The organism is Bacillus sp. N13C7 (assembly GCF_026790065.1).
GTDB lineage: Bacteria > Bacillota > Bacilli > Bacillales > Bacillaceae > Bacillus.
In genome coordinates this window covers 57,506-115,176 of sequence record NZ_JALAMO010000005.1, presented here as the reverse complement: position 1 = coordinate 115,176, position 57,671 = coordinate 57,506, and the positions used below count along the sequence as shown (strand labels likewise).

Below are 57,671 nucleotides of genomic sequence, written 5' to 3'. Positions count from 1 at the left end.
AAGCGCCGCAGCATCTGATTGCTTCAGCAAGTAATCGAGCTCGTGTGCTTGATAATTGGTATTGACGGTAACGAGCACGGCTCCGATTTTCGCGGTGGCGAACTGAACGGCAAGCCATTCGGGGATATTCGAAGCCCATATGGCTACGTGGTCTCCTTTCCCAAGTCCCATCCGCATAAGTCCTTTAGCAGTTTGACGGCACAGACTGTTAAATTGGGCGTACGTATAGCGGATATTTCTGTCTGGATAAACAACCGCTTCTTGATCGGGATAGGTTTCAGCGATTTGTTCCAGCAGTCTGCCGATTGTGGAATGGATGAGTTCAGCCATGCAATGTTCCTCCTTTCCAAGTGATCGAAAGCGTTTACATTTTATTTTAAAAGCTGTCTGGCGATCACGATACGCTGAATTTCAGATGTGCCTTCACCGATTTCCATTAATTTTGCGTCCCGCAGCATCCGTTCTACCCCATATTCTTTCATGTAGCCTGAACCTCCATGGATTTGAATGGCTTGATTGCAAGCCCTTGTCGCCATTTCAGATGCAAACAGCTTGGCATACGCCGCTTCTTTTGTGAACGGGCGGTGATGGTCTTTCAGCCAAGCAGCTTTTAACACCATTTGCCGGGCCAGATCAATTTCCATCGCCATGTCGGCAAGCTTAAATTGAATCGCCTGAAAGGAAGAAATCGGCTGTCCGAACTGCTTTCGTTCTTTCGCGTATGCCAATGATGCTTCAAGTGCCGCTTGGGCAATGCCGACTGCAAGAGCAGCAATGGAGATCCGACCGCCGTCAAGCGTGTAGAGAAACTGCTTAAACCCTTTTGTTGGATCGCCAAGTAAGTTGCCCGCGGGCACTCTGACATCCTCTAACAAAATTTCCGCTGTATTTGAACCGCGGACGCCCATTTTATCGTACGGGCTTGTGATCGTAAGTCCAGGTGTGTCAGTTGGCACGATGAATGCGGAGATGATGTTTTTCCCGTCTTTGTTTTTGCCTGTTACTGCGGTCACAATCACCGTGCGTGCGTAGCTTGCATTCGTGATCCAGCATTTTTCCCCGTTGATTACATACTCGTCACCGTTTGTAATCGCTTTTGTTTGAGTTCCTCCTGCATCTGAGCCGGCGTTTGGTTCCGTCAGGCCGAATGACCCGAGTGCTTTGCCCGAGGCCAGCGGAGTCAAATGCGTCTGTTTTTGTTCTTCTGTTCCAAAGTAATAAAGAGGACTTGCGCCGAGCGAGACTGCTGCTGCATAACTTAATCCAGTACTGCCGCAAGCTTTGCCGATTTCTTCAACTGCTAAGGCATATGAAATCGTATCTCCGCCTGACCCGCCGTATTCTTCGGGAAATGGAATACCCATCAGCCCGAGCTCACCCATTTTTTTAAATGTTTGGATCGGGAACTCGCCCGTTTGATCTACATGTTCAGCGTGAGGAGCAATTTCTTTTCTCGCAAAATCCTTTACCATTTCACGCACCATTTGCTGTTCTTTTGTCAGCTCAAAATTCACTTGCTTTCCTCCTTCACATCTTTGTAACATCCTATTAGGCGAGTTCTGTAATCATTCCCTGACAAAAGAAGTCTGAAAATTAAAACTGGATCATTTCTTATGTGAAAACATTAACGGGATGAACAAATACAGGCCATAGGCGCATACCATCCATATGGCAAACGCATTGACTTGCCCCTTTGATAGCGCCGGGAAGATAATGGGATGATTCCAAAGGGAAAACGTGTCTATCAATAAACCGACCGCTGATCCCCATAGGCCGAGCTTGATTACCGCGTACTGTGATTGATCGAGTTTTTGATAGAGAAAGAACACGAGGCATAAAACGAGAGCGGTGCCCGCTTCCAGGAGAAGAAAGTTCAACAAAAAAGGTTCTTCGGCCGGATCTGTTAAAACAGCGTCTCCAAACAGCACAAAAAATAGTGTGGCACCTAGCCAGACTAGAAATGAAAACGTGAGGACAAGCCCTAATTTTTGAGTAAACATGCTTGATCTCCTTTCGTGTTACCTCATTTTTTCAGTCAGCTTCACCAAAATCCATTCGAGCTCCTGATAAACACCTTCTGAGGAAAAATCATCGGAAATGAGAGACTGTATGGCAAGCCCGTCAATTAAAGCATTCAGCATCATTCCCCAGGTTGCCAAGGAAACGCCATCAATTGGGGATTTGCCCCACAATTGAGTGAGCTCTTCTGTCAGACATTGATTTTCAGTTTGTAGCAGATGACATAGCTGCTCTTTGATCCGTTCATTTTGGAAGCTTGATACGATCAGCGTTAAAAATAACCGATGATAATCCCCATTTTCTTTCGTTCGAGCTTTTGTGGACATCAAAGCCTCTCTCAGCTTTTCGCTTGACGGGAGCCGGCTGTTCTGTATGTTCGCCCATGAGCTGCCGCACACGTGGCGAACCACCTCCAGCATGAGGTTTTCTTTCGTGCGGAAATGATAATAAACTGTGCCTTGGCTGACACCAGCTTGTTCTGCTACTGATTTTAATGTCAGTTTTTCTAACCCGTTTTCTGTGATGCATGTCTTGGCACATTCAATGAGTGTTTCTTTGGAAATAACATTTGGTTTCGCCATGCCGCTCCTCCTTATGAATTAGTCAGTTCAATAACTAACTTATAGTTCAATCTCGTTATGCTGAACAATTTTTTGAATTTGAAAAAGAAAGATTTATACGTAATCGTTTTTAAGAAGGCCGTATATTTCTAAATCGACCACTCCTTTACCAGACCAATAGGAAGCTTGTCTGATTACTCCCTCCTTCATAAAATTGTTTTTTAAGAGGACGTTTTTTGAAGCCTCATTGGCTGGCATAACTTCAGCTTGAATTCTGTTTATATTGGCTTTCTCAAATAAAAATGAGACAAGCATGCGGACGGATTCCGTTGTAATGCCTCTCCCCCAATATTCTTCAGCCAAGTAGTAGCCAATCGTTACCATGTTTACTTTTACGTTGAAATCCATCGCTTCTATGATTCCCGCCAACGTATTCTCTTGACTTTTCGGGAAGATTCCCCATTTGATTCTGCTTTTTTTGTTGTAATCCCGATCAAAATGGCCAATCATTTTATGTACTGTTTTAATGTTATGTTTCGGGATGATACCGCAGTATTCGAATACTTTGTCATTATCATAGATTGAAAATACATCCTGCACGTGCACCTCTTCGATTTTACCTAAAACCAGATTCTCAGATTCCAATACTGGAAAATGTCCAAAAACCGCTTCTATATTCATGTGAGTCTCTCCCTCGTCTTTTTCGTTTCTTTAACAAATTCAGCGGCGTATCATAGTTTCCTGTCTGCAAAATCACTTTTTCTAAAAAAGACGACTTAGAAAGCCGTCCTGTTTATTTCTTATTTTGTTTTTCGTTTGGAAGCCTCGCTTTCGTTATGAAGCCGGTCTGCTGAAGTGACATAATACGTATACTGCTTATTTGGATCTGCCGTGTCATCTAAGAAGGTTTGCTGCTCATTTGTCTTTCTCGCGGTTGCCAGCAATGTTTTGTTCTTTTTCCCTTCGGTTCTGTATATCGCATAATAAGCTGTTTCTTTCGTTTTTTGATTTGATGGATGGTCTTGAATGTGCAGAAGATTGCCGTTTTTGTTTTCGGTCACTTTTGAGAGCTTTGGCTTTTTTGGGACTGTACTGTCAAGCCAAGGCATTTGCGGAACCAATGCCGGCTGGCTGTAAAGCTCGGTGATGAGCCTGTCTTTGATGCCAAGCGGATTTTTGTTGAGGTCTTTGAGGCTGAAATGCATGCTTCCTTTCACCAGCTCAAGCTGACGGTTCAAAGTGATTTGTCTTACATACTCCTCGGGGTCGGACCAGGGCGGATCAAAGTTGTTATTGATTTTATAAGCTGCCTGGCCAATATATAAATGAACAGGCTTATTTTTGACTTCATTGCTCCACCAATCAGCCAGCACGTCGTAAGCAGCAGCGTTAAAGCCGATGCTCCAATAGATTTGCGGGGCAATATAATCGATGTCGCCTTCTTGGATCCAATGTCTTGTATCTGCATAAAGGTCGTCATAATTTCTGACGCCTGCTTTGGTATTCGATCCGGTCGGGTCATCTGCCGCGTTTCTCCATACACCAAAGGGACTGATACCGAATTTGACATATGGTTTTGCAGCTTTAATTGTTTGATTGATTTGTTTGACAAGCCGGTTTACGTTATCCCGCCGCCAGTCATCAATATTGGAAAAAGTGGCTTTTCCGTATTGTTCGTACTGTGCTTGATCAGGAAATTCCTGTCCCGCTATTTTGTATGGGTAAAAATAATCATCCATATGAACGGCATCGATATCATAATGTTTTACGACTTCTTCAATGCCTTTAACAATAAAATCTCTCGCTTCAGGAATACCCGGATGATAATACAGTTGCTTTCCGTAGGCGGCAACCCAGTCTGGATGCTTTCTTGCCGGGTGATCCTCAGATAATTTATTGAGGTCTGTATGATTCATCGTAATACGGTAAGGGTTAAACCATGCGTGAAATTCCAAATTTCGTTTATGGGTTTCTTCAATCATAAATGCAAGAGGATCATAGCCCGGGTCTTTCCCTTGGACACCGGTTAAGTATTCAGACCAAGGTCCGTAAGCGGACGGATAAAAGGCATCTGCCGTCGGTTTAATTTGAACAATAACGGCATTCATCCCCATTTTCTGCACATCGTCCAGCAGCTTGATATACTCTTGTTTTTGGTCTTCCATAGATAACCCTTTTTTTGACGGCCAATCAATATTTAATACGGAAGCAATCCATACGGCTCTCAGCTCCCTGTCAGACTGTGCATTGGCCATAAACGGAACGGAGATGACAAACGTTCCGATGATCAAGCTGACAAGGAAACGGACAATCGACTTTTGACAAACCTTCATGCTGTTTCTTCTCCCCCATTACATCACTTTCACTATTCGCTATTACGGTATTCCCTGGCTGTAAAAGGGTGCTTAAACGGATGGAAGAAATCGGGATTTATATCTATATCACCAGATAAACGAAAAAAGTCCTGAAGCATTTTAGGGGCAGCTTAGGACTTTTTATCATTTATCATGGTTTGCAGGCTCTTTAACACATCAATGAGTTTAACGCCCACACCGACAGCTGTTTCAAGAATCGCTTGTGCTCCAGCGATGGCTAAAATAAAGATCACTGGAACTGCAATACGGGGCAAAAAAAGATAGCCGAGCCCGATCAAGATGGCACACCAAACGCCGGCACACCAGTAGCAATTGAGCATGTATCCAAAGTTAGAAGCCGGCACGCTTTTTTCGTCCACATGCCCGTTTTGATCGACGATCCTTTTCTTTTTCATAAAAGGTTTTCGGATAAACTCCGTGATTTTGTCGAATACAATCAAATGTGTCAGCCTGTAACTGGCTAGAATCAGCATGATAAAAGTAAGCCAAGAAAGATGGTCCATGACAAGCCTCCAAGAAAAAGGTTGATGTTATCATTCCCTAGTGTCCTTTATCCATTCTTGATACAAAAAGAAAGACAGACAGAGAATGGCCTCTGTCCGATAATCCAGCTTATCGTTTATGCAGTATTGCTATTTTGTCTAAAGCGCCGTTTCATAGTCAAAACCCTTCATTGTGCTATTGGAGCGGCTAATACTGCATAGATCCGATAAGGTTGTACAATTCTTTCTGTTCTATTCTCCATTCATTTTCAACAAATTATAAAGAAACGGTTGGTGACGCATAATGGAAAGCTGTTCCCTGCCTACTCGCATACAAAGGAAAGAAAGTCCGCGTTTCGTGTAATGTGTCCATTTGTTATCAACAGGGTCAGAACATTATTAAAGACATAAAAAAACCTGTTTTCCTTTGAAAACAGGTCTGCCGTTATGATTGATTTGCCAAGATGACAGCAATTTGGTCCTCAATATCTTTTCCATCCTCGTCATCAATCAATCCGTTTAAAAGAATAGAAAAAACAAGGGTTTTTCCGCTCTTAGTTTCTGCATACCCGGATAAAGAGCTGACTGTGCTTAGTGATCCGGTTTTGGCTCTTACTTTTCCTTGTGCAGGTGTGTCTTTCAAGCGGTTCCTCAGCGTTCCGCCTATCATTCTGTCACTATTGCCTGCTACAGGCAGAGAATGTAGATAAGATGGGAACCATTTCTCATCCTGAATGTCATACAACAGCTGAGAGATTTGATCTGAAGATACAGTATTAATATGAGAGACTCCTGATCCGTCCCTTAAAACGAGTGATTTGGAGTCGATGCCGAAGTTCGGAAGACTGCTGTTTACCACTTCAAGTCCCTTTTCCCAGCTCCCCTCTTCTTTTTTCACTTTCCCCATTTCTTTAACGAGTACTTCTGCATGTCCGTTATTGCTTAATTTCATAAACGGAACAAATAGTTTTGATAGAGGCATTGAGTGATGAGAGATTAGCACGTCTGAGGAACTGGGTGCTGCACCCGTCTTGATGTTCCCTTTTACAGTAATTCCTTGTTTTTTTAGCGCCTGCTTAAATAAATCCAAAGCGTAACCGGTTGGCTCCCAGACGGCAATCCAATCCTTTGTCTTGCTTGCGTCAACCGGTATGCTTCCTTCAATTATAATCGTGTTTGTGCCATGCTCTCTTTCAATCGTGAGGTCTTTCTTTTGGCCAGCCGCAGTCGTTTCGGCATTGTTCTTAATCGTTACATAATCCGTCTGCGGAGATACAGAAACGGCAGGCTTATTCCCCTCTTTTTTACCTGGGGTGACCTCTATAATCACAGTGCCTGCATCATAATCATCATTCGGAGACGCTGTTAACGCGGAGATTTGTGCGCCGTAATAGGTGGATTCATCACTCCATGGCATATCAGGCGATAATCGGATGTCATCATACCATGTGTCATCACCGATCAGATTGCCTTTAATCTCTTTCACACCGGACTGTTTCAATTTCTTAGCCATTTCTTCAAAATCAGATGGTAATAGTGTCGGGTCTCCTTTCCCTTTCAAATAAAGGTTCCCATTTAGCTTTTTCCCTTTGAGGGTGCCGTCAGTCCGGACCTCGGTTGTAAAAGAATGGTTCTCGCCAAGGACAGAAAGTGCTGCGGCTGCTGTCAAAAGCTTCAGAGAGGAGGCGGGCCTCATCCGGACGTCTCCTGAATGCTCATATAAAACAGCGCCTGTTTCCGCAGAACGAACCGTGATGCCTGCCATTGCGCCTTTAAGTGCAGGATGATCAGCTAACACCTTATTGATCTGTCCGGCAAGTGCATCTTGTTTTTCAGCGGCCTGTGCAGCTTGATGCATATAAGGAACCGAAGCAACGATGAAAAGCAGCAAAACAGCAATATAAAGCTTTATGCTTTTTTTCATTTCTTTACCCGCCTCTCTCATCCTCATCTTTGGTTATTGATGATTCAGTTCAATGGTGATACTGCTTTTGGCTGTTGTTTCTTCTCCCGGCTCCAGCACTTGTACACCAGTGAGTGATGGAGACATGTCAAGGTTCACAGCATTTGTCACCCATGTATAAGGTTCAGGGCATAAATACCCCTGTTTTCCGTCCGCGTTGTATACGACCCAATGTTTAAATTGATCATCTGCTTTATAGATAATGCTTATGTGTGCATGCTGATGATAAATGACTGCCTGGTTTTCTCCGCCTCTCTTCTGATAAGAAGATAAAAAGACATCATCCAGCTGCTTGTGGCGTAAATCCATTCCATCGTGCAGAACTTCTTTATTCGGTACATCCATCAGTTTTCCAGTCGGCAGCAGACGTTCATCCAACTCCCATTGCTGATCTGCTGTCAGTGAGAATAATGAGCTTTCTTCTGGAAATACAAATGTCGTATGATAGCCGATTCCCCAAGGAAACGCTTCCTTTCCTTTGTTCATAATGGTCGCATGTTTAAATAGAGTATTCCCCTTTAGCGTATATGTCATCCGAACGACGGCATGATGCGGAAATTGCTTATATACATGGGGAAGCCCTGAAAGGTCAATTTCAGTTTCAACGATCACTTTTTCATCAGTTTGCTTCATGGTCACCACGTTCCACTTTTCCTGATAAAGAAACCCGTGAAGATGATTGTGTTTATCCTTTTCGTTGATATCAAAATGATACGTTCTGCCCCGAAAGCTGAAAGTTCCGTCACTGATCCGGTTAGGAGGAAACAGGATGGGAATGCCATACAATGTAGGTGTCTTGTGAAAGCTTTCTGCTGTTTCCGGTTCACGTAAAAGCTGCATCTTTGTCGCTTTGTCTGTGAGAGAAATGACGTTGCTCCCCCACTCAGGAACGACAATCATTTCTACATGCTCATTGCCCGCTTTGATGGCGGGCGTTCCTAAATACATCATTTTCTCAATATAGTTTGCCATGTGCACTCAACCTCTCTTTGATTCATTGCTTGTATAACAATTCAATGTACTGTGCCATATTTCCTCCATTTTAGATTTTCCCTATTAAATAAAAAAGCACCGCTCAAATCATGAACGGTGTGATTCGTAAGACTATTGGATGAGACGTGTAATTTGTTTCTTTTTCCACACGAATTGGTAATACACATAAATTAGCAGCAAGCTGACGGCAAACGCAGCTGGATAGCCAACCCAGACGCCAAGAATTTCAAGTTTTGTATAGTGGGAAAGAACGAACGCGACAGGCACTTCAATACCCCAAATGGAGAAAATGCTGATAACGGTTGGCCATAAAACGGTTCCGCTTGCCCGCATCGTCGCGGAAATAATTTGAGCATTTCCAAACAGCAAATAGCTCCACAATGTAATCATCAAGAGTCGGTGTGCGATGTAAAGTGTGTCTTGCTCGGTTAAAAATAACCCTAAAATCTGATGTGAAAAAACATAGATTAGAATGATCAGCACGCCGCCGATGATATAATTCAGCCAAATCCCGACGCGAATGACCTGTTTCAGGCGGTCAAACTCGTTTGCTCCGATCGATTGTGCAGCAAAAATAGATACTGCAATGCCGAGGCTGACGGCCGGCATCTGCACATAACTCGCTACCTGGTTGACCACTCCGTATGCAGCTGTCGCATTAGAACCGTAATGGTTGACGAATGAGATAACCGCTATCTCTGATAATGAGACGAGAATCATATTGATGCTTGATGGAATCCCTAGACGCAGCAGGAGAGCCAGCAGCTCCTTATCCATCTTTAAATAGTGCCGCACGGTTTTATCAAATTGCAGCGGATGGTTTCGTTTTCGCAAATACACCATTAACACAATAAAAGTCGCAATCGTAGAAATGACGGTTGCATATGCGGAGCCGTATATTCCAAGTTTCGGCAACCCGAACATGCCAAGAATCAGGAGAGGCAACAGCGCTATGTTGATGACCGTGCTCACGATCAGCGTATAAAACGGTGTCTTAGAATCCCCTGTTCCGCGCAAAAACGTGGTATATGCAAAATATAAAAACATAAAAGGCATAGCGTAAAATAAAATACGTGCATAGTTGGCACTGACATCAATGACATTTTCAGGCGTGCCCATTAAACGAAGAATATCCAATGTAAAAATACTGCCGATGACGGCTAACACAACCCCTAATAAAAACGTAAACGTGAGCGTTGTTCCGACAACAGCCTTTAACCGCTCCTCATTCTTCGCCCCGTAGGCTTGTCCGATCAGGATCGAACTTCCTGAACCAATCCCTATCGTAAATGAGATTAAAAGAAAAAATAACGGGAAAAAGGATGATACAGCTGCCACGGCATCAACGCCAAGCCATCTGCCTACAGCCATCATCCCGACAAGCTGGCCGACTGATTGCAGCACATTGCTTAGCAAAAGCGGCACTAAAAAGAGTGACATGGACCGCCAAACAGATGGCTTGTTTTTCTTCTGAGTTACAAGTTGTTCTTGTGATGTTTCCATATTGAAGGACTCCTTTTGAAATCGTTTTTAAACGTATTTCTGTTCTTTTTACAAAAACAGGATATGTAACATGTTATTATTCATCACTGTCCATATGAAACCCTTCTCGATTCTTCTAATTTTACACATCTTTTTAGCTTATGAAGAATAAACTAGCAAGTAACAGCCTATTTCTTATGAATAAAAGAAAAAAATAATCTATGCAAAAGTATTGTAATCTATACGTAATTATTGTAACATTTGTAACATAAGAGAAAGAGATTTTGAAGGAGTGACTCACAATGAAAAAATGTCTTCTATTTTTAACAACTATTGCACTTATTCTGTCATTGAGCACAAATGCATTTGCGAAAAATACTTCAGGTGATTTATCACAAAAACAAGCACTGCAGCTGGCATTGTCAGCTAGAGAGCACTTTTGGAACACAATGAGCGGCCATAACCCAAAAGAGAAAAAAGCAGTTTGCCCATCTGGCACATTTGAATATCAAAATCTTCAATATGTGTACATGTGCAGTGATCTCGGCACTAAAGCAAAAGCCGTAAATTACTTAACTCCTATTTTCACAAAAACAGCAATCGAAAAAGGCTTTAAAGATTATCATTTCACTGTTTCAAAAGGAAAACTAGCAGTTCCAATCGGCGACGGAGACAACCTTCTGAATTGGAAAAAGTCAACTGCTAAAGTGATCTCTAAAAAAGGCGGCACAGTCACATATGAATTTACCGTTCCTACTTTAGACGGATCACCTGCAGCGAAACGGAAAGTGACATTTGTAAAAGAAAATAAAAAATGGAAAGTCAACAAATTTGACGCAGTTATATAAGAAAAACGCCCGGTGTATGCGGGCGTTTTTTATTAGGCATAAAAGAAAGACAACAGGCGAAAAGCCCATTGTCTTTCTTTCGTTATATTACGCTCTAGGAGAGATTCGAACTCCCGACCTGCAGTTTAGGAAACTGCTGCACTATCCGCTGTGCTACTAGAGCTTTTGTATTTATATAGTAGCTCTGATAATCAATATTTTCAAGCTGTTTGTATTAAAGCCCTCCAAAAACCTTATACGCGGCTCTTGTCGTATCTTCATCAATACCGATATACCGCATAGTAATCGAGGGTGATGAGTGATTTAATATTCTCTGCAGTTCGGCAATGTCTTTTGTCCGCTGATAAAAATGATAGCCAAACGTTTTTCGGAGCGTATGCGTCCCTATCTCCTCGAGTCCGCACGCCGCGGCAGCTTCTCTTAAAATTCTGTAGGCCTGAATGCGGGAAATCGGCTTCCTGGTCCGGACAGATTTAAACAGATATTCGTTCTCCTTCATGTCTTCCGTGTACTCATATATTTCCTGTTTTAGTGATTCTAAAATCAGAATCTTCCTTTTCTTTTTTGTTTTGCTTTCCGTTGCCCATAAATGATCTTTATGTTTAACGTCCTTCACTTGCAGCGGCAAAATATCAGAAATGCGGAGCGCGCTGTTGATGCCGAAAATAAACAGAAAGTAATCCCGCTTGTTTTTGTTTAGCAAATATTGTTTTACTTCTTGGATTTTCTCTAAACTGCGAATCGGCTGTACAATATGCATCAAAAAACTCCTTAAAAACGGTTATGTAACGTTTTGAGGTCTATGTTACTATTATAGCTGAAAAACGTTGAATGTCAAAGCGTGACGGGATTTATGTAACATAATATACATAGTGTTACATAAGCAGACAGGAAGGCTTTCAAAAACCTCCTCCCTATTAAATAAGCTTTACATCCTCATATAAAGCTTTTAACCTCTTAGATACTTATTCCTCTTGATATCATCAAAAAGCCTCTTAAAACGAAATCTGACGCTCCTAATTTTCCGGCGTTTCTGCAAAAACATACAAAAAAAGACACAATTTCAAATTGTGTCCTAATCTTCATCCTTTACATCAATATCTTCCGGGATCGGTTCATTTAATATTTCCTGCACCAGAGCTTTGTAATTTTCCAGCTGTTCGAGATGCGTTTTGAACTGTCCCTTATAAATCAAAAATTGCTCACCGTCATGAACGGCCCTGATTTTTCCTTCGAGTACCAAGCTTTTAATATAATCCTCTGAAAGATTTGCATATTCTGCTGTTTCTTTAATCGTTAAATACATATAGAAATCCTTTCTTAATCCGTATGCTGATTCTAATATAGCACATGGCTCATAACAATATAATCAATTTCGCACAGAAAAACGGGTGAATGCTCGATATAATATACCATTTGTCACTTGTGAAAACGCTGTAATTTTCTTACGCTAAGATTGTAACATTACAGCTTCATATAGGAGGGAGAACATGAAAAGAACGTGGAACGTCTGTTTAACAGCTCTGCTTAGTGTTCTGTTAGTCGCTGGAATTGTTCCTTTTCACGCGGAAGCTAAAAAGCCGCCCAAAAGCTATGACGAGTACAAACAAGTAGATGTTGGGAAAGACGGCATGGTTGCTACTGCACATCCTCTCGCTTCGGAAATCGGTGCAGATGTACTGAAAAAAGGAGGAAATGCCATTGACGCAGCAGTTGCCATTCAATTTGCTCTTAATGTAACAGAGCCGATGATGTCAGGCATTGGCGGCGGCGGTTTTATGATGGTGTATGACGGAAAAACAAAGGATACAACGATCATCGACAGCCGTGAACGCGCTCCGGCAGGCGCAACTCCCGATATGTTTCTCGATGAAGACGGAAAAGCGATTCCTTTCTCTGAACGTGTGACAAAAGGTACTGCCGTCGGTGTTCCAGGTACACTGAAAGGGCTGGAAGAAGCCTTGGATAAATGGGGAACCCGTTCAATGAAGCAATTAATTACCCCTTCTATTAAACTCGCTGAAAAAGGCTTTCCGATTGACTCAGTATTGGCAGATGCCATTTCTGATTACCAGGAAAAGCTGTCACGGACTGCTGCAAAAGATGTATTTTTGCCAAATGGCGAGCCGCTTAAAGAAGGCGATACGCTGGTTCAAAAGGATTTGGCAAAAACGTTTAAGCTTATTCGCTCGAAAGGCACTGACGCTTTTTACGAAGGAAAATTCGCCAAAGCGCTTTCTGACACAGTACAGGACTTCGGCGGATCAATGACGAAAAAAGATTTAGAAAATTACGACATTACAATCGATGAGCCGATTTGGGGAGACTATCAAGGCTATCAAATCGCCACTACTCCTCCTCCAAGCTCTGGCGGTATTTTCTTATTGCAAATGCTGAAAATACTTGATGATTTTAACCTTTCACAGTACGATGTCCGCTCATGGGAAAAATATCAACTGCTTGCTGAAACGATGCATTTGTCTTATGCCGACCGTGCGTCTTACGCAGGTGATCCCGAATTTGTAAACGTTCCTCTCAAAGGCCTGCTTCACCCCGACTATATTAAAGAACGCCAGCAATTAATCAGCCTAGAACAAGTGAATAAAAAACCGAAAGCCGGCGATCCTTGGAAATACCAAGAAGGATCGGCAAACTATAAGCAAGTCGAACAGCCGAAAGACAAAGTAGAAGGCCAAACAACTCACTTTACAGTTGCCGATCGCTGGGGAAATGTTGTTTCGTATACGACGACAATTGAACAGCTATTCGGAACGGGCATTATGGTCCCTGATTACGGTGTCATTTTAAACAATGAATTAACTGATTTTGATGCAGTTCCAGGCGGAGCTAACGAAGTACAGCCAAACAAACGGCCTTTAAGCAGTATGACCCCGACTATTTTATTTAAGGATGGCAAACCCGTCCTCACCGTCGGATCTCCTGGCGGGGCCACCATTATTTCGTCCGTTTTGCAAACCATTCTCTATCACATCGAGTATGGCATGGAATTAAAAGCGGCTGTTGAAGAGCCGAGAATTTACACAAACAGCATGAGCTCCTACCGCTACGAAGACGGAGTTCCTGAAGATGTCCTCAGTAAACTAAACGACATGGGCCACAAATTCGGCAAGAGCCCGGTGGATATCGGAAACGTACAAAGTATATCGATCGATCATGAAAACGGCACCTTTAAAGGCGTAGCTGATTCAAGCAGAAATGGCGCAGCGATCGGAATTGATTTAAAACGTAAATAAATAAAAAAACTGTACTCGCTTTAAATGAGTACAGTTTTTCTGTTATGCAGACCCTGTATATAAGAATATCTCCCTGTTGGTGATACTATGCCGCCGGCTTTCGTAACAATCGGCTACGCTCTTGATTCAGTTTATGAAACGGCTTCATCTTTTCATTTCGTTAATCTCATCAAGAAATGTCTGAAACGCACACGTCATAAAAAAGTCTTTCCTGTATATAAATACAATCTCTACATCTTGATACGCAGCTGGCAGCTGATGAATACATACATTCATACGATGGACGGAGCAGTCAACAGCGGATTTTGGGAGCAGCGCCGTACCCAACCCGGCGGACACTCCTCTAAAAATGGCTTCCAATGTGCCAAACTCTATCATTTTTTGATTTTGAATGCCTGCTTCCTCTAGCAATCTTTTGATCCTGTCACGGTGAGAGCAGCCCGCTCCAAAAAAGAGCATCGGCTGCCGAAGCATGTCTTCCGCCGTTCCTCCCCGTAATGAAATCAAAAACAATTCATCATGGGAAACAGGGATTTGTTTGATATCAGTGTGTTCAACCGGCCCATATACAAAAGCGCCATCAACCTTATGATCAAGAACCTGTTGAATTAAATGATGTGTATCTGCTGTGTTCACTGATAAATCAACTTCGGGAAAACGGCTGAGGAAGGCGGCCGCATGCTCGGGCAAATGCGTTACCGCCGTTGTTTCCAACGATCCGCAAAGGCCCTTTCGGATGCTGGCTCATCTGTGCCGATTTTTCAGCTTCGTCTAACAGAGATAATACTTGTTCTGCGTATTGCAATAGATTTTCTCCGGCAGCTGTCAGCTTCACCCCGCGATTCGTTCGGTGAAAAAGCTTGATCTTCAAATCTTCCTCAAGGTTATGTATTCTGGCTGTCACATTCGATTGAACATAATTCAGCATTTGCGCCGCTTTCGTTATACTTCCTTCACGGGCAACAGCCCGAAAAATCTTCAAATCTCCGCTTTCCATAGGCACTCACCTTCTTGCTAGGATAAAAAGTGATATCGGCTATCATTTTTGTTCATTTTACTTGAAGAAAAACGCTATGTAAAATATGTAAAGATATAAAAATACAATTCAATGGAGGCAGACTTCATGAAAGCTGTAACTCACAACGGAAAAACCGGCCTTCAGGGGTTATCCGTTCAGGACGTTCCATCAAAAAAGCCCGGATACGGAGAGGTCAAAGTCAAATTAAAATCTGCAGGTCTAAACCATCGCGACCTGTTTCTTATGAATAACAAATCTGAACGAGACCCTCATGTGATACTGGGCTCTGACGGTGCAGGCATCATTGAAGAGGTTGGAGAAGGCGTGAGCAATGTTGCTGTTCAAACAGAAGTGATCATCTTCCCGACATTGAACTGGGATTTGACAGAGAGTGTACCCCCTGTACCGGAGATTCTCGGAGGGCCTTCTGACGGAACGCTTGCTGAATACGTAATTATTCCTTCAAAGAACGCAATCAAAAAACCTTCTTATTTATAATGGGATGAAGCAGGCGTTTTACCTTTATCCGCTTTAACCGCATATCGTGCCCTGTTTACAAAAGCCCAATTGAAAAAGGGCGAGCATCTATTGGTACCGGGCATCGGCAGCGGTGTGGCAACCTACGCTTTATTCATGGCTAAAGCGATCGGGGCAACAGTAAGCGTGACCTCCCGCAGTGAGGAAGAAAAGAAAAAAGGCGCTGCAATTAGGGTGCTGATTATGCATTTGACAGCTACAGCAATTGGGATGAGCAGTTGCAGGGAAAAAAGGCAGATGTTGTTCTTGACAGCGTAGGCCCTGCCCTCTTTTCGGAATACTTCCGCCATGTAAAACTGAACGGCCGTATCGTCAGCTTTGGGGCAAGCTCCGGTGACGACCTCCGTTTTCCAGTGCGTTCTTTATTCTTTCCTCAGCTCAATGTTTTGGGAACCTCGATGGGAAGCGGTGAAGAATTTCACGATATGCTTACTTTCATTGAAAAACATCAGCTGCGGCCTGTGATCGACCGCACATATCCTTTGGAAAAAACATATGAAGCATATAAAAGAATGCAGGAAGGCAGACAGTTTGGAAACATCGGAATCGTAATGGAATAAAAAAGAAACCGGCTGGCGAACAGACCGGTTTCTCTTATATGATAATCCCCTTTATTTACGGAAGAACTGAACTCCCCATTAAATATCGATCCACTTCGCGCGCCACTTCACGGCCTTCATTGATCGCCCAAACGATTAAGCTTTGGCCTCTTCTTGCATCCCCTGCGGCGAATACACCCTCGATATTTGTTTGATAATCCCCATATGCTGCGCTGATTTTGTTATTGACAGAATCAACACCAAACTGTTTCAACAGCGGCTGTTCTGTGCCTTCAAAGCCGATAGCGATAAAAACAAGCTGAGCAGGCCAAACTTTTTCCGTTCCAGGCAGCTCGCGGAACTCGTATTTTCCGTGCTCATTTTTCACTTTTTCCATTTGGATAGTATGAAGCTCTTTCAGCTTTCCGTTTTTATCTGCAACCATTTTTGTCGTTTGAATAGAGTATTCTCTCGGGTCTCTTCCGAATTTTGCTTCTGCTTCTTCATACGCATATTCAAGGGTAAAGACGTGCGGCTGTTCAGGCCACATATTGTCATTCGTGCGGGCTGGCGGAAGTTTCGGGTGTTTGCCGAATTGGTGCACACTTTTGGCTTTTTGCCGCAGCGCTGTAGCCACACAGTCAGCTCCAGTGTCTCCGCCTCCGATTACAATGACATCTTTTCCTTTGGCATCAATAAATTTTTTGTCTTTAAAGTTAGAATCTAAATAGCTTTTTGTTGCGAGTGTCAGGTAGTCCATCGCGTAATGGACTCCTTTTGAGTCGCGTCCTTCAATTAAAAGATCCCGTTGTTTCTGAGCGCCTGTGCACAGGATCACAGCATCAAATTGCTCCTTCAGCTCATCAGCTGTAATGTCAACGCCGATTTCTGTGTTCGTTACAAAATCAATTCCTTCTTGCGTCAGCAATTTAATCCGGCGTTCTACAATGCCCTTCTCAAGCTTCATGTTTGGAATGCCGTATGTTAATAGGCCGCCCGCTCTGTCTGAGCGTTCAAACACAGTGACAGAATGGCCCGCTTGATTCAGCTGGTCAGCACTTGCCAATCCGGCTGGACCTGATCCAACAATGGCCACTTTTTTGCCTGTTCGTTTTTTAGGGATTCTAGGCTGAATCCAGCCATTCTCAAATCCTTTGTCGATAATGGTCCGTTCAATATTTTTAATTGATACGGCCGGGTCTGAAATTGCTAATGTACATGATCCTTCACAAGGAGCGGGACATACCCGCCCTGTGAATTCAGGAAAGTTGTTCGTTTTCAAAAGACGTTCCAATGCTTCTTTCCACCTGCCTCGGTAGACAAGATCATTCCATTCAGGAATCAAATTGTAAATTGGACAGCCGGATGTAAATCCGTTAATGTCTGCACCGATCTGGCAAAACGGTGTACCGCAATCCATACACCGCGCCCCCTGCCGTTTCGATGCTTCTTCTGAAAAAGGAGCAGAATATTCTTTCCAATCCTTTAAGCGAGTGAGAGGGTCCCGCTCAGCAGGTTTTTCTCTTTTGATCTCCATAAATCCAGTTGGTTTCCCCATGTTCCTCTCCCCTTCCTTACTGTACTACCGCTTGTTTTTGTCCCGATGATGCTGTTTTCTGCTTTGGCTTCGTGTTTGCTTCAAATGCGAACATGACAGCTTCTTCATCTGATAAGCCTGCAGCTTTTTGCTCTTCGATGCTTGCGAGCATTAGTTTATAGTTTTTCGGAATGATTTTGACAAATTTTTTCACGCTGTCTTCCCACTGATCAAGCAGGTCTTGTGCTTTTTGGCTGTTTGTATACCCAGCATGTTTTTCAAGCATTGCTTTAATTTGTTCGATTTCTTTCTCATCCTCTAATGATTCAAATAAAATCATTTCAAGGTTGCATTTGCGTTTAAACGCTTTTACATCTTCGGCCAGAACATAAGCGATTCCGCCGGACATACCTGCAGCAAAGTTTTTGCCTACATCACCGAGAACGACAACGCTGCCCCCTGTCATGTATTCACAGCCGTGGTCGCCGATGCCTTCTACCACTACATTCACACCGCTGTTCCGAACGGCAAAGCGTTCACCCGCACGTCCGTTAATATATGCTTCTCCGCTTGTCGCGCCGTAGAAAGCAACGTTACCGATAATGACGTTGTCATCCGAATCAGAGTTGAATCCTTCTGGTGACTTGACGATGATTTTTCCGCCAGAAAGCCCTTTTCCGACATAATCATTTGAGTCTCCGTCCAAATAAAGCGTCATCCCTTTAGGAACGAAAGCTCCAAAGCTTTGTCCGGCTGATCCGGTAAATTGCAGCTTGATCGTATCCTCCGGAAGCCCTTCTTCTCCGTAGCGTTTCGAAATTTCACTTCCCGTTATCGTTCCGGCTACACGGTTTGTATTGTTGATTTTGATTGAAATATCAGCCTCTTTTCCAGATTCGATGGCTTCTTGTACGGCCGGGAGAATCGCTGTGATATCTAGTGATTGATCAATTTTATGATTTTGCGGCGACTGGAATGTCCGTACGCCTTCAGGCTGATAAAGAAGTGTAGACAAATCAAGCTGGCTTGCTTTCCAGTGCCCCTTCGCCCGTTCACTCACATGAAGTACGTCAGTGCGGCCGATCATTTCATCAAATGTCTTGAAGCCTAACGCTGCCATATACTCACGAACTTCTTCGGCAATGAACAGCATATAGTTCACAATATGGTCAGGATCTCCCATGAACTTTTTGCGAAGCTCCGGATTTTGTGTCGCTACCCCTACAGGGCATGTATCCAAATGGCAGGCACGCATCATGACACAGCCGAGTACAACTAGCGGAGCCGTTGCGAAACCGAATTCTTCAGCTCCGAGCAAGGCAGCCATCACAACGTCCCTGCCCGTCATGAGCTTTCCGTCTGTTTCTAATACAACACGGTCGCGAAGTCCGTTCAGCATTAATGTTTGATGTGCTTCTGCGAGGCCAAGCTCCCACGGAAGCCCTGTATGTTTAATACTGGTTTTCGGAGAAGCGCCTGTACCTCCATCGTAGCCGCTGATCACAATGACATCTGCAGTCGCTTTGGCAACACCTGCAGCAATTGTGCCTACGCCTGCTTTTGATACCAGCTTTACGCTGATTCTTGCGTCGCGGTTGGCATTTTTCAAATCGTGGATCAGTTGTGCTAAATCCTCAATTGAATAAATGTCATGGTGAGGCGGAGGTGAGATTAATCCAACACCTGGCGTTGACCCGCGGACATCGGCAACCCAAGGATATACCTTGTTGCCAGGCAGCTGGCCGCCCTCACCCGGCTTAGCGCCCTGCGCCATTTTAATCTGCAGCTCATCTGCATTGACAAGGTAATGGCTTTTGACACCGAAACGGCCGGATGCAATTTGCTTGATCGCACTTCTTCTATCATCGCCGTTCTCATCTGGAACAAAGCGTTTTGGATCTTCTCCGCCCTCACCGCTGTTGCTTTTTCCGCCAAGACGGTTCATTGCGATCGCTAAAGCTTCGTGCGCTTCCTTACTTAAGGATCCAAATGACATTGCACCCGTTTTAAAGCGTTTGACAATCGATTCAGCAGATTCAACTTCCTCCAATTTCAGAGGCTTGCGGTCTCCGTCAAATGCGAACAAGTTCCGTAAAAATCCGATGCGTTCTTCATCTGCCGCTTTTGTATATTGTTTAAACAGGGTGTAATCATTTCTTCGGCACGCCCATTGTAGGGTGTGAATTGTTTTCGGGTTAAACGCGTGATGCTCTCCGCCGTTTCTCCATTGGAAGTCACTTCCCGGTTCAAGCGTTTTGCTGAAATCATCCTGATACGCTTCCCGGTGGCGGCGCTGGGCCTCTTCTGCAATGGTGTCCAAATCGATGCCGCCGAGCTGTGATGCAGTTCCAGTGAAATAACGGTCAATCACATCTTGGCTGATTCCAACTGCCTCAAAGATTTGGGCGCCTCTGTAGCTTTGTACAGTTGAAATCCCCATCTTGGACATGACTTTTACAACACCTTCAGTAATGCTTTTTCCATATTTGCTGACGGCTTCTTCATAGCTGATATCCAAGCGGCCTTCATCAATTTCCTGTTTGTAGGTCGCATAAGCGAGATACGGATTAATCGCATCCGCGCCATAACCGATTAATGCTGCAAAGTGGTGCACTTCACGTGCTTCTCCTGATTCCACAATAATGCTGACTTTTGTACGCAGACCTTTGCGGATTAAATGCTGATGCAGTGCGCTGACTGCCAGAAGCGGCGGAATTGGTGTCAGGCGTTCGTTCATCTTTTTGTCTGATAAAATTAACAGGCTTACACCTTGACTGATGGCTTTTTCTGCCTGTGTGAACATGTCCTTTAATCCGCGTTCAAGATCCTCTGAAAACAGCACATCGATTTTTTGGCTTTTTAAATCAGGATGAACAATCGTTTTCAATGCGTAAAATTGTTCATTGGATAATACAGGTGTATACAGTTTAATCCGGCGAACGTTTCGCTCACTCGGGTGAAGAAGATCGCCTTCTGCACCGAGCCAGGTCATTGTAGATGTCACAAGCTGCTCACGAATCGCGTCGATTGGCGGGTTTGTTACTTGGGCAAACAGCTGCTTAAAGTAGTTAAACAGCGATTGCGCGCGGTCTGACAAAACAGCAAGCGGCGCGTCATTTCCCATTGAACCGAGAGGATCTTTGCCTTCTTTAATAACAGGAATTAAATATTTTTGGATATCCTCGTATGTGTATCCGAATGCTTTCTGGCGAGTGAGGAGATCTGCAAACTGTTCTTCCTCTCTTGATTCCGGATCAGGATTCACTTGGACAAGCTCTTCTTCAAGCCACTTTTGATACGGGTATTCGGTTGCAATTTGTGTTTTGACTTCTTCATCAGAAATAATTCGGCCTTCTTCCAGATCGATTAAAAGCATTTTCCCCGGTTCAAGCCGGTTTTTATATAAAACGTTCTCCTGTTCAACTTCAATAACGCCTACTTCAGATGAAAAAATAATATAATCATCTTTTGTTACGTAGTAACGTGCCGGACGGAGACCATTCCGGTCAAGGATCGCACCGATTTGTTTTCCGTCAGTAAATGAAATGGCTGTCGGTCCGTCCCAAGGCTCCATTAAGGAACTATGATACTCGTAGAACGCTCTTTTTTCTTTGGACATATGCGTATTTTCCGTCCACGGCTCAGGAATGAGCATCATTGCAGTATGGGCCGGTTTGCGTCCAGCCATCACGAAAAACTCAAATGCGTTATCCAAAATGGAAGAGTCACTGCCGTCAGCGTTTAGTATCGGCAAAATCTTGTTCAGGTCCTCCCCGAAGCTTTCAGATACAAATTGCTGCTCACGGGCTCTCATCCAGTTGATGTTTCCGCGAAGGGTATTGATTTCACCGTTGTGAACCAAATAACGGTTTGGATGCGCTCTTTCCCATGTAGGGAATGTGTTGGTGCTGAAGCGTGAATGTACAAGTGCAAAAGCAGAAACGAATGCTTCATCTTGCAGATCCGAATAAAACGCATCAACTTGCTCAGGTGTTAAAAGGCCTTTATACACAATGGTCTGGCTTGAAAGACTGGCAAAATAAAAATCAAGACCCTCCGTTACTCCCCAGTTTTCAGCCTGTTTACGAATGACATACAATTTTCGTTCAAAAGACAAATTGTCCTTCAAATCAGAACTTGCACCGATAAATACCTGACGGACAAACGGGCAGCTTTTCTGTGCCACTGTTCCGATTTTTCCGACATTTACAGGTACAGTTCTCCATCCAAGAACGACTTGGCCTTCTTGTTCAATCAGTGCATTGATTTGCTTTTCAATTTTTTTTCTTTCCTCTTCCTTCTGTGAGAAAAAGACCATTCCTACCCCGTAATGCCCTTTTTCCGGCAGATTGATGTCTTTGCACTCTTTCCTAAAGAAAGCATCAGGGATTTGAACCAGTAAGCCGGCTCCGTCTCCTGTATCCGGGTCACTGCCTTGGCCTCCTCTGTGGTCTAGCTGGCAAAGCATCTTAAGCCCTTGTTTGACGATGTCATGTGTCGCCTTGCCCTTTAAGTGCGCATATAGGCCGATTCCGCATGCATCATGTTCAAATTCAGGACGGTAGAGACCTTGAGCTTTTGGCATTTGATTGTACGTCATAATTCCTCTCCCCCGATCAATTTCCGATAATACCGGTCATAAAATCTAACAACTCTATGTTTATTGTAGGTTTTCAAAACGATATAAACAATATATAATTTAGATCAAAAGAATCTCAAAATGAGATAGATGGATGTGAGACAAATATGGAGCTACGCCAACTGCGTTATTTTATGGAGGTGGCTGATAGAGAACACGTTTCAGAAGCCGCCGATCATTTGCATGTGGCCCAATCAGCAATCAGCAGACAAATTGCAAATCTTGAAGAAGAACTAAATGTGACTTTATTTGAACGTGAAGGGAGAAATATCAAACTTACGCCAATCGGTAAAGAATTTTTAATTCATGTGAAAACAGCGATGAAAGCCATCGATTATGCGAAAGAACAAATTGATGAGTATCTAGACCCGCATCGCGGAACGGTTAAGATTGGCTTTCCTACAAGCCTTGCCAGCCAGCTTTTGCCGACTGTGATTTCAGCATTTAAAGAAGAATACCCGCACGTCGAATTTTTGCTGCGTCAAGGATCCTATAAATTTCTGATTGAAGCTGTCAGAAGCCGCGATATTGATTTGGCCTTATTAGGACCGGTGCCAACGAATTTTCCAGACATAACAGGGAACATTTTATTCACAGAAAAAATTTACGCGCTTGTTCCCTTAAATCATCCGCTTGCCAAACAGAAAACGGTTCATTTAATCGACTTGCGCAACGATCAATTTGTATTGTTCCCGGAAGGATTTGTCCTTAGAAAAATGGCAATTGATGCTTGCAAACAAGCCGGCTTTGCTCCTCTCGTTTCTACGGAGGGTGAGGATTTGGATGCGATTAAAGGATTGGTGTCCGCGGGAATGGGCGTTACCCTTCTGCCCGAAAGCACGTTTGCTGAGACGACACCTCGTTTTACTGTAAAAATCCCAATTGAGTTCCCTCAAGTGAAACGGACTGTCGGAATCATTAAACCGAAAAACAGAGAGCTTGCTCCTTCTGCGAATGACTTTTATGAGTTTGTCATTCAATTCTTTTCTAAGCTGGAGCAGTATCAATAAAAAAACGAACCCGGGCTTCCTTCTAGAAGCTCGGGTTTTTTGCTGAAAATTAATATACAGGCAAGGATAAATCCACATGGCATACAAATGCTTCCTGATCAATTACGGCTTTTTTGATCAGCTCTTTTTTCTTATCGGGTTCTTGAAGCTGTACAGAAGAATAATTGACGATTCCGAGTCCGATTTCTATTCCTTGTGCATCGATCAGCCTAACAACAGATCCGCTTTTGAAACTTCCTTTAATCTCCTGTACACCGTCCAGATACAAACTCGATTGGCCGTTTGTTATTTCTCGTGAATAACCATCTGATACAATAATTTCACCTTCAGGCCCGGAATTAAAAACGATCCACTGCTCCTTATGGTTCAATGAAAGTGTTCCCTCTGCTTCAAAATAGGTGCCTTTCGCCTCTTCATGAACAGCTTGAAATAAAATGTCGCTGACATCTGCCTGACCAAGAAATCCTTTAATGCCAGATGCCATTACGATTTTAAACGCATCAAGTTTAGAGCGCATGCCGCCGGTACCAACGCCGCTGCCAGTGTCACCCGCGCACGCTTCAATGTCAGGCGTTATCTCACTCACCCGCTGTATCATTTTCGCTTCTGGATTTGTGCGCGGATTGCCGTCATATAGTCCGTCTATATCTGATAAAATGACAAGCATATCCGAATCAATGAGCCCCGCGACTTTCGCTGCGAGCGTATCATTGTCACCAAACTTGAGCCGATTGACAGTAACTGTATCATTTTCGTTTATGATCGGGATGATGCCGCGTTCGAGCAGTACATTCATTGTATTCCGCACATTGTTATATCGGTATTCATCAGAAAAATCGCTTCTCGTAATTAAAATTTGGGATGCAACATACCCGTGTGCTAAAAACAGCTTTGAATAAGCTTCCATGAGAAGGCCCTGGCCGATTGAAGCTGATGCTTGTTTTTCGGGAAGCTTCTCGGGTCTTTGGATAAATCCGAGCTTCCGATATCCTGCCGCCACTGCGCCAGAGGAAACCAAAATCACTTCATAGCCGGCGTCTTTGAGTTTGACGATTTGGTCAACCAATGCTTCTAACTTTCGAATGCTGATTTCCCCATGAAGACTTGTTAACGAACTGCTTCCAATCTTCACAACGACTCTTTTCACGTTTGTTTCAGGCGTCACTTTATCACTCCTGATAGCGGGGCTGCTGTTTTTTCGATATCATCGCTGATTTCCTTGGAACGCTTAGCCGCATGCTTAATCGCTTGAGAAATCGCTTCTCCTCCGCCGCACTTTTTCAAGGCTTGCAGCCCGGCAGCAGTCGTTCCGTTCGGTGACGTGATATTGTCTCTTAAAACTTCAGGCTGTTCTCCTGTTTCCATGAGCATCTTTGCGGCGCCCAAAAGCGTCTGTGCGCCGATGCTTCGAGATAACTGTTTATCAAGGCCAGCTTCCTCTGCTGTCTTCTCAATGAATTCCATTAAATAATAAAAATACGCGGGGCCGCTTCCGGCAATTCCGGTGAAAATGTCCATTTGATTTTCTTGGATTGTATAGACTTCACCCATGCATCCGAGCAATGCTTCGGCCAGCTTTTGCATGTCATTTGACACATACTTGCCAAGTGCAATGGCCGTTGCAGAAGCGCCGATCATACTGGATGTGTTGGGCATTACTCTGACAACCGGCTGTTCATGAAGCAATGATTGTTCAATAAAAGAGGTGGTTATGCCGGCAAGGACCGACAATATTAATTGATGGGGTTGAATACGTGATTTTAGGGATGACAGAGCGTTTTCGGCGTCTTTTGGCTTCATTGCCAAAATGAGCACATCCATGTCTTCAATACATAATTCATTTGGCGCAACACCTTTGATTCCATATTGAAGTTCAAGTTCAGTTAATCGCTCTGTATTGCTGCGGTTTGTAACGCAGATGTTCTGTTTTGGGATTTTGTTGGCGCGGACGATACCTGATACCATTCCTTCCGCCATAGATCCTGCTCCTATAAAGGCTACTTTCTTTTGATCAAAGATCGGTAACATCTCCTTTGTTCGCTTTTTTGTTCGCATTTTCACACGTTTAAAATGTTACCACGTGAGGAAATGATGTCAAGTTTGAACGTCATTATTGATTTGTATTGTTACGTTTCGACAAATATGTGTAATGAAAAGCATAAAACACCCGAAACCGCTGCTGGGCCGAGTGTTTGTTCATATCAAAAGTTATCTGATAGCGCTTTTTCAATGAGTTTTTTACAGCGGTCCAGCTCAACCTTCAGCTGTTTTTTATATAGTTTGGCAGCTTCGTAATCTTTAAATTGATAAAGGACGACTTCCTGGAGCTTAGCCCCTTCTTTTTTTACTTTGATCTGCTTTAATATCCCGTCATCAAGAAGCTCATGCAAAGACCGATATACTTCTGTATGATTTGGTTTAAAGCCAATCTCTTTAAATTCAGACCGGAGCACTTCAAGCAGCTTTAATCCGTAGAGTCTCTCTTGCTCTGTCATTGTTATCATATAAAGCTTCAAAAATGCGCGTTGTTTAACTAAAAAACCAGTTGAACTTCTTTTTTCTTCTTTCATCATATGCACTCCTTTTTCTGTCAACTGAGAACACTATGTACTAAATATTCAATTTTAATCTATTGATTTCCTCTTTATTAAAGATATGTTATTCAGTATTCTTGTGCTTACTGTTTATGAGTGGAGTGGAATAAAAATATATAGTGAACATTTGGTACATAGTTTATTTAGTTCTATTTTAACTGATTTTCACTGTTGTCTTCAAGTAAAAAAGGTTCCAATATATATATAGCTTTGGCTTTAAACATTGCCAGTGCGGATACTGTTTAAATAAAAAATAGCCTGTCGTAAGACAGGCTTCTCTTTTTACGGATTTGTTGACCATAATCCCGCTGTTTTGATGAAAATTCGCGGATCTAACTTCAGTTGTGCCACCATGTATTCGGCAAGATCTTCAGGCTGCATAACCTTTTCTGGATTACCATCAGTTAAGTTCAATTCGATAGACATATCACTAGCGACAGTGCTTGGTGTTAACGCGCTGACTCTAATATTATGCTTTCTCACTTCTTGCATAAGAGACTCTGTTAACCCGAGAACCGCAAATTTAGAAGCACTGTAAGCACTTGTCACAGCAGCTCCTCTTTGGCCCGCTGTAGATGAAATATTAATGATATCTCCGGCTTTGCGTTCGATCATTTCCGGGAGCACCGCACGAGTGACATGATACACACCCATTAAGTTGACTTGAATAATATCTTCCCACTCATCAGCTGTCAGATCTAAGAAACCGCCAAATTTGCTGATTCCAGCATTATTAATGAGGATATCGATATCACCGAGCTGTTCCTTTACTTGAGCTACAGCTTGATTAACCTGGTCCGCGTCCTTTACATCTGCAGCGGCAAAAGCAGCTTTTACACCAAGTGCTTTAACCTCTTCAGCCACTTTTTCAACGTTTGCGGCAGTCCGGCCGATTAACCCAATGTTCACGCCTTCTTTCGCAAGGGCAAGAGCTGTAGCGCGGCCTATCCCTCTGCCCCCTCCTGTGATCAGTGCAGTTTTATTTTGTAAACTTTGCAATTGAAGCACCCTTTCTTTGTTTACATATGTACGATATCACATTATAAGTACAATAAATCCAATACGCAAATCAAACGAACTGTGAAAACATATTTTCTTTGATTAAAAAAGCGGAAACAGGGTAATGACAAAAGAAAAGGAGTGAACATATGGTTATTGTTTATATCAGCATCGCAGTATTGGCTATTTCGATCATTATCTTAGGGGTTAATGTGATTCAAAACAAGAAAAAAATAGATCCCGCACTAAAGAAGCTCACCTCTGTTACGCAGGCAATGCAAAAACAAGTCGAAGGATTAAAAACGGAGACGGAGCTGCTGACGCAAAAACAAAAGAAGATTCAGCAGGATATCCAAATGAAAAAAACCGTTTTTCAACAAACTACAGCTGAAGTGAAAGAAGTTCCTCAAGCAGTCAAAGAGGTGTGGAAGGCAGGACATTTAAATAGCAGATAAAGATGAATGATATCCCCTTGTTACGTTCAGAATGGACAATGGGATATCATTTTTAAGGAGGACTATGCATGATTGTAAACCGCCGCTGCTTAAAGGAGTTCGCAGAGAAACTGCATTCTCTTCCTTCATCACCTACAAAGTCCGATTTACTCGTTTCTTCATTTCGTCTCCATCAAGAAAATGAACTTGGCATCTACTATTCACCTCATAATGAATATATCAATCATAATGCCGCAATTGTAATTGCTGGAATCACGCCGGGGTTTTTTCAAATGAAAACAGCATACGAAACCGCCGTAGAAAGCCTGCGGCGCGGCCGGTCTCTTGAGCAAATGGCAGTAGACACGAAAAAAGCAGCGGGTCTTTCCGGTTCAATGAGGAATAACCTGATCAACATGCTGAATTTATGCGGGCTGCCGCAGGCTTTAGGCATTCAATGCGCCTCACAGCTTTTTGGAGACTTGCGTCATATGCTTCATACCACTTCCGTTATCAAATATCCTGCCTTCATTCAGCTAAAAAACTATACCGGATACAGACCGGCTATTTCTCGCTCTCCTATCCTAAGCACCTATGCTTTTGACAACTTCCCTGCGGAGCTTAATAACATGACCAGGCCGGCTCTTCTCATTCCGCTTGGAAAAGCAGCCGAAACAGTATGTGAAGCACTGATCAGCGAGCACAGTCTCCAGAAGTTTTTCTGCCTTCGCGGCTTTCCCCACCCATCAGGCGCAAACGGCCATCGTTTTAAACAATTCAACAAAAACAAAGAGCAGCTAGAAAAACAAATTCGTGCCTTTGCTTCCTCAGGTTTGATTTCACTATAGAAAAGAAGAAATAAAGGAGATATGATAAACGAAAACGCAAACTGGGAGTGGTGGAATGTTTCCTGTATTAGAAACGGATCGGCTTACACTTAGACAAATCAGAGATCAAGATGCAGAAACCATTTTTGCTTGTTTTTCCAACCCTGAGGTGACCCGCTATTACGGAATTAAAAGCATGGAATCTAAAGAACAAGCCATTTTAATGGCTCAAACGTTTGCCGCCCTTTATCAAGAAAAAAGGGGTATACGGTGGGGAATTGAGAGAAGAGACACTAAAGAATTGATTGGAACGATTGGCTTTCATGCTTTGGCCCACAAGCATAGGCGTGCAGAGATCGGTTATGAAATCATCCCGGCGCATTGGCGAAACGGATTTGCATCAGAAGCCATTTCAAAGGCCGTATCCTACGGATTTTCTGCCCTTGGACTGACACGTATCGGCGCAGTCGTATTTACCGAAAATGAAGCATCAAATCGCCTGCTCGTAAAAATGGGATTTCAAAAAGAAGGAGTCTTAAGACACTACATGTATCAAAATGGAGTCCCTTATGATACAAATGTGTACTCTATTTTAAAATCAAGAGAATGAACGGTATTTTCTTGTCTGTGCACGTATATGCCCTTCCCTTTAAAATGTCCTATTCATGATCTGCACCAGACATGGCGTCTTGATTCTTGACCACTTCCTGCAAGATTTTCACCTCTTATACTTATATAACTTACAAAGATGCATATTGGTAAATGCTGTTACAATCATGGGAATCCTTACATTACTAAATAAATCATAAAAAGCGCCCTGAAACAGGACGCTTCCTGATTAAGATGCATATTGAGGAGTCGTTTCCTCCTGTACTGCTTTTTCCTCAGGTATATGAATGCATTTTGTCATGACCGCACTCGCAAGATAAAGGATCGCAAAGATCCAGACAACACCTTGCGCCCCGATGAGACCGATGAACAGCCAAGCGAGCGCAGGACCGACAAACGCTGATAAACCTGCAGCCAAATTCAATACAGACATGGCCGCTCCTTTGTCTTTTCCGGCCACCGTCGGCACAATTGCACCAATCGGCACATAGCCTGCCAGCAAACCTCCCCAAATAAAGCCGATCACGCTGACAACCGCTAAACTTCCGCCGGAGAAAACAGGTGCATAATATAATAGGACGGTGAAAATGCCGCAGCCGACTCCGCCGAACCAAATAACGGTATTTTTCCAGCCGAACTTATCGCCGACAATGCCAAAGATGAGGTTGAACACAATGTTCCCCAGAAAAATCGTTCCCCAAATCTGCAGCCACACATTGGTTGAAATTCCATGCTGAGCCATGTGCATCGGCAAAAAGACTGGGAAACCATATGTACCAATGCTGTTGATAATTCTGATGATTCCGCCTGTAAGAACTCGCGGATTCGTAAAAAGAATGGTAACTCCTTTTAAAAGCTCCTCGGCTGTTTCTAATCTTTTTCTTTTCTTCTTTTCAAAACGGTCTTTATTGATAAACAATGCGAAGAATGCACCGAGACATACCCAGAAAATAGAGCTCCAAAGCGTGTTCAAATAACCGAACGCTTTGATCGCGTAGCTTGAGTACCAAGCACCGAACACAAACATGCCCAGGCAATATGCAATCCAAAACCAGCCGACAGCCGTGCTTAGCTTGTTTTGCGGTGTTCTGTAAATGACCCATGTCAAGAAAGAGTATGCAAAAAGCGGGTAGCCTAAACCTTTTACGAAGTAAGTCACATACATTACAGGAAGGTTTAGCTGTTCAAATCCAAATACGATAAAGGCAGCTGTACCGATCACATAAAACAACAGCCCCATAAACATCGTCCGTTTTGCGCCAAATGCTTCCAGACATACACCCGAAAACCAGGAAGCTATAGCCAAGGAAATCCCGTATATACTAAAAATGGAAGCGGATTGCTGTACGGTAAGCCCGTTTTCGATCAAGAAAGGACTGAGCCAGCCTTGTTCAAGCCCGTCTCCCATCATAAACAAAACAACCCCTATAAACCCCCAGGCAAGCCGCTTCGGTATACCGATTTTATCTAACATTTCTGTCTCCTCCTTAGATGCTTATATTCATTACCGTATTACCTTGTTAAAGTTGAAAATTAGATAATTCCTCAAAACAGCAGTATATGCCGCCTTATATTAGCACTTTGCTTTCTGAACTTGTGAAAAAGCGCTGGGTTTGCTTCCATTTCTCATATAAGCCCGGTTTAATCTGGCAGTCTTGGGGTTCTATCACCCGGACATTTGCTGACATCTCTTCCGTCAATTGAAAGGTCTCATTGCAAATGACAGCAGCACCAACGACAGATGCCTGATGAAATCCCTCATGAACATAGATTTTTTTCTGAAGAAGGTCAGCAATATATTGAGTGAGAGTTTTGCTTTGAAAGCCTCCTCCGCACACCCAAACATAGTCACGTTCATACGGAGTAACCTCTGTTAATATGTCAAAGTTCCATTTGATTGAAAATGCGATCTCTTGCAGCGCCGCACGTACAAAATGTGCTCTCTTTAAATGCGCTGATAGCGGGGCATCAAAAAGAAAACCGCCTCTGGTTAACGCATTCTTTTCTTCCGACAAATAAGATCCGAGAGCCGCCACACATGCATTGTCTTCTTTAGCAAGTGCAGACATCTCTTCCTCCATCACATCGTACGTTTCATTCGGGTAAAAAATCTGTTTTAATTTTTGATAATTCAGGCCGGTAATGCCAGGATTCGTTTCTACAAGCCACTGTCCTTGATCTGTATGGCAGTTCAGCCAAGCTTTATATTTTAGATCGTCATGCTCAGCAGTAACTTTGGTGATTGGCGTTGTTGTCCCTGATACGATGACAATGTCCTCAAGCACAGCGCCGGTACTTTTCACAGCCAGCTGTGTATCCCCGCCCCCTGCTACCACCTTTGCATGTATAGATAGCCCTAATTTGGACGCATTCTCATTTGTGATCGTTCCAGTCGCTGTTCCCGCTCTTACAAGAGGCGGAAGAATAGATGAGGAGAAGCCGAAAATGCCGCACATCTCTTCTGACCAAGTGTTTTGCTTTACGTCAAACAGCAGGGTTTCGGTTGCCTGTGATGGTTCATATGTCAATTTCCCGCTCAGCTGGTACGTCACCCAATCACTGATGCTTGTAAAACTTGCCGTTTTTTCCCACAAAGACGGCTGGCGCTGTTTTAAACCATAAAGCTTAAGCGCAGAAAAAAGTGCGGTTGGCAGGCGACCTGTGCGGCTGTATATCTCCTGCTGATTGGGTATGCTCCCCTCCCACTCACGCCCGCGGTTATCAATGTTCGGCAATCCGAGAAAAGGTTCGCCGTTTTGATCGATCAGAACAATTCCCTGTCTTTGACTCGTCGATGTCAAACCAATGATGTCAATATCACTCGAACGGGAAAGCGCACGTTTTGCCAATCTCATGACTTGCTTCCACAGCACCTGAGGAGAAAAATAACGGCTGTCCGGGTAAAGTGTCTCGGTGGAATATACAATGTCCTCCCGTTCAACCGTTTGAACACGGCCAGACACACTCACGACTGCTACTCTCGCATTCCCTGTGCCGATATCAAATACGAGATAGCCTTTTTGTTTCTTCATTCTGTCGGCCTCCTTTCTTATACCCCTGTTTTCAGTTCGACCTTGTTATACAATGTCGGAATATTAAGAGTTTTTTCATCCTTCCACTTTTTGAGGGCTTCATTCAGGATCGCCACATGATGATCCTCCACTTCAAAGGTTGCGCCAGCGAGATGCGGTGTTGCCAGAACATTAGGCAATGAGATCAATTCGTAATCCGATTCCTCTGGAGGTTCGTGATAAAAAACGTCTAAAATCGCCCCTCTGATTTTATGTTTTTTTAATACAGATAAAAGGTCTTCACGGTTTACTACCACCGCTCTTGAAGTATTGACGAAAATCGCACTCTCTTTCATTAGATCAAAATACGCCTGATCTATAAGTCCAAGCGTTTCCTCGGTACGAGGCAGATGGATAGAAACGATATCACTGTCCGAAAAAACCGTTTTAAGAGATACTTTTTGATACAGCGGATGATCGTCTTGTACGTATGGATCGTAATACTTTATTTGACAGTCAAACGCAGTCAGGAGTTTTGCAATCCTTTGCCCAACTGCTCCAAACCCAACCATGCCGACTGTTTTTCCCGATAATTCGTTTCCTTTAAATTTGACATAAGCCTGCAAGTAATCGCTGTCCCACTTCCCATCCTTCAGCCATTGATTTGAAGTGCTGGTATGGCGGAGAAAGGAAATCATATTCCCGATAAACATTTCAGCCACGGCTTGTGCATTTCGCCCGGGTGTATAGAAAACGGGTATGCCCCTTTTTGACGCTGCTGCCACATCCACATTGGAGGGCATTCCCCTGCAGACGCCCACAAATGAAAGATCTGGAACAGATGTAAATACGCTGTCTGTAACTTGATCAAGCTCTGTAATCAAACCTATCGCATTTGTTTCTTTTAATAGCTGAATCATTTCTTTTTCCCGGTATGCCCGGCCTTGTTCCTTCCAGGAGTGGTAAGCAACCGAGCCAAACAAGTTTTTAAGCTCTTTGCGTCCTTCTTCGTTGTACGGTGCTGTAACCAAAACCGTCATGGTGCAAAACATCCTTTTCATCGTATTTTTTCATAAAAAAATCTCTTTCCGAAGATGGAAAGAGATTCATATATAGGCGCGCTCTGTTACAGGCAGACGCCGGTATAAACCTTGCTTTCCTATCTTTCAAGCTGTCGCTTGCTGGAATTGGCACAATAATGTTGCCGAGGTTTCATAGGGCCAGTCCCTCCACCTCTCTGGATAGAAAATGTTGAGTATGTAATTTTCGGAATAAAGAATACGTTTATCATAAAGAAGTCTCAGATTGATGTCAATCTCTTTTTTTCAGAATTGACGTTATCATCGGAAGTGTTATAATTCTTACAAAATATCTAACTAGAGAGAGGAACAGGGCCACATGAAATCTTTTGCCACACAACAGAACGGCATTCTCAAATCCGTTTGCTCGCTGGACTGCCCGGATCAGTGCGGATTGTTAATACATAAAAAAGACGGAAAAATTGTAAAAGTGCAAGGCGATCCCGATCATCCTGTCACGGCCGGAAACATCTGCAACAAAGTCAGGAACATGACGGAGCGCATCTATGATGAAAAGCGGCTGACTACACCGCTTAAACGGACAGGTGCGAAAGGCCAGGCGATATTTGAACCAATTTCTTGGGAAGAGGCAATTGATACCATTACCTCCCGCTGGAAGCAGCTGATTGATGAAGAGGGAGCTGAAAGCATACTTCCGTACAGCTTTTACGGAAATATGGGGAAATTAACAGCGGAAGGTATGGACCGCCGTTTCTTTTACCGAATGGGTTCAAGCCAGCTTGAACGGACGATTTGCAGCAAAGCGGGATCTGAGGGCTATAAATATACAATGGGTATAAGTGCGGGGATTGATCCTGAGGAAACCATTCATACGAAACTATTTATTTTTTGGGGTATCAACGCGGTCAGCACAAACATGCATCAGATTACAATCGCTCAAAAAGCACGAAAACAAGGTGCCAAAATTGTTGTGATTGATGTGCATAAAAATCAGACAGGGCGTCTCGCAGATTGGTTTATTCCAATAAAGCCGGGAACTGACAGCGCACTTGCTCTTGGCATCATGCACATTTTATTTAAAGAAAACCTTCATAATGAAGCATTTCTTTCTGAATACACGGTTGGCTATGAAGAGCTCCGTGAACACGTGAAACAGTATGATCCGGAAAAGGTATCACTGATCACCGGTGTCAGCACCGAAGATATTTACCAGCTGGCAAGAATGTACGGGGAAACCTCCCCTTCTTTTATCAGAATCGGAAACGGACCCCAGCATCACGATAACGGCGGGATGATTGTAAGGACGATTGCCTGTCTTCCGGCGATCACTGGCCAATGGCTGCACACAGGAGGCGGCGCAATCAAGCATAACAGCGGAATTTTAGAATATAACACAAATGCGTTGCAGCGCCCTGACTTACTGAAAGGGCGCACACCGAGATCGTTTAATATGAATCAGCTTGGCAAGGTGCTTTTGGAAACAGATCCGCCTATTCGCTCTCTATTTATTTACGGAACGAACCCGGCCGTCGTCGCGCCAGAAGCGAACAAGGTCAGACAGGGCTTGCTGCGGAAAGACCTGTTTACTGTGGTTCATGATTTGTTTTTAACGGAAACGGCTGCATATGCGGACATTGTACTGCCTGCAACATCCGCTTTTGAAAATACTGATTTTTATACCTCCTACTGGCACCATTACATTCAGCTTCAGCAGCCGGTGATTGAGAGATACGGAGAAAGCAAGTCTAACACTGAGGTATTCCGTCTGCTGGCTGAAGCAATGGGATTCACAGACCAGGAGCTCAAAGATTCAGATGAAGAATTAATCCGCCAGGCACTTGACCATCCTGATAATCCGTATTTAGCGGAGATTGATTACGATTCACTTTCTAAACACTCATTTATGAAAGCGAAACGCGAAAAGCCGCTGTTTCCAGGCAAACTCCCGACACCAAGCGGAAAAATAGAATTATATTCAGAAAAAATGAAACAAGACGGCTTCCCGGCTTTACCGACATATACGCCTCTTGTATCCGATAATGAACATCCGTTTATGTATGTTCCGGCGCCAAACCATAATTTCTTAAACTCAACGTTTTCGAACAATGAAAAACACATCAAGCTTGAAAAGACGCCAAAACTCTTTATCAATACAAAAGATGCTGATGAACATGGAATCGCTGATGGGGATCCTGTACGAATTTGGAACAGCCGCGGAGAATGCGAGCTGACCGCTGCAGTCGGGGAACAAGTGCTGCCCGGTGTTGTCGTCAGTCAAGGATTATGGGCGGATGAACCAGGAAAAAAACAGCTTGTAAACGCACTTACCCCGGATCGCTTATCCGATATGGGCGGCGGCGCTACCTTTTTTTCAGGCCGCGTGCAGATTGAAAAAGCATGAGCGAAAAACCGCCAGAGCACATTCTGGCGGTTTTTTTGGTGATATTGAAACCCGGGGTATGCCAAGCCCGTATAACATAACATCGACATAATGGAGGCATGCATGTGGACGTTTTTTTAGGAATCGGTATTGCTTTGGCTGGCTATTTTATCGGTGAAGGCTTAAAGCAAATGAACCATCCAAAAGCAGTTGAAAAAAGTGATACCTTGCTTATAAAAGAACGAGATATTTACTTTTACATCGGACATTTTTTAGGAATAACTGCAACTGAGGCAAAACAGTTAGCCGGAGACATGACAGACCTGCCTTACATTGAGATAAACGGGAAAAAGTATGTGCAGAAACATCTCTTAAAAGAATGGACATTCACTTTAGTTGAGAAACACCAGGGTGAATAAAATCTGGGAGAGCGAGATCATCACTCGCTCCCACAGTTTCAGTTGTATAGAGTCACCATCACTAAAACATTACCCATAAGCGGTAATACTGATCAAAACCACATCTCTTTCCACACTAATACCTGCTGATTGACAAACATTATGATCTTGATGTTATTGATAGTCCACCCATACTGCGCCTTTATCCGCGGATCGAACGCAGTTTTCCACCCAGCGTACTCCTTCCACACCTGCTTCAATTCCTGGATACCACATGTCATTCAATTCTTTCCCTTGATCTGCAGCCTCCATTGCTACGGCAAACCGTGAATAAAGATTTGACCACGCTTCAAACAAACCTTCTGGATGCCCGCCTCCAATCCGGTCATCTTGTAATGCTTCCGGATATAAATACCCCATTCCGCGCTCTAAAATCTGTACAGGTTTTCCCTGTATTTCAAAACGCAGCTGGTTGGGCTGTTCATCCCACCATTCAATACTTGCTTTGGAACCGATCACACGAATTTTCTGGCCATGCATTGATCCGGCATTTACACAAGAAGACCACACCATGCCGACCGCGCCATTATCATACTCCATAATCGTATAAGCATTGTCCTCAAGTGGTGCTCTGCTTTTTACAAAGCTTTGCTTTGTACACAATAATTTTTTTATTTTCAGTTTCGGCAGCATCACTTCAGATAAAAATAGTGGATGAGTGCCTAAGTCACCTAGTACATAGCTAGGACCTGCGAACTTCGGGTCTACACGCCATTTCGTGCTAACGTTTTGCAATTCCACCTGATCAGAGTGGAATCCGTGTGCAAATTGCATGTGAATCATGCGAATGTCCCCTAATTCACCGTTAGCGATCATCTGGCGTGCCTGTTCTATCATTTGATGCCCCGAGTAGCCATATGTAATACCGACGACTCGGTTGTTTTTCTTTGCAAGACATTCTAGTTCTTTTGCTTCTTCGACCGTAAAACAAAGAGGTTTTTCGCATACGACATGTAACCCCGCCATCAGAGCTGCTTTGCAGATTTCATAATGTGTGCCATTGGGAGTTGCAATAGACACAGCCTCAATGCCGTCTTCACGTTTTGCTTCTCCTTCAAACATTTTCCGGTAATCTGTATAACAGCGTTCCGGAGAAACATGCAAGTTCATACCGAACTCCTTTCCCCGTTCCGGTATGATATCAAATGCGCCTGCAACCAATTGGAAGTGATGATCACGCAATGCCGCCGAACGATGAATGTATCCAATCTGACTTCCCCGGCCGCCTCCTACCATTGCCCAGCGTATCGGTCTTTCTACCATTTTTTCACCATTAATCACCCTGGTTCCCCCCTGCTAATAACCAAGTTTTTTTAAATAAGCAATGCTCTGGCTGACATCTCTTAAACTAGTATCAGAGTTTCTCGGATCACGTTCCTGTTCGATCGTAATGTAGCCGTGATAGTGAATGTCTATTAGCAACTTGTAAATCGCTTCATAATCAATAATTCCTTGTCCGATCGGACACATGACTCCTTTTGCGCAAGCATCAAAAAAGCGGATATGCTCACCCATTACTTGTTGATAAACATGTTCATCAATGTCTTTAAAATGGATATAGTCGACACGGTCTGCATAGTCCCGCAGCCATTGTTCCGGATCCATCTTTGAATAATATAAATGACCTGTATCAAGACAAAGCCCCGCAATATCATATGGTATATCCTTTAGTAATTGCTGAATCTCATCCTCAAATTCAATATATCCCCCTGCATGAGGATGGATGACGGCCCGCACGCCATACCGCTCCCACGCCCGAACCGCGATTGTCCGAATATGAGACATCATGCAGTCCCAATCCTTTTTAGATAACCGTTTCGCTTGATCAGGATGCCCCGCCTTATAATCTCTTTCGTCATGACCCCAGTCAATCAGGACCAAATAAGGCGGTGTAAAGCCCCCCTTTTTTTCCTGCAAAGAGAAAGGGAGTGTTGTCATGAGAGAACATATATCGTCTGCCTGCTGCAGCAAATGTTCTAAATTAGACGACGTTACTAAATCATCAAAAATGGTACCGGCAATAATGGACAAATTGTTTTTAAAAAGCTCCGCTCGTACTCGTTCGACGTCCATCGGAATATAGCCGTACGGACCCAGCTCGATCCCTTTATAACCGGCTTGTGATGCCTCCTGCAGCACTCTCTCCCATGGCGGAAGAAATGGATTTTTCGGATCATCTACACCCCAGCAGCAAGGCGCACCAGCAATGTGAATACTCATTCCCAACACCTCTAATCAAATTTTTAATTGATAAACCATTTAAATAAAGCGCTTTCTTTTAGGAGGATCACATATTGGTTTAAAACAACATCCATTTTCCTTTGTTTTAACAGCAGCGGTTTGTATAAGTTATTATTCATCATTGCAGCACCCATAATATAAAGCGCTTTATATTATAATCTTTAAATGTTTGGTTAGACTTTACTAACAGACCGTGCAATAACAAATCGAAAGCGCTTTCTTTAATTGCTAGCTAATTGTATAATATTCAGTATATTTTGTAAATATTTTTGGCAAAAAAATAAGCTGAACCCGAACAGCTTTGACTTTTCGTTTTTTCGATTTTCTTTTGGCCAACAGCAAAAAAGCAGCGGTTCATAAACCAGCTGCTAAATAAATAGAACATAATTCAAAGCTTCAGCGAAGACAGCTCGTGGATTTTCGGACAATTAATTTCGGCAATACTAAAATTTTTTGTTTTTCTGAAGCTTTACCTTCTATCTCCCCGATCAGTAAATCCACTGCCTGTGAACACATACTTTGGACAGGGACTTCAACTGTTGTCAAAGGAGGATCACTGCTTTTTGATAACAGTGTATTATCAAAGCCCGTAATGGAAAGTTCTTCGGGAACCTGCACATGCTTTTCTCGTGCAGCAAGAAGGGCTCCAATCGCCAATATATCATTACAACAAATTATAGCCGTAGGCGGATTAGAAGATTGTAATAATGAAGAGGCCATAGTCTGTGCGGATTCGGCCGTTGAATCTGTTACAACAATCAGACCTTCGTGAACATCAAGATCAGACTCTTGTAATGCCTGTGAATATCCGCGAATTCGTTCCCGGCTGCTTGCATTGTCCTCTGCAACGACCGCAATCCTTGTGTGGCCAAGCGAAATTAAATGTGCGGCTAATTCATACCCTCCCAGGAAATTATCAACCGTAACTGTTGTAACAGATGAGTATGGCTGTGATTCCGAAAGAAGGATAACGGGTATGTTGTCGCGGATTAACTCATGAATAACCTCTTTATTTCGAAACCCCCCGGCTAAAATAAACCCGTCCACACGCTTCTGCCTTAATAATGAGACGTATCTCTCTTCCTTCTCTGATTTTAAATCTGTACTGCAAATGACGAGATTAAATCCATATTCGTGTGCCCGATCCTCTACTCTGCGTGCCATTTCTGCAATCAGCGGATTAGCTATATCCGGTAAAAGGAATCCTATTGTCGAAGTCCGTTTCCCAGTTAATGCTGATGCAAGCACACTTGGCTTATAATTCAGCTCTTGCATGGCATCCAGCACTTTTTGTTTTGATTTCATCCCAACCGGCTGGTGATTGATCACTTTTGAAACTGTTGAAATGGATACACCGGCTTTTTCTGCCACATCATAGATTGTAGTTTTCATTTTGCTAAAAACCTCTTTCTCCGCACAAGTGGCCAGCTAAAAACATGCATGATTTCGAAAGCGCTCTATATAGGCTATTGTAAAGGTAACTGTGAAGATTTCAACAATCTTATAGCACTATTTTGTGATTAATGGACATGGACACACTAAAGAAACTGTAATGCGGCGGATGCTCTCAATCTAGTCACCATTTTCTATTTTAAATAAACTTGTAAAGATACATGATGATTGCCGTAAGACCAAACGGTGTTTTCAATTTTGAGGTTCTGGCTGAACGTTTCGATCCATACCTGATTTGAGTGTAATAAAGCAGACAACTGTGCTGAGTTTAGCTCAACTCTCAACTTCTTCAATCTGTTCGCTTTTTTGAAACACAAATACAACCTTTATCGAATCTCCATTTTTCACCATAATCATTTTCGATTTCTCCTCTTTATGATAAGTAAGATTGTCACATCAAAACAAAATGTCCCCAGTTCTTTACAGCCTCTTCATATACGCAATGTACGAATGAAAGGTTTCAAAAATGACAAATATACGCCTGACATAAAACTGGCTCTTTTCCTAATGGGGGGAATCAACGAAAAAAAAGGGAATGAATAGCTTTCCAACAGACAGAATAAGAAGAGTTGATATTTCAACACTTTTCGTAAAGGGGTGACATCAATGAGTAAAAAAGGAATTCAAAATTCAAGTATTGAACAAACAAGAAATGACCATGAAACTGAAACAGCTTTTAAAGTAGATGATCCTAAAAAACATGGTTCTGATCCTAAAAGAGCGAAATAAGTTTTTGGCCTTTAAGGCATAGACACAGTAAAATTTCAATAGTCTGGAGTGAGTAAAGTGGCTCAAAAAAATGGAGCAGACAGACCGGATGACTACAAAAGATTTTCTTCATTAGACAAGGAATATGATTTTCAGCAATCTTTAAATGTAAGTGATGATTCAGAGAATGTAAAAGCTGAAACCCAAGCTCATAATAAAGAAAACATCAATGACACTACGGATGTGGCTGGAAGATATTTTAATCCCTCAGATTATAAAGGAAGCTCGCAATTGGAAAAAGGATTGGCTGAAACTCATGAGCAAGTCAGCGATGACTATTTTGAAGGGACAATCGATCAAAATTTGGACTAATTTTGATCAAACGAGGCTGACTTAAAAGAAGCATGTTAGCTCCGTTTTAAGAAACAACCGCACGAAAGCCAGTAAAAACCCCACCGAATAAGATGGGGTTTTTACGTCATGTAACCACATTAAAATTTAAAACGATTAATGACAGTTTGAAGTTCTTCCGCCAACTGGGATAAAGATTCTGCAGCATAGGAGATTTCCTCCATTGAATTCAGCTGTTCCTGTGATGATTTTGCAACCGCTTCTGTATTGGCAGACGTTTCTTTTGTACCGGCGGCTAAAGTATGAACCGTATGCTGAATGACTTCAACGCCTGATGTAAGCTGTTGAGTTGCCGCTGCGACTTCTTGTATTTGAGAAGTGACTTGTTCAACCAGATTCAGGATTTCATTGAAATTTCCGGTTGCCTCTTGTGATAGAACAATACCTGAGCTCACATTTTCTTGAACAACCTTAATATTATTTACCGTTTCTATCGATTCATTTTGGATGGTTGTTACCACCGATTGGATGTGGTTTGCAGAATTATTTGTTTCGTCCGCCAATTTCCGGACTTCTTCTGCCACTACAGCAAACCCTTTTCCTTGCTCTCCTGCTCTGGCCGCCTCGATCGCAGCATTTAGCGCCAATAAATTTGTCTGCTCGGAAATAGTTGTGATTAGCGAAGATATATCGCTGATCTCTGCTGTACTCGCTACTAATTCCTTCAAGCCATTGCCGGCTGAATCTACAGATTTATCAATGAATTTCATCTGATCTAACATTTTGTTAACGGACTTAGATCCTATTTCAGCTTTGTCCCTCATCGAAGAAGAAAGATCCGCTATGCTCCCTGTATTTGCAGCAACAGATGATATACTGTCTAATAATTCAGTAATGGATTCCGCACTCTTACCTGTCATCGAGCTTTGCTTCACATTGCTGTCGGCAGCCTGCTGCATGGCTCGGGAAATATGTGCAGAAGATGATTTCGATTCTTCCGCGCTTGCCGACAATTCTTCGGAAGATGCGGCCACTTGTTCAGATGAACTGCTGATCTGCTTCACAATTTGAGTTAATGAATGGGTAAAAGAATTGAAAGATTGGGCAAGCTGGCCAAATTCGTCTTTATTTTTCACATTGACTTTTTTGGTTAAGTCTGCCTCGCCGTGAGCAATTTCCTCCAGCTGCTTATTGATGCTTCTTAGCGGCACCAAAATGGACTTTAACAGCAATAAGCTTAAAACAATGCCTACCATCACTGATATTGCTGTGACGATGATGATGAACCATTGACTCTTTTGGCCATTGCCCCGTATTTCACCTTTTAGCTCCTCCACCTCTTGATCCAGGTGGTCAGACAGTTTATTAACAGCCGGATCTACGACCTCTTTTCTTAACGTTCTTTCTTCTCCAAAATGAATGGTTTCTGCTTTTTGTGAATCGGAAGAGTAGGCTGTTAGCACTTGCTGATTTAAAGCTCTATACTGAGTAAAACTTGTCTTAATGTCTTCGATATTTGACCGATCGTTCTCTTTATCAGCCAAGTGGTTGACCCGATCAAGGCTCTTTACAATATTGTCTGCTTTTTTCTTCATTCCCTCGTCATATTCTTTGTCTCCAGTAATCAGGAAGCCTCTTTCATCATTTGAGATTCCGGTCAATTGATATTGGATGTATTTCATTTCTTTTTGGAATTCCATTTTGTCTTTAAGTTCTTCGTTCTTTTTCACAGTAGAAGAAATCATAAAAACCGAGGTGCTTCCAATTCCAATGATCGAAACAACTAATATTGATATAATGCTCAGCAATTTGGTTTTCACTTTCATGTGTCGTTTCCCTTTCTGCACAATGTAATGGTTGAGCACTTGAATGCAATTCGTTTATGCCCATGTTAATAATATCGACATGTGTTAGAAAGGTTTATAGAGATGTTTTTGCGTTGCTGTCTGCGTAGTATTTGAGTCGCCTTTTTTCTGTTAAGTCATACCAAAAAAGGCTTTTCCTTTCCCAAAATGGCTGAACAGGCATTTCTTTTGCAAATATAATGACAATACGCAGCATGATGTGAAGGAGCGAAATTCAAATGGGGATCATCAATGGAGAAGCATACATTGACCGATTAAATAAACTAAAAAACGAAATATGGTATGATGGCGAAAAAATAGAAGGTAACATTTCTGATCATCCTGCTTTTAAAGGGATACTCAAAACAAAAAGCTCGCTTTATGATCTGCAAACGAAAAATGAGTTATTGAATGAAATGACTTATTGTCTTCCCGGAGAAGATGAGCGAATCGGTCTCTCATATCTTCAGCCTAAAACCAAGAGTGATTTGAGAAAAAGAAGGAACATGATTGAGCATTGGGCGAGACATACTCACGGAATGATGGGGAGAAGTCCGGATTATATGAATACAGTCATGATGAGCTTTGCATCGTCAGCAGAGCTTTTCAGAGATAAAGAAAATTGCTTTCCTGAACATATACTAAACGTGTATAGGCAAGCCGCTAAACATGACCTTTCCTTTACCCATACATTCATTACCCCGCAAGTGAACCGGTCACAGTCCTATTTTGGCTCCAGTGAAAAACCGATATCCGCTAAAGTCATTGATAGGACCGAAAAAGGATTAATTGTACAAGGCGCGCGTCTGCTTGCAACGCAAGGCGGCTTGACTGATGAAATCTTGGTTTTTTCGGCACCTAAATTTTTCTTTGAAACGGATGAGGCTTTTGCTTTTTCAATTCCATCTAATACAAAAGGCGTCAAATTCATCACAAGAGAATCATTTGTATTAAGCGAATCTGCCTTTAATCATCCTTTAAGCTCAAGATATGAAGAAATAGATTCAATTGTTGTTTTTGATCGCGTGCTGGTGCCATGGGATCGTGTGTTTTTTTATGACAATGTTGAAGCATCCAAAGACTTTATGACAAAAAGCTCCTTTCATGCCTTTACCTTTCACCAGGTCGTCATTAGGCAAATGATAAAAATTGAATTTTTATTAGGAGTTGCACAGCTTCTGGTCGACACCATCAATGTGTCTGAATATCAGCACATACAAGAAAAGCTTTCTGAAATCATTGTGGGATTGGAAACAATTAAAGCACTCACTGACAAATCAGAAAATGATGCTCATTTAGATGAATTTGGCTATATGCGTCCTAGTCTGATACCTCTTCAAGCCATCAGTACGATCATTCCTACTCTATATCCTCGATTTACTGAAATCATCCAGTTAATTGGCGCTAGCGGAATGGTGACACTGCCGACAGAAAATGCGTTTGACTCAGACATACGGGAGGATCTTGACCAATATCTTCAAGCAGCCAATACAAATGCTGAAGAACGTGTGAAAATTTTCCGTTTGGCATGGGATTTAACCATGAGCTCATTCGGCACAAGGCAAACGCATTACGAAAGATACTTTTTCGGAGATCCTATTCGGATTTCAAGCAGGCTGTATACCAGTTATCCAAAGCAGGAGCTAGTGAATGTGATTAAAGCGTTTTTACATGCAGATGTTGATGATTGATATCTCATATACAAAACAGCGGGAAAAGGTCCGCTGTTTCATACTTTTTATTCAGGAAACTGTACATGCCCCGGCACTGTATATGCATTGGATGATCCGCTTTCAGGCAGCTTCGGTATTGTGTCTTTCACAACCTTTCCGCGGATGTCAGTAATTCTGACTGTGAGAGGGCCCGTCCCTACGTTAGTGCTGACAAAATGGTTATAGTCCATTTTCTCCATGTTGATCCACTTTCCGCCTTTACTATATTCCATTTTCATAACAGGATACTTGTGATTTCTGACTTGGATTGCAGCCCACCACCTGCTGCTGCCTTCTTTGATCCGGTACGTAAAATTGCCGGTGATTGGGGCTTTGACAACACGCCATTTGATATTGATTTTTCCGTCTTTCATATTGCCGATTTTTTTGAAGGCATTAGGCGATAAATCGAGAGCCCCGCGAGCGCCTTCAGGATACAAATCGGTAACGTATACAATCGTTTTTCCTTTCGGCCCTTGGACTTCCAAATAAGAGCCTGCTAGTGCCGCTTTCACTCCTCCATAATTGAGATCTGCCGGGTTTATGGCCGTAATCTCCATATCGGAAGGAATGGGATCCAGCAGAAAGGCTCCCCCGGAATAACCTGACCCTGTATACGTTGCATAGCCTTCGTGCAGGTCATCATATGCTGCATAAGCTTGCCGGGAAAAACAAAGGATCATCAATAAAAGCACACCAGCAATTGCATTGATTTTCTTTTTCATACGTATCCTCCTCAACTCAGACTTCAAATGAGAATCATTATCATTGTAAAGCTCAATCCGTCTGGTTTGAAAGAGGAAATAGATTCATAGATATTTCATGACAGATTCACTATCATTCATCTATCCAAGGAAGTGTTTTATCAAAAAATCAATACGAATGAATGAGTATCTCATCAGCCGAATGACTTTTTTTGATATGCTGTACTATTTTTCACATAGCAATCAACCTGGTAACAGCTAAGCAGGAAACTTTATTTTTCCCCGCTCAGTTTCAACTTAGCTGTCATCATGATGCCAAATATCAGCACAATAGGCACCCAAATGATCATATTATGAAAATTCGGCTCCGCTAAAGCCACAATAATAGAGCCCACACAATATAAGATAATAGCCAGCGCTCTTAACACAGCATCTCTTAAGAATGTCTTCTTTTGTTTCTTAAAAAACACACGGCCCGACAAATCCTCTAAAAGAGAAGCCATTGTTCCAGTCAACACAGTTGAAGAAATGCCTGCGACTCCCAGCTTTTTGGCTGCTATGGTTTGAATCCCCATGGAAATGCTCAAAAGAATAATAAAGATGTACAAAGGAACAAAAGCCGAATAATAGGAGAGACAAGCAAAGATAAATAAAATGGAAGCTTCAAGCGCAAGCGCTTTTGTCACAGCAGAAGGCCAAAGGATATTTTCTGCCTTTCCGACCATCATTGTTGAAATAATCACCCCAATTATAAATCCGATTAGAGCAGTCAGGGAGTTAAAAACAGTGACCTGAAGGGATTTGCCGATAGCTAACCCCAGTAATACAATATTTCCAGTCATATTAGCTGTGAACACATGCCCTAGGCTTAAATACCCGATTACATCCACGATTCCAGCTGTTAAACATAAAAGTGAAAGCAAGGTGTTTCGATAAGCTGCTGCAGTCAACGGTGTATCCATCCTTTCTTCTATTTCAATTGTCAGTGTGCCTTTTAGCATGCTCTCTATATTTTTAAATCCCCCGGCATTAATTAGGAAGATAGAACCTATTATTCCTTTCCATTTGCTGTAATAATAATCCTCACGAGGAAATTATTAAAATTGAAAGGAAGCATATGTGATGAAACGATTTTGTTTATGGTTGGCCATGTTCAGTTTGCTATTGGTTCTCTTGCCTGGGAAAGCGTTTGGCGCCGTTGATTTTCCAAATACCTCAACGAATGGCCTTTTAGGATTTGCCGGAAATGCAAAAAATGAAAAAGGCATTTCTAAAGCGAGCACAACGGGCGGAAAAAACGGCCAAATTGTTTACATTCAAAGCGTAAATGATTTAAAAACCCATCTAGGAGGATCAACTCCGAAAATTTTAGTGCTTCAAAATGATCTTTCTGCATCTGCGAAAACAACAGTCACCATTGGCTCAAATAAAACACTCTTAGGCTCTTATGCGAAAAAAACGCTGAAAAATATTTATTTCACCACTTCATCAGCCTCTGGAAACGTCATTTTTCAAAACCTGACATTTGAACACAGTCCGCAGATTAACGGAAATAATGATATTCAGCTTTATTTAGATTCCGGCATCAACTATTGGATTGACCACGTCACATTCTCAGGCCATAGCTATAGTGCAAGCGGCAGTGATTTGGACAAGCTCGTGTATATCGGAAAATCAGCAGATTATATCACGATCAGCAATTCAAAATTCGCGAATCATAAATATGGTTTGATTTTAGGGTACCCAGATGATGCGCAGCATCAATATGACGGCTATCCCCACATGACAATCGCCAACAATTATTTTGAGAACCTGTATGTAAGAGGCCCGGGTCTCATGAGATACGGATACTTTCATGTGAAAAACAATTACAGCAACAACTTTAACCAGGCAATGACGATTGCCACAAAAGCAAAAATATATTCCGAATATAATTACTTTGGGAAAGGCAGTGAGAAAGGCGGGATCCTCGATGACAAAGGGACTGGTTATTTCAAGGATACAGGCAGCTACCCGTCTCTCAACAAGCAAACCTCGCCGCTGACTTCATGGAATCCCGGATCTAATTACAGCTACCGTGTCCAAACGCCGCAGTATACAAAAGAATTTGTCACAAAATATGCCGGATCACAAAGTGCAACACTGGTATTTGGCTATTGACACAAAAGAGGCCTGCGTAAAAAACGCTGAGCCTCTTTTTGGCTTATAGGCTATTTTTAAAGCGCTTTTTCTTTTTCACAATACCTTCTCAACCGTTTTTTATTATACCAGTTTAATGCAGTGCAAAAAATTCATATGAGTAAGTTTCAAAATAGATTGTTTAAAACGTGTCATTTGATTTTTATTACCTATAAACTAGACCGCCATCGGTTAATATGGCCTGGCCAGTGATGTAATCTGAAGCATCTGAAGCTAAAAATGATACCAGATTAGCAACATCCTCAGGTGTTTGATATCTTTTGAGGGCTATTTCCGAAGAAAATTTTTCAAATGCTTCCCCCGGCTGCAAATCATCACTATGTTTCACCATTTCTTCATCAATTCTGTCCCACATTTTTGTTTTTGCGACTCCAGGACAATACGCATTTACAGTTATGTTATACTTCGCCAGCTCTTTAGCAGCTGAATGTGTAAAAGACTTCACCGCATGTTTTGTTGCTGAATATGTGCCCAGCATTTCAAATGACTCGTGACCCGCTATACTGCATGCATTAATGATTTTGCCCTTAGTTTTTTGTTTCATGAACTGGTCAGCCGCTGCTTGAGTGCCAAAAACAACTCCATTCACGTTAACCTGAAACAATCTATTCAGCTGTTCTTCTGTGATTTCCAAAAATGGAGAAACGGCTTCAATCCCCGCGTTGTTTACAAAAACATCTAAACGGCCAAACTGATCCACCGTTTCTTTAACCAAATTGAATTGGTCATCACGTTTCGAAACGTCCCCTTTAACCCCAATCACATGAAAGTGTCTCTCGTTGAAAGCTGAAACCGTTTCATGCAGCAATGCTTCATTGATATCATGCAGCACGACATTAAAACCATCTTTACATAGTCTCTCTGCGATGCCTCTCCCTAATCCGCCTGCAGAACCTGTAACAATCGCTGTCTTGGACATAACTATTCCCCTTTCGCAGTGAGTGATCATGACTATATATTTATTTTAGCAAATCATGTAGTCAACTCTAACATTAACATTTACTCGCCTTCAGAACGGACTGCTTGTCCCAGATGACGGGAACACGTTTTTTCTATTTCCCTTTTTTATACTTCCGACACTTATTCAGTTTAAAAAAAGGCCTAGTTTTAGACCGGCCTTTACATTTAATCTTCTATCCCTATTCGTATATCTCATCAAACTGATAACCGTATAATCCTTTCACTTTCACTTCTCCACAGCCCTGATCTTTCGTTAACTCTAAATAATGATTCTTGTATGGCATTGCTTCTGCTTGGTCGGTTGCGCTGAAATCGAAATGGTTGCCTGTGAAACTTTTCTCACTTAGCTTGATTTCATATCCTGATAAAGACAGGCGATATATTCTAGCATGAATTGTGCAGCCTTCCGCATCAAAAATTGTGAATCGATAGCCGAACTGAGACTGAAGCCAATTTGGATTTGAATGATCAGACATCATGAAGGATTTTTGATTTTCTGTCATCGTAAAACTTACTTTTTCCTCATTTTTCACAATAGCTGCTGATGCATTCCCTGCATCGATTGTCATAAAAAACAAAGCTAAGATCAACATGAAGAGCTTTTTCAATTAGATTCCCCCAATCCTATTTATTTCAATATATTGGAATTCTAAACTTCAATCAATATCATTTTTAATAAATAAGTCTTTAGGGACAAACCCTACACCTCGGCATAAAAATGCTGAACCAATCTAATGACTGATTCAGCACCATATTTCTTGAATTACCTAAACCATGCCTTTGCTAGGTTATTTGTGAAATTACGATCATTAAATGGAACATTCGCTTTACCGAAATCCGTTATATTTAAAGCATTCCTCGCTGCCGGAGTTAAGTCTTCCCATCCGATTAATGGTTGAGTGCCTCCTGCACGATCACTAATATGCAATTCATGATTTAAGGGCCATGTGCTGTCGTAAGCAATTAATGGATGTGTATCCTTCATATTGCTTTCATTCGGTTGAACATTTGTAAATTTTCCGTGCCCGGAGTATGCAATTGATAAAACTTTTGGATGTTGATTAGCCGGATTGTCGACCCAAACAACGATTCCTTCCCAGTCATGCCGATGCCCCAAACTCGGAGATGCCTCATCCTTCGGGAAATACCAGGAATACATAATTGCCCACACGCCATTGTACCAAGTTGAGCGTGAATAAACTTGTCCAGTATGTTTGCTGCAATGTCCTTCAGGCGCTCCAGTCGGCTCTAACCCCCCGCTCGTATTGCCTAGTGCATCTACTGCCGGAAAGGGCACACAGCCGCTGTAAACCTTCAAATATGGCTGGAACTGTTTTGCGGCTTTTTGAGAGATAGTAGTTGGGACAACTTCATTGAACCCTGCTACTTTGTCATGTTCAATGACAGCAGCATCAACTGTTGGAACTAAGCTGATAAACATGAAAAATGACATCAAAACAGCAAACCCGATTTTCTTCATTTCACTTTCCTCCTTACCGCTTTAGTACTGTAAAATCCATACTCCAAAGCCATTATACAAATAGTGGAATCTCCAATCAATCAAGTTTACAGAATCTTAAATTAATAAATATTATCGGTACAAACCTATCTATTTTTATCAATGAACGTTTTATTTTGTCCGGATTTCCTCTTTCCTTCAACCATCTGCGTACAGAGCATTTCGCCTTTTTGATTTTCATGTATCCAGCCTGTACAATATTCAAAAACCCTAAAAAAAGGATGATGGCCATGTGCGGCAGGTTTACTTTATTCTCTGCATTTGAAAACATGCTTGACCGGTTTGACATTGAGCGATTTTTGCCTAAAGACGAATACGATCCAAGTTATAATGTCGCTCCATCGCAAAGTATCCTGGCAATTATCAATGATGGATCAAACAATCGCCTAGGCAAGCTTAGATGGGGCCTTATTCCTCCCTGGGCAAAAGATGAAAAGATCGGATATAAAATGATTAATGCTCGAGCTGAAACATTAAACGAGAAACCAGCCTTTCGTAAACCGCTTATCAGCAAACGCTGCATCATTCCAGCCGACAGTTTTTATGAATGGAAACGGCTTGATCCCAAAACCAAAATTCCGATGCGAATTAAAATAAAATCATCTGCTCTTTTTTCGTTTGCCGGTTTATATGAAAAGTGGAAAACAAACCAAGGGACCCCTCTTTACACCTGCACAATCATAACAACTAAGCCTAATGAATTCATGAAAGATATACACGACCGAATGCCGGTTATATTAACTCATGACCATGAAAAAGAATGGCTGAATCCTCAACATACAGATCCTAATTATCTGCAAAGCTTACTGCTGCCTTATGATGCTGATGATATGGAAGCATATCAGGTTTCATCATTAGTGAATTCACCTAAAAATAATTCACCCGAGCTTCTAGATGCAGAGAACAGCATGTAGTGATTGAGTTTCTATCTTAAGGTTTTGTAAAGAAGCTTTGGTTCTTAGTGCCGATTTATTTTAGTTAATATGAATATTTAGTACATAATACAATTAGTTATTTTCATATTTATTATTAATCAGTTCATAATAATATTATTATGTAAACCTATAAAAAATAAGCTATGTTCACTCCTTTAGACAATGGGGTTTACATGGCTTATTTAAATTTAAATCTTTGCAGGTATCAACAGAGTTTGTAAATTTCGAATGAATCTTATTTTTCGTTTTTATCGGAAAAATAACTCAACCACATTAAACTTATGAAGCCTGCAGCACCTATGACAGTAAATATAATATAGGCCCATGTGGGTATATCCATGCCCTTTCCCTCCAAAGTCATTCTTCAATCAAGGCCTTCTTCTCTCTTTCTCTTGTCCATTGTAATACTGACGAAAATGTTGGTGATTGCAGCTGGGAAATATAGAAATCCTACTCCCCAAATGAAATTTGTACTTAAACTTACTATGTAATTTTTCGTCATAACTTGACTCTCAATCAAAATAAGCAGTGCAATCAATCCGGCCAAAACGCCTGCAAACCAAGCATTGCCCACCGCATAAGAATCAGTCAGCACTCCCAGCATTTGCCCAAGGAGTGACATACCAACAGCGGTAAAACTGGATAAGATCGTGAGTGATTTCATTTTGGTCCTCCGTATTAAAACCATTCTCATTTTTAAAAAAGAAAGGCTATTATGAATTTTAGTTATAGTAAATTAGAAAACCTCTATGAATGTTCAATCAGTTGATGGTTATCATTTCCATACTGTCATTTTAAAGCCCATTATTTTGCCTATGCAAGCAGAAAATCCCTACATAACATACATAGGGATGTAATAACTCTAAATTCAGCTGCTCAAGAATTGAACTGATTAATAGTAAAAACCGTCGCCTGATTCGTAAACTCCTTTACGAGTTAGGGGATTTCACAACAGGCACTTTCTTCTTACGAAGAGAATCGAGCCATTCAGGTCCAGCATTCAAATTGCTTTGCACTAATTCTTTAGGCGTCAATGCCATCCACTGATTGAGTGACACGTCTGCATAGCGGTCACTTTTGAACATTTCTAAAAACCATAACGTTTCTGTACCAGTATTTTGTATATAGTGTCCAGCATTTGAGGGCACATATCCAACGTCGCCTGCTCTAAAATCAAATGTTCGGGCAGTCCCATTCCCGATAAATACTGTCATGCGTCCCTTTCCTGTCAGATAATACTGCCACTCATCACTATTGGGGTGCCAATGAAGCTCTCTCATCGCACCAGGCTCTATTTGAACAAGAGCTGCCGCTATAGTTCTTGAAATCGGGAAGTTAGAAGAATCCACAATTCGTACGCTTCCCCCAGGCGTTTGAATTGGTGTTTGATTCAACATCTCGTATTTGAAGGTCAAGGGGACTTTTCCGTATGGTGACTGAATGTCTTCGTTGGCGACTGATCCCGGATCGCTGCCTTGATAGATATAGACTTGTTCTGAAGGAAGAGAGTGGAAAGCATTCTCTTGGACACCAAAATTTGCAGCAAGAACATCCTTTGGCTTGTGCAAGCCAATCTGAAATGGTTACTCAGAAAAGCTTCCATCATCGAAGACGATCAGAAATTCGCAATGCTCCAACCCTTGGATGGAATGTGGAACTCCTGCGGGAAAATATCATAAATCGCCAGGTCCAACATCAGCTATGAAATTCCGTCCTTCTTGGTCAACAGCGGTTATACGGGCACGTCCCAAAAGCATATAAGCCCATTCAGCTTGTTTATGCCAATGTAGTTCACGCACACCTCCCGCAGTTAAGCTCATATTTACTCCTGCAATTGCGGTTGAAATGGGAAGCTGCCTGACGGTAATTTCACGTGACCAACCGCCGCGGTCCAATTTCATTGGCGCGTCTGAAAACGAAAATCTTAAGTTAGGAATCATACCCATCTGTAACAGGTGGAACAAGTATATTCGGATTTTGAATATCTTTCATGACATTACGCGGGCCCGCATCGATAGCTCCGGCTCCATCACTTCGAATAGGCTGCGGCACGTTTCTGTCTTCATGATTGATTGGTTGTTTTTCCAACAGTACACACCTCGTTTTAGCAATTAACCAGTTTTCATTCCAGCCTATGCAGGGTTTCATATAGCTGTGCCTAGATCCGCAAAAGCAAAAAAGTGACCCCTAATGTGGTCACCTAGTCATCAAGTCAGCTATCTTTTATACCATGGTTTCCTATGTAATTTGATTTCTTCTGTTTGTCTTTTCTCACCTGTCTTCCATTTCTCCTCCATCGGCCATTTCTTCACCTGTATACTTTGATAAATCATAATCTTCTCTGTCATCATACTTTTTGCCATCTATGTAAAATGTGATTTTCTCAACTACACTCCTTTTTTCGTCTTTCTTACTCCCCTGCCAAAATAAATTTAAAAAGTAATTAGGTCCAATTGAAGTCTTGTCAGATTTTTCAATGCTTGAAACCCACAGTCCGCTTTTCCCGGTGCCCTCATATTTCACTTTGTTTCCTGACAGCATGGCAAAGATTGGTACGATGCAGACCAGCATGAATGCAGCTATCATGAATAGCCAGTTCTTAACATTGTTCTTTTTTCTCATGTGTGTCCTCACTTCCCTCATTCTTTTAGTAGGAAAATGGGATCAAAATGTTCTTGAAAAAAATAAAAAAGAGCCATTGATTCAACAGATGGCTACTCTAAACTTTTTGAGCTTCTTTTTCTTGCCATTTTAAGCTGCAGGAAATGATCCCAGCTGCCCGGTAATTTCGACCCTTTCATTATTCGTATTCAATAAAGACTTTGTGATCATCGACAAACATTTCACTTCCATCGGATAAGTGTGTCCAAAACGCTTCTTCTGGTTCTTCTCTATAGTCATAAATCGCAGTAACTTTGACGTTTGACTCATCTTTGATTGGAACTTTTTACACAAAAAACTGATTAACAACGAACGATCTTCAAGTGCTTTAAGTCTAATGAACGCCATCCTCAGTAAATGTAAAGGTTTGTTTTAAATGGTGTCCTTCTTGCCCCTTTTGTGTCCAAATTATATCAACTTCTCATTCAGAAGCCTTATCTGCCAGCAGAAAATGCTTGAACCTCAACGGCGAACCATCGTTTAAACTGTCAGCTAACGTTTTAGAATTTTCTTTTTGTTTTATACAATTTTCATCGGGACAACCAAAAAGAGAAAACCTTGTGATTGAATCAGGGTCATTTCTATACAGTTGCACATCCACTTCAGCTGCTTTTTCCCCTATGTTTTTGAATATACTTTATATTCTCCTTTTTCAAGGTCTTGCAAGTCCCTTTACATTCTTAGCTTCACTTACTTTTACTGACCACTGATCAGTTTGTTGTGTAATAGGCAATACCGTAAAACTCCGGGCTTGCGCTTTTGATTGAAAAAAGGTAAATGCAAATATTAAAATACATAAGAAAAATAATAGCCTTTTCACTTCTTTCATCCCTCATTCTTTTTCATTCGTTTATCGATAAATGTGTCTTAGACATGATTTAGAGCAGTCGAGCTGCTGACTATCTAAGGTATGTGCTTTACCGTTCGTCATTTATTTCTTTCGGTATTTGAGATGGCGCTTTAGGAACCTCTCGCAGTTTGTTATTGATCACGTCAGAAGAGTAAAGCGTAACAACCATAGTTCCCCCATGCTGTTTTGCCCGGATAAGTATTGGCTGGTTATATTGGTTTTGAAAGAGAAAGTCAGGCCCTCCCCAACTTACTGTAGCATCACGTCCTGGCGGAACATATGGCACCTGTCTTGTATGAGAATAGCGCTGAACGATTCGCAGCCCCGCACGATCAACTGCATTAAATAATGTTGATGATACCTGACAAATTCCTCCGCCTACACCTTCAGACAACTCACCTTTGACGATAATGGGCGCACTCTTATAGCCTTTATCCCGGGTTCTCATTCCTACAACTTGGTTAAATGAAAACGTCTCATTAGGGAATACAACATGGTTGTCAATTGCCTTTGCAGAAAGGGAAATATTGTGGGTTCGGCTTGTATTGCTCGAATTAAAATGAGTTACGTACTGACCGAGCTGCTGCGTACTAATGTGAGCAAGCAACTCGCTGTCAACTTTCGGATAAATATTCAATTCCGGCACTTCTGCCTTTGAAGAGCCTTGGCCATAGAAATAAGCATAAAACTTTTCCATAAATGCCTGTTGAGACAGTTTGTAACCAACCCTGCCCGGGATGATGCTCCCCTGGTCGTTAAGTGCAGCATTTATTGGCTCACGGTAAATTTGCTTATCGAGCTGCTCGATGAACTTACGGTACTTTTCATGGTCAATCAGCGGCGTACCTGGAAGAGGCATCATAAAGTGTTCACGGTTAACAGTGGCAATCGTCCGTCCGTCTTGTGTGACCATTAAGCTGTCAGGCTGTTCGCTCGGCTGAGCCAATAATAAAAGACCAGTCATCCAAATGTGTATCATAAGTCGGTTTACCTCCCGATCATTAGTATGAACTGCAGCCTATCCTTTGATGTATTTCTTCCCTTCGTTTGTTTTAGATGTTGATTTTCTTACCATGCAATAAAAAAGCCCCATAAGAGTATATCTTTCATTATTTTCTTGAGCTCATTGAAACACATGCTTAAAATAGTTGCAGGCGTTTAAAATAATCGAGATCTTCTTGTCATGAGGGACGCTTTTTCGTTCTTGTTAAAATAAAAAAAGCCTTCTACACAATAATAAAATAACCTTTTTCAATAGATTTTTATTGTAAAACGATAAAACGTGTGTTAAATTCAATTTGACAATAAATTAGTGAGGTGCTTTTTATGAATCGAGTATCAACACTCTTTTTAAAGATTGCTGTTATTTTTATTGGAATTCCAATTCTAGCTTTGTGTATTTTTGTAGTGCCTAAGATAGCCGCTTATGCTGCAGAATTACTTCCAAATATGGCTTATATACAATATTTCGTTTTCATCTTTTTGTATGGAGCGGCGATACCTTTTTACTTCGCTCTTTATCAAGCGTTTAAACTTTTAAGCTATATCGATAAGAACAAAGCTTTCTCTAACATTTCTGTAAAAGCTTTAAAGAATATCAAATACTGTGCGGTCACGATCAGTACCTTGTTTGCAGCAGGAATGCCATTCTTTTATCTCATGGCCGAGAGAGACGACGCCCCAGGCATCATCGTCATCGGATTGGTTATTATCTTTGCTTCAATGGTGATTGCCGTCTTTGCTGCTGTTCTTCAAAAACTGTTAAAAGAAGCGATTGATATAAAATCAGAAAACGACTTAACGGTCTGAGGTGATGAACATGGCAATTATTATTCATATTGATGTAATGCTTGCTAAAAGGAAAATGAGCGTAACAGAACTTTCAGAGAGGGTTGGCATTACGATGGCTAATCTTTCGATATTAAAAAATGGAAAAGCAAAGGCCATTCGATTATCAACTTTAGAAGCGATTTGTAAGGCTTTAGAATGCCAGCCCGGAGATATTTTGGAATACCGAAGCGATGAAGACACACAGGATTCATAATAAAGAAGATAATGATTAAAAGAAAAATAAAGTGGTTTGGTGGTGACCCTATGGACGTAACCCTATATCCTTCTATGCGTGTCTTACATCTATTCAGAAAAAACCTTTGGGGGCGTACATCATGAGAGCCCTAAAACAGCTCGTTCGTTTTGGTTGGGAACAGGCACTATCCTGTTTGTTTCCTGTCGTTATTTTTGCCTCTTTGGCTATTACACAAATCATCCCTCTTCCCTTCTTGCCGCGCTATGACTGGCTGCTCATCATCTGCGTTCTCATGCAGTGGTGGATGGTGCATTCCGGGCTTGAAACACGGGATGAGTTAAAAGTGATTACCTTGTTCCACCTTATCGGACTTGCTCTTGAACTTTTCAAGGTGCATATGGGCTCCTGGTCTTATCCAGAAGGAGGATATTCCAAGTTTTCGGGGTGCCTTTGTATAGCGGATTCATGTATGCAAGTGTAGCCAGTTATTTATGCCAGGCGTGGAGAAGGCTTAAGGTTGAACTGGTTAAGTGGCCGCCGTTTTTTGTCGTTGTGCCGCTTGCGGCTGCGATTTATTTGAATTTTTTCACCCACCATTATTCGATTGACATTCGCTGGTGGTTATCTGGACTTGTCATTATTGTCTTTTGGCAATCATGGGTCATATATGAGGTAAATGGGATTCGCTACCGTATGCCGCTGGCACTTTCTTTTGTGCTTATCGGATTTTTTATATGGATAGCCGAAAATATCGCAACATTTTTTGGGGCTTGGACATATCCAAATCAAACCGAGGCATGGAGTCTCGTTCATCTAGGAAAGGTAAGTTCATGGCTATTATTAGTCATTGTTAGCTTTCTTATAGTAGCCACCTTAAAACAAGTTAAGGAACAGAGTCCCACAAAAGCAGAGACCGGTCAATTTTTATAACCGTTAAGAACCTTGCATACAAAGTAACAAATAAGATATATGAGAAAAAGCAACATTCGAATTGTTGCTTTTTCCTTTTTCGATAAATCATATTAAGCTTGGATTTATATCATACTTTCCTTTTTGTGAATCAAGTGTACAGGTTTAGATCACGTCTGCTTCAGCACCTTAATAAATTCGTGCGCTGCCGGTGTTACTTCCTCGAATGAGTGCGCGATGACGCCGATATCTCGGGTGATCCGGGGAAAGATGTCTTTTTTGATCAATTGATGCGGGACAGATGAAAGTGTAAAGTTTGAAATAATGCCTATGCCTAGGTTGTTTTTGACCATATTGATCAAGGTTTCCGCGTTTTGAACAGTCAAGTTTTCCTTTAATTTAATGTGATGCTGCTGAAACGTGTTTGACATCGCGATTTCATGACCGCCTTTGCAAAAAATAAGGTCATCTTGATACGTTTTAAGGTCGACATGCTTTTCCTGTTTTAATTCGTCATATTGCGGCGGGATAACCGCCACCATATAGTCGCTGCGCAATAGTTGATAGTCAAACGTTTCAAATGGAGAAGCTGCGATCCCAATATCAACCGTCCGATCCTCAACCCATCCTTTGATTTGATCAGAGGTGCCCTCAACCAATTCTATGCGGATCAGAGGGTACTGTGATCTGAATGCTGCAATTGCCTGCGGCATGATATTTGTTGAAACAGCAGGAAATGAACCGATTTTCACCTTCCCGCTTAACAGCTTGTTTTCCCGATTGGCTACTTGATATATTTTGCTTTCAATCCCCTTCATCTGCCTCGCCAACAGCAAAATTTCCTTCCCGACGTCAGTCAGCATTAAACCATGATGTTTATCCCTGATCAATAATTTGAGCTGCAGCGAGCTTTCCAGATTTTTAATCGCTTTGCTAACCGCCGGCTGAGAGATGAACAATTCTTTTGCCGCTTCTGTAATATTCAATTTCTC

The 57,671-nt window shown here is 42.2% G+C and carries 47 protein-coding genes, 1 tRNA gene, 8 pseudogenes and 1 riboswitch (2 of these 57 running past the window's edge); of the genes and pseudogenes, 17 read left to right on the top strand and 39 right to left on the bottom strand.

The features are described from left to right. The 10 genes from MOB98_RS05345 to MOB98_RS05300 all read right to left on the bottom strand — a co-directional run. Window positions 1–330, bottom strand: the beginning of a protein-coding gene (locus MOB98_RS05345) for an AMP-binding protein (RefSeq protein WP_268360707.1). 1,320 nt of this gene lie to the left of the window's left edge; 330 of the gene's 1,650 nt are visible here — the first part of the coding sequence; its start codon is at window positions 328–330; its stop codon lies off the left edge, out of view. A gap of 41 nt (window positions 331–371) precedes the next feature. Further along, entirely contained in the window at window positions 372–1,514 is a 1,143-nt protein-coding gene (locus MOB98_RS05340) for an acyl-CoA dehydrogenase (RefSeq protein ID WP_268360705.1), read from the bottom strand. Between the two features lie 90 nt (window positions 1,515–1,604). Next, entirely contained in the window at window positions 1,605–1,928 is a 324-nt protein-coding gene (locus MOB98_RS05335) for a DUF5367 family protein (protein WP_268360740.1), read from the bottom strand. A 90-nt stretch (window positions 1,929–2,018) separates the two neighbouring features. After that, window positions 2,019–2,600, bottom strand: coding sequence for a TetR/AcrR family transcriptional regulator (locus MOB98_RS05330; RefSeq protein WP_268360704.1), 582 nt, complete (start codon window positions 2,598–2,600; stop codon window positions 2,019–2,021). A 93-nt stretch (window positions 2,601–2,693) separates the two neighbouring features. Then, a complete protein-coding gene (locus MOB98_RS05325) occupies window positions 2,694–3,260 on the bottom strand; it encodes a GNAT family N-acetyltransferase (protein WP_268360703.1) in 567 nt (188 codons plus the stop codon). A 119-nt stretch (window positions 3,261–3,379) separates the two neighbouring features. Beyond that, the gene (locus tag MOB98_RS05320; RefSeq protein ID WP_268360702.1) at window positions 3,380–4,912 is read right to left on the bottom strand and encodes a glycoside hydrolase family 10 protein; all 1,533 of its coding nucleotides are present in this window, start codon (window positions 4,910–4,912) and stop codon (window positions 3,380–3,382) included. Window positions 4,913–5,064: 152 nt separating this feature from the next. Then, entirely contained in the window at window positions 5,065–5,457 is a 393-nt protein-coding gene (locus MOB98_RS05315) for a DUF1360 domain-containing protein (protein WP_268360701.1), read from the bottom strand. Between the two features lie 424 nt (window positions 5,458–5,881). After that, entirely contained in the window at window positions 5,882–7,360 is a 1,479-nt protein-coding gene (gene dacB / locus MOB98_RS05310; RefSeq protein ID WP_268367282.1) for a D-alanyl-D-alanine carboxypeptidase/D-alanyl-D-alanine-endopeptidase, read from the bottom strand. 33 nt (window positions 7,361–7,393) lie between these two features. After that, the gene (galM, locus tag MOB98_RS05305; protein ID WP_268362887.1) at window positions 7,394–8,371 is read right to left on the bottom strand and encodes an aldose 1-epimerase; all 978 of its coding nucleotides are present in this window, start codon (window positions 8,369–8,371) and stop codon (window positions 7,394–7,396) included. A 132-nt stretch (window positions 8,372–8,503) separates the two neighbouring features. Next, complete coding sequence (locus tag MOB98_RS05300; RefSeq protein ID WP_268367281.1) at window positions 8,504–9,895, bottom strand: MATE family efflux transporter; 1,392 nt, start codon at window positions 9,893–9,895, stop codon at window positions 8,504–8,506. A gap of 281 nt (window positions 9,896–10,176) precedes the next feature. On the opposite strand from MOB98_RS05300, the gene iseA reads away from it, so the two are divergent. Then, window positions 10,177–10,722 carry a DL-endopeptidase inhibitor IseA gene (iseA, locus tag MOB98_RS05295; RefSeq protein WP_268367280.1) on the top strand — a complete coding sequence of 182 codons (546 nt, stop codon included), beginning with the start codon at window positions 10,177–10,179 and terminating at the stop codon, window positions 10,720–10,722. Between the two features lie 90 nt (window positions 10,723–10,812). Here the strand turns inward: iseA and MOB98_RS05290 are convergent. The 3 genes from MOB98_RS05290 to MOB98_RS05280 form a co-directional block, all read right to left on the bottom strand. Beyond that, window positions 10,813–10,885 (bottom strand) — tRNA-Arg (locus MOB98_RS05290). Window positions 10,886–10,936: 51 nt separating this feature from the next. Beyond that, entirely contained in the window at window positions 10,937–11,482 is a 546-nt protein-coding gene (locus tag MOB98_RS05285; RefSeq protein WP_268362898.1) for a site-specific integrase, read from the bottom strand. A gap of 315 nt (window positions 11,483–11,797) precedes the next feature. Continuing rightward, complete coding sequence (locus MOB98_RS05280; protein WP_024121629.1) at window positions 11,798–12,028, bottom strand: excisionase family DNA-binding protein; 231 nt, start codon at window positions 12,026–12,028, stop codon at window positions 11,798–11,800. Between the two features lie 184 nt (window positions 12,029–12,212). Between MOB98_RS05280 and ggt the strand changes: the two genes are divergently transcribed. Next, window positions 12,213–13,976, top strand: coding sequence for a gamma-glutamyltransferase (gene ggt, locus MOB98_RS05275; RefSeq protein ID WP_268362897.1), 1,764 nt, complete (start codon window positions 12,213–12,215; stop codon window positions 13,974–13,976). Window positions 13,977–14,120: 144 nt separating this feature from the next. Here ggt and MOB98_RS05270 read toward each other — a convergent pair. Further along, window positions 14,121–14,973 (bottom strand): annotated as a pseudogene (locus MOB98_RS05270) (LysR family transcriptional regulator). A 126-nt stretch (window positions 14,974–15,099) separates the two neighbouring features. Between MOB98_RS05270 and MOB98_RS05265 the strand changes: the two are divergent. Next, a pseudogene (locus MOB98_RS05265) lies at window positions 15,100–16,091 on the top strand (zinc-binding dehydrogenase). 55 nt (window positions 16,092–16,146) lie between these two features. Here MOB98_RS05265 and gltD read toward each other — a convergent pair. Then, window positions 16,147–17,628 (bottom strand): glutamate synthase small subunit, encoded by a 1,482-nt coding sequence (gene gltD / locus MOB98_RS05260; protein ID WP_268362895.1) that lies wholly within the window; start codon window positions 17,626–17,628, stop codon window positions 16,147–16,149. Window positions 17,629–17,644: 16 nt separating this feature from the next. Then, window positions 17,645–22,207, bottom strand: a complete 4,563-nt coding sequence (gltB, locus tag MOB98_RS05255) for a glutamate synthase large subunit (protein WP_268367279.1) — start codon at window positions 22,205–22,207, stop codon at window positions 17,645–17,647. A 146-nt stretch (window positions 22,208–22,353) separates the two neighbouring features. Here gltB and gltC point away from each other — a divergent pair, with 146 nt between their 5' ends. Further along, window positions 22,354–23,256 carry a glutamate biosynthesis transcriptional regulator GltC gene (gene gltC, locus MOB98_RS05250; RefSeq protein WP_268367278.1) on the top strand — a complete coding sequence of 301 codons (903 nt, stop codon included), beginning with the start codon at window positions 22,354–22,356 and terminating at the stop codon, window positions 23,254–23,256. A gap of 49 nt (window positions 23,257–23,305) precedes the next feature. Here gltC and proB read toward each other — a convergent pair whose 3' ends face one another. From proB to MOB98_RS05230, 4 genes are all read right to left on the bottom strand, one after another. Then, complete coding sequence (proB, locus tag MOB98_RS05245) at window positions 23,306–24,421, bottom strand: glutamate 5-kinase (RefSeq protein WP_268363031.1); 1,116 nt, start codon at window positions 24,419–24,421, stop codon at window positions 23,306–23,308. Next, window positions 24,418–25,311, bottom strand: a complete 894-nt coding sequence (gene proC / locus MOB98_RS05240; RefSeq protein WP_268363029.1) for a pyrroline-5-carboxylate reductase — start codon at window positions 25,309–25,311, stop codon at window positions 24,418–24,420. Before proC ends, proB begins: the two co-directional genes overlap by 4 nt. A gap of 146 nt (window positions 25,312–25,457) precedes the next feature. Further along, on the bottom strand, window positions 25,458–25,826 hold the full coding sequence (gene rtp / locus MOB98_RS05235; protein ID WP_003220337.1) for a replication termination protein: 369 nt from the start codon (window positions 25,824–25,826) through the stop codon (window positions 25,458–25,460). A 306-nt stretch (window positions 25,827–26,132) separates the two neighbouring features. Beyond that, window positions 26,133–26,849: a 3-ketoacyl-ACP reductase gene (locus MOB98_RS05230; protein WP_268367277.1), complete on the bottom strand. Its 717-nt coding sequence runs from the start codon at window positions 26,847–26,849 to the stop codon at window positions 26,133–26,135. 149 nt (window positions 26,850–26,998) lie between these two features. On the opposite strand from MOB98_RS05230, the gene MOB98_RS05225 reads away from it, so the two are divergent. The 3 genes and pseudogenes from MOB98_RS05225 to MOB98_RS05215 all read left to right on the top strand — a co-directional run bounded on the left by MOB98_RS05225 (window position 26,999) and on the right by MOB98_RS05215 (window position 28,720). Then, the gene (locus tag MOB98_RS05225) at window positions 26,999–27,304 is read left to right on the top strand and encodes a DUF948 domain-containing protein (RefSeq protein WP_268358779.1); all 306 of its coding nucleotides are present in this window, start codon (window positions 26,999–27,001) and stop codon (window positions 27,302–27,304) included. 68 nt (window positions 27,305–27,372) lie between these two features. Beyond that, window positions 27,373–28,145: pseudogene (locus tag MOB98_RS05220) on the top strand (hypothetical protein). Window positions 28,146–28,186: 41 nt separating this feature from the next. Further along, window positions 28,187–28,720 (top strand): GNAT family N-acetyltransferase, encoded by a 534-nt coding sequence (locus tag MOB98_RS05215; RefSeq protein WP_268358782.1) that lies wholly within the window; start codon window positions 28,187–28,189, stop codon window positions 28,718–28,720. Window positions 28,721–28,948: 228 nt separating this feature from the next. Here the strand turns inward: MOB98_RS05215 and MOB98_RS05210 are convergent, their stop codons facing one another. From MOB98_RS05210 to MOB98_RS05200, 3 genes are all read right to left on the bottom strand, one after another. After that, entirely contained in the window at window positions 28,949–30,193 is a 1,245-nt protein-coding gene (locus MOB98_RS05210; RefSeq protein WP_268358784.1) for an MFS transporter, read from the bottom strand. A 94-nt stretch (window positions 30,194–30,287) separates the two neighbouring features. Next, window positions 30,288–31,751 carry an FGGY family carbohydrate kinase gene (locus MOB98_RS05205; RefSeq protein ID WP_268358787.1) on the bottom strand — a complete coding sequence of 488 codons (1,464 nt, stop codon included), beginning with the start codon at window positions 31,749–31,751 and terminating at the stop codon, window positions 30,288–30,290. 17 nt (window positions 31,752–31,768) lie between these two features. Next, entirely contained in the window at window positions 31,769–32,791 is a 1,023-nt protein-coding gene (locus MOB98_RS05200) for a 2-hydroxyacid dehydrogenase (protein WP_268358789.1), read from the bottom strand. Window positions 32,792–32,886: 95 nt separating this feature from the next. Next, window positions 32,887–32,978, bottom strand: a riboswitch (SAM riboswitch). A 150-nt stretch (window positions 32,979–33,128) separates the two neighbouring features. Here MOB98_RS05200 and MOB98_RS05195 point away from each other — a divergent pair. Continuing rightward, window positions 33,129–35,171 carry a molybdopterin oxidoreductase family protein gene (locus MOB98_RS05195; RefSeq protein WP_268358790.1) on the top strand — a complete coding sequence of 681 codons (2,043 nt, stop codon included), beginning with the start codon at window positions 33,129–33,131 and terminating at the stop codon, window positions 35,169–35,171. 104 nt (window positions 35,172–35,275) lie between these two features. Continuing rightward, window positions 35,276–35,569 (top strand): hypothetical protein, encoded by a 294-nt coding sequence (locus MOB98_RS05190; protein ID WP_268358792.1) that lies wholly within the window; start codon window positions 35,276–35,278, stop codon window positions 35,567–35,569. Between the two features lie 153 nt (window positions 35,570–35,722). Here MOB98_RS05190 and MOB98_RS05185 read toward each other — a convergent pair whose 3' ends face one another. The 3 genes from MOB98_RS05185 to MOB98_RS05175 form a co-directional block, all read right to left on the bottom strand. After that, window positions 35,723–36,889 (bottom strand): Gfo/Idh/MocA family protein, encoded by a 1,167-nt coding sequence (locus MOB98_RS05185; protein ID WP_268358793.1) that lies wholly within the window; start codon window positions 36,887–36,889, stop codon window positions 35,723–35,725. Window positions 36,890–36,904: 15 nt separating this feature from the next. Beyond that, entirely contained in the window at window positions 36,905–37,828 is a 924-nt protein-coding gene (locus tag MOB98_RS05180) for a TIM barrel protein (protein ID WP_268358795.1), read from the bottom strand. A gap of 417 nt (window positions 37,829–38,245) precedes the next feature. Next, window positions 38,246–39,241: a LacI family DNA-binding transcriptional regulator gene (locus MOB98_RS05175; protein ID WP_268358796.1), complete on the bottom strand. Its 996-nt coding sequence runs from the start codon at window positions 39,239–39,241 to the stop codon at window positions 38,246–38,248. Window positions 39,242–39,907: 666 nt separating this feature from the next. Here MOB98_RS05175 and MOB98_RS05170 point away from each other — a divergent pair. Continuing rightward, complete coding sequence (locus MOB98_RS05170) at window positions 39,908–40,030, top strand: biofilm-forming protein (RefSeq protein WP_268358797.1); 123 nt, start codon at window positions 39,908–39,910, stop codon at window positions 40,028–40,030. Between the two features lie 57 nt (window positions 40,031–40,087). After that, complete coding sequence (locus tag MOB98_RS05165; RefSeq protein ID WP_268358799.1) at window positions 40,088–40,381, top strand: YozQ family protein; 294 nt, start codon at window positions 40,088–40,090, stop codon at window positions 40,379–40,381. A 119-nt stretch (window positions 40,382–40,500) separates the two neighbouring features. Here the strand turns inward: MOB98_RS05165 and MOB98_RS05160 are convergent, their stop codons facing one another. Then, a complete protein-coding gene (locus MOB98_RS05160; protein WP_268358801.1) occupies window positions 40,501–42,186 on the bottom strand; it encodes a HAMP domain-containing methyl-accepting chemotaxis protein in 1,686 nt (561 codons plus the stop codon). Window positions 42,187–42,443: 257 nt separating this feature from the next. Here MOB98_RS05160 and hpaB point away from each other — a divergent pair, with 257 nt between their 5' ends. Next, complete coding sequence (gene hpaB, locus MOB98_RS05155) at window positions 42,444–43,895, top strand: 4-hydroxyphenylacetate 3-monooxygenase, oxygenase component (protein WP_268358802.1); 1,452 nt, start codon at window positions 42,444–42,446, stop codon at window positions 43,893–43,895. Between the two features lie 47 nt (window positions 43,896–43,942). Here the strand turns inward: hpaB and MOB98_RS05150 are convergent, their stop codons facing one another. Together MOB98_RS05150 and MOB98_RS05145 are read right to left on the bottom strand one after the other, a co-directional pair. Beyond that, window positions 43,943–44,641, bottom strand: coding sequence for an expansin EXLX1 family cellulose-binding protein (locus MOB98_RS05150; RefSeq protein ID WP_268358803.1), 699 nt, complete (start codon window positions 44,639–44,641; stop codon window positions 43,943–43,945). A 251-nt stretch (window positions 44,642–44,892) separates the two neighbouring features. Then, window positions 44,893–45,570, bottom strand: coding sequence for a YoaK family protein (locus MOB98_RS05145; protein WP_268358805.1), 678 nt, complete (start codon window positions 45,568–45,570; stop codon window positions 44,893–44,895). Window positions 45,571–45,742: 172 nt separating this feature from the next. On the opposite strand from MOB98_RS05145, the gene MOB98_RS05140 reads away from it, so the two are divergent. Continuing rightward, the gene (locus tag MOB98_RS05140; RefSeq protein ID WP_268358806.1) at window positions 45,743–46,780 is read left to right on the top strand and encodes a polysaccharide lyase family 1 protein; all 1,038 of its coding nucleotides are present in this window, start codon (window positions 45,743–45,745) and stop codon (window positions 46,778–46,780) included. 184 nt (window positions 46,781–46,964) lie between these two features. On the opposite strand, the gene MOB98_RS05135 is transcribed toward MOB98_RS05140, so the two are convergent. The 3 genes from MOB98_RS05135 to MOB98_RS05125 form a co-directional block, all read right to left on the bottom strand. Continuing rightward, window positions 46,965–47,738: an acetoin reductase gene (locus MOB98_RS05135; protein WP_268358808.1), complete on the bottom strand. Its 774-nt coding sequence runs from the start codon at window positions 47,736–47,738 to the stop codon at window positions 46,965–46,967. Window positions 47,739–47,958: 220 nt separating this feature from the next. Further along, entirely contained in the window at window positions 47,959–48,387 is a 429-nt protein-coding gene (locus MOB98_RS05130; RefSeq protein WP_268358810.1) for a hypothetical protein, read from the bottom strand. A gap of 155 nt (window positions 48,388–48,542) precedes the next feature. After that, window positions 48,543–49,259 carry an NPP1 family protein gene (locus MOB98_RS05125; protein ID WP_268358813.1) on the bottom strand — a complete coding sequence of 239 codons (717 nt, stop codon included), beginning with the start codon at window positions 49,257–49,259 and terminating at the stop codon, window positions 48,543–48,545. Between the two features lie 269 nt (window positions 49,260–49,528). On the opposite strand from MOB98_RS05125, the gene MOB98_RS05120 reads away from it, so the two are divergent. Then, complete coding sequence (locus MOB98_RS05120; protein WP_268367303.1) at window positions 49,529–50,212, top strand: SOS response-associated peptidase; 684 nt, start codon at window positions 49,529–49,531, stop codon at window positions 50,210–50,212. Window positions 50,213–50,597: 385 nt separating this feature from the next. Here the strand turns inward: MOB98_RS05120 and MOB98_RS05115 are convergent, their stop codons facing one another. The 6 genes and pseudogenes from MOB98_RS05115 to MOB98_RS05090 form a co-directional block, all read right to left on the bottom strand. After that, window positions 50,598–50,897, bottom strand: coding sequence for a hypothetical protein (locus MOB98_RS05115; RefSeq protein WP_268367276.1), 300 nt, complete (start codon window positions 50,895–50,897; stop codon window positions 50,598–50,600). A 265-nt stretch (window positions 50,898–51,162) separates the two neighbouring features. Next, a pseudogene (locus MOB98_RS05110) lies at window positions 51,163–52,381 on the bottom strand (oxalate decarboxylase family bicupin). 68 nt (window positions 52,382–52,449) lie between these two features. Next, window positions 52,450–52,774 (bottom strand): annotated as a pseudogene (locus MOB98_RS05105) (DUF4944 domain-containing protein). A 249-nt stretch (window positions 52,775–53,023) separates the two neighbouring features. Beyond that, window positions 53,024–53,171 (bottom strand): annotated as a pseudogene (locus tag MOB98_RS05100) (hypothetical protein); the annotation flags it as partial. A gap of 57 nt (window positions 53,172–53,228) precedes the next feature. Beyond that, window positions 53,229–53,714 (bottom strand): annotated as a pseudogene (locus tag MOB98_RS05095) (hypothetical protein). Window positions 53,715–53,811: 97 nt separating this feature from the next. Continuing rightward, window positions 53,812–54,723 carry a VanW family protein gene (locus MOB98_RS05090; RefSeq protein ID WP_268360349.1) on the bottom strand — a complete coding sequence of 304 codons (912 nt, stop codon included), beginning with the start codon at window positions 54,721–54,723 and terminating at the stop codon, window positions 53,812–53,814. A gap of 347 nt (window positions 54,724–55,070) precedes the next feature. On the opposite strand from MOB98_RS05090, the gene MOB98_RS05085 reads away from it, so the two are divergent. The 3 genes and pseudogenes from MOB98_RS05085 (at window position 55,071) to MOB98_RS05075 (ending at window position 56,700) form a co-directional block, all read left to right on the top strand. Then, on the top strand, window positions 55,071–55,553 hold the full coding sequence (locus MOB98_RS05085; protein ID WP_268360348.1) for a DUF2975 domain-containing protein: 483 nt from the start codon (window positions 55,071–55,073) through the stop codon (window positions 55,551–55,553). Window positions 55,554–55,563: 10 nt separating this feature from the next. Then, complete coding sequence (locus tag MOB98_RS05080; protein WP_268360347.1) at window positions 55,564–55,788, top strand: helix-turn-helix domain-containing protein; 225 nt, start codon at window positions 55,564–55,566, stop codon at window positions 55,786–55,788. A 121-nt stretch (window positions 55,789–55,909) separates the two neighbouring features. Then, window positions 55,910–56,700: pseudogene (locus MOB98_RS05075) on the top strand (DUF817 domain-containing protein). A 149-nt stretch (window positions 56,701–56,849) separates the two neighbouring features. On the opposite strand, the gene MOB98_RS05070 reads toward MOB98_RS05075, so the two are convergent. Further along, on the bottom strand, window positions 56,850–57,671 hold the 3' portion of the coding sequence (locus tag MOB98_RS05070) for a LysR family transcriptional regulator (protein WP_268360346.1). Its footprint extends 45 nt past the window's final position; only the last 822 of its 867 coding nucleotides appear in the window; the start codon falls outside the window, past its right edge; the stop codon is at window positions 56,850–56,852.

Excerpts from the sequence above, each read along its gene's own strand:
- MOB98_RS05225 (WP_268358779.1), top strand. The coding sequence starts at position 26,999 with ATGGTTATTGTTTATATCAGCATCGCAGTATTGGCTATTTCGATCATT.
- MOB98_RS05160 (WP_268358801.1), bottom strand. The coding sequence starts at position 42,186 with ATGAAAGTGAAAACCAAATTGCTGAGCATTATATCAATATTAGTTGTT.
- MOB98_RS05195 (WP_268358790.1), top strand. The coding sequence starts at position 33,129 with ATGAAATCTTTTGCCACACAACAGAACGGCATTCTCAAATCCGTTTGC.
- MOB98_RS05215 (WP_268358782.1), top strand. The coding sequence starts at position 28,187 with ATGTTTCCTGTATTAGAAACGGATCGGCTTACACTTAGACAAATCAGA.
- MOB98_RS05115 (WP_268367276.1), bottom strand. The coding sequence starts at position 50,897 with ATGAAATCACTCACGATCTTATCCAGTTTTACCGCTGTTGGTATGTCA.
- iseA (WP_268367280.1), top strand. The coding sequence starts at position 10,177 with ATGAAAAAATGTCTTCTATTTTTAACAACTATTGCACTTATTCTGTCA.
- MOB98_RS05135 (WP_268358808.1), bottom strand. The coding sequence starts at position 47,738 with ATGTCCAAGACAGCGATTGTTACAGGTTCTGCAGGCGGATTAGGGAGA.
- MOB98_RS05125 (WP_268358813.1), bottom strand. The coding sequence starts at position 49,259 with ATGAAGAAAATCGGGTTTGCTGTTTTGATGTCATTTTTCATGTTTATC.
- gltC (WP_268367278.1), top strand. The coding sequence starts at position 22,354 with ATGGAGCTACGCCAACTGCGTTATTTTATGGAGGTGGCTGATAGAGAA.
- ggt (WP_268362897.1), top strand. The coding sequence starts at position 12,213 with ATGAAAAGAACGTGGAACGTCTGTTTAACAGCTCTGCTTAGTGTTCTG.
- MOB98_RS05325 (WP_268360703.1), bottom strand. The coding sequence starts at position 3,260 with ATGAATATAGAAGCGGTTTTTGGACATTTTCCAGTATTGGAATCTGAG.
- gltD (WP_268362895.1), bottom strand. The coding sequence starts at position 17,628 with ATGGGGAAACCAACTGGATTTATGGAGATCAAAAGAGAAAAACCTGCT.
- MOB98_RS05210 (WP_268358784.1), bottom strand. The coding sequence starts at position 30,193 with ATGTTAGATAAAATCGGTATACCGAAGCGGCTTGCCTGGGGGTTTATA.
- MOB98_RS05200 (WP_268358789.1), bottom strand. The coding sequence starts at position 32,791 with ATGAAAAGGATGTTTTGCACCATGACGGTTTTGGTTACAGCACCGTAC.
- gltB (WP_268367279.1), bottom strand. The coding sequence starts at position 22,207 with ATGACGTACAATCAAATGCCAAAAGCTCAAGGTCTCTACCGTCCTGAA.
- MOB98_RS05090 (WP_268360349.1), bottom strand. The coding sequence starts at position 54,723 with ATGATACACATTTGGATGACTGGTCTTTTATTATTGGCTCAGCCGAGC.
- MOB98_RS05170 (WP_268358797.1), top strand. The coding sequence starts at position 39,908 with ATGAGTAAAAAAGGAATTCAAAATTCAAGTATTGAACAAACAAGAAAT.
- hpaB (WP_268358802.1), top strand. The coding sequence starts at position 42,444 with ATGGGGATCATCAATGGAGAAGCATACATTGACCGATTAAATAAACTA.
- MOB98_RS05180 (WP_268358795.1), bottom strand. The coding sequence starts at position 37,828 with ATGAGTATTCACATTGCTGGTGCGCCTTGCTGCTGGGGTGTAGATGAT.
- dacB (WP_268367282.1), bottom strand. The coding sequence starts at position 7,360 with ATGAAAAAAAGCATAAAGCTTTATATTGCTGTTTTGCTGCTTTTCATC.
- galM (WP_268362887.1), bottom strand. The coding sequence starts at position 8,371 with ATGGCAAACTATATTGAGAAAATGATGTATTTAGGAACGCCCGCCATC.
- MOB98_RS05300 (WP_268367281.1), bottom strand. The coding sequence starts at position 9,895 with ATGGAAACATCACAAGAACAACTTGTAACTCAGAAGAAAAACAAGCCA.
- MOB98_RS05315 (WP_268360701.1), bottom strand. The coding sequence starts at position 5,457 with ATGGACCATCTTTCTTGGCTTACTTTTATCATGCTGATTCTAGCCAGT.
- proC (WP_268363029.1), bottom strand. The coding sequence starts at position 25,311 with ATGCGAACAAAAAAGCGAACAAAGGAGATGTTACCGATCTTTGATCAA.
- MOB98_RS05175 (WP_268358796.1), bottom strand. The coding sequence starts at position 39,241 with ATGAAAACTACAATCTATGATGTGGCAGAAAAAGCCGGTGTATCCATT.
- MOB98_RS05320 (WP_268360702.1), bottom strand. The coding sequence starts at position 4,912 with ATGAAGGTTTGTCAAAAGTCGATTGTCCGTTTCCTTGTCAGCTTGATC.
- MOB98_RS05080 (WP_268360347.1), top strand. The coding sequence starts at position 55,564 with ATGGCAATTATTATTCATATTGATGTAATGCTTGCTAAAAGGAAAATG.
- MOB98_RS05140 (WP_268358806.1), top strand. The coding sequence starts at position 45,743 with ATGAAACGATTTTGTTTATGGTTGGCCATGTTCAGTTTGCTATTGGTT.
- MOB98_RS05280 (WP_024121629.1), bottom strand. The coding sequence starts at position 12,028 with ATGTATTTAACGATTAAAGAAACAGCAGAATATGCAAATCTTTCAGAG.
- rtp (WP_003220337.1), bottom strand. The coding sequence starts at position 25,826 with ATGAAAGAAGAAAAAAGAAGTTCAACTGGTTTTTTAGTTAAACAACGC.
- MOB98_RS05085 (WP_268360348.1), top strand. The coding sequence starts at position 55,071 with ATGAATCGAGTATCAACACTCTTTTTAAAGATTGCTGTTATTTTTATT.
- MOB98_RS05150 (WP_268358803.1), bottom strand. The coding sequence starts at position 44,641 with ATGAAAAAGAAAATCAATGCAATTGCTGGTGTGCTTTTATTGATGATC.
- MOB98_RS05285 (WP_268362898.1), bottom strand. The coding sequence starts at position 11,482 with ATGCATATTGTACAGCCGATTCGCAGTTTAGAGAAAATCCAAGAAGTA.
- MOB98_RS05330 (WP_268360704.1), bottom strand. The coding sequence starts at position 2,600 with ATGGCGAAACCAAATGTTATTTCCAAAGAAACACTCATTGAATGTGCC.
- MOB98_RS05205 (WP_268358787.1), bottom strand. The coding sequence starts at position 31,751 with ATGAAGAAACAAAAAGGCTATCTCGTATTTGATATCGGCACAGGGAAT.
- MOB98_RS05120 (WP_268367303.1), top strand. The coding sequence starts at position 49,529 with ATGTGCGGCAGGTTTACTTTATTCTCTGCATTTGAAAACATGCTTGAC.